Source organism: Nocardia sp. NBC_01009, from assembly GCF_045208035.1.
Lineage (GTDB): Bacteria > Actinomycetota > Actinomycetes > Mycobacteriales > Mycobacteriaceae > Nocardia.
In genome coordinates this window covers 1,199,249-1,256,919 of the sequence record NZ_CP108695.1, presented here as the reverse complement: position 1 = coordinate 1,256,919, position 57,671 = coordinate 1,199,249, and the positions used below count along the sequence as shown (strand labels likewise).

Annotated in this window: 54 protein-coding genes and 1 pseudogene (2 of these 55 running past the window's edge); 31 read left to right on the top strand and 24 right to left on the bottom strand. The window is 66.8% G+C overall.

All coding sequences use genetic code 11. From position 1 onward, the window contains the following. A protein-coding gene (locus OHA42_RS05635) for a Rieske 2Fe-2S domain-containing protein (RefSeq protein ID WP_406235141.1) crosses the window boundary here: on the top strand, positions 1-794 show its 3' portion. 748 nt of this gene lie to the left of the window's left edge; the window shows 794 of its 1,542 coding nt (coding positions 749-1,542); its start codon lies beyond the left edge, outside the window; it ends in the stop codon at positions 792-794. Positions 795-993: 199 nt separating this feature from the next. Here OHA42_RS05635 and OHA42_RS05630 read toward each other — a convergent pair whose 3' ends face one another. The 4 genes from OHA42_RS05630 to OHA42_RS05615 all read right to left on the bottom strand — a co-directional run bounded on the left by OHA42_RS05630 (position 994) and on the right by OHA42_RS05615 (position 5,139). Next, complete coding sequence (locus OHA42_RS05630) at positions 994-1,332, bottom strand: calmodulin (RefSeq protein WP_406235139.1); 339 nt, start codon at positions 1,330-1,332, stop codon at positions 994-996. 220 nt (positions 1,333-1,552) lie between these two features. Continuing rightward, a complete protein-coding gene (locus OHA42_RS05625; RefSeq protein WP_406235137.1) occupies positions 1,553-2,542 on the bottom strand; it encodes a peroxiredoxin family protein in 990 nt (329 codons plus the stop codon). Between the two features lie 177 nt (positions 2,543-2,719). After that, the gene (locus OHA42_RS05620) at positions 2,720-3,676 is read right to left on the bottom strand and encodes a DMT family transporter (protein WP_406235136.1); all 957 of its coding nucleotides are present in this window, start codon (positions 3,674-3,676) and stop codon (positions 2,720-2,722) included. 206 nt (positions 3,677-3,882) lie between these two features. After that, positions 3,883-5,139 (bottom strand): oxygenase MpaB family protein, encoded by a 1,257-nt coding sequence (locus OHA42_RS05615; protein WP_406235134.1) that lies wholly within the window; start codon positions 5,137-5,139, stop codon positions 3,883-3,885. 114 nt (positions 5,140-5,253) lie between these two features. Here OHA42_RS05615 and OHA42_RS05610 point away from each other — a divergent pair, with 114 nt between their 5' ends. Continuing rightward, positions 5,254-5,898, top strand: a complete 645-nt coding sequence (locus OHA42_RS05610) for a TetR/AcrR family transcriptional regulator (protein ID WP_406235132.1) — start codon at positions 5,254-5,256, stop codon at positions 5,896-5,898. 37 nt (positions 5,899-5,935) lie between these two features. Here OHA42_RS05610 and OHA42_RS05605 read toward each other — a convergent pair whose 3' ends face one another. The 3 genes from OHA42_RS05605 to serS form a co-directional block, all read right to left on the bottom strand. Further along, positions 5,936-7,810: an MFS transporter gene (locus OHA42_RS05605; protein WP_406235130.1), complete on the bottom strand. Its 1,875-nt coding sequence runs from the start codon at positions 7,808-7,810 to the stop codon at positions 5,936-5,938. A 276-nt stretch (positions 7,811-8,086) separates the two neighbouring features. After that, positions 8,087-9,949 carry a putative bifunctional diguanylate cyclase/phosphodiesterase gene (locus OHA42_RS05600; RefSeq protein ID WP_406235128.1) on the bottom strand — a complete coding sequence of 621 codons (1,863 nt, stop codon included), beginning with the start codon at positions 9,947-9,949 and terminating at the stop codon, positions 8,087-8,089. A gap of 99 nt (positions 9,950-10,048) precedes the next feature. Continuing rightward, on the bottom strand, positions 10,049-11,311 hold the full coding sequence (serS, locus tag OHA42_RS05595; protein ID WP_406235126.1) for a serine--tRNA ligase: 1,263 nt from the start codon (positions 11,309-11,311) through the stop codon (positions 10,049-10,051). A 160-nt stretch (positions 11,312-11,471) separates the two neighbouring features. Between serS and OHA42_RS05590 the strand changes: the two genes are divergently transcribed. The 6 genes from OHA42_RS05590 (at position 11,472) to OHA42_RS05565 (ending at position 17,275) form a co-directional block, all read left to right on the top strand. Next, entirely contained in the window at positions 11,472-13,178 is a 1,707-nt protein-coding gene (locus OHA42_RS05590) for an aldehyde dehydrogenase family protein (RefSeq protein ID WP_406235124.1), read from the top strand. Between the two features lie 95 nt (positions 13,179-13,273). Then, complete coding sequence (locus OHA42_RS05585; RefSeq protein WP_406235122.1) at positions 13,274-14,410, top strand: septum formation family protein; 1,137 nt, start codon at positions 13,274-13,276, stop codon at positions 14,408-14,410. Between the two features lie 16 nt (positions 14,411-14,426). After that, positions 14,427-14,777: a metallopeptidase family protein gene (locus OHA42_RS05580; RefSeq protein WP_406239107.1), complete on the top strand. Its 351-nt coding sequence runs from the start codon at positions 14,427-14,429 to the stop codon at positions 14,775-14,777. A gap of 155 nt (positions 14,778-14,932) precedes the next feature. After that, positions 14,933-15,253, top strand: coding sequence for a PE family protein (locus tag OHA42_RS05575; protein WP_406235120.1), 321 nt, complete (start codon positions 14,933-14,935; stop codon positions 15,251-15,253). A 43-nt stretch (positions 15,254-15,296) separates the two neighbouring features. Continuing rightward, positions 15,297-16,448 (top strand): PPE domain-containing protein, encoded by a 1,152-nt coding sequence (locus OHA42_RS05570; RefSeq protein WP_406235118.1) that lies wholly within the window; start codon positions 15,297-15,299, stop codon positions 16,446-16,448. After that, positions 16,445-17,275 (top strand): ESX secretion-associated protein EspG, encoded by an 831-nt coding sequence (locus tag OHA42_RS05565; protein ID WP_406235117.1) that lies wholly within the window; start codon positions 16,445-16,447, stop codon positions 17,273-17,275. The genes OHA42_RS05570 and OHA42_RS05565 overlap by 4 nt, the downstream gene beginning before the upstream one ends. A 5-nt stretch (positions 17,276-17,280) precedes the next feature. On the opposite strand, the gene OHA42_RS05560 is transcribed toward OHA42_RS05565, so the two are convergent. The 3 genes from OHA42_RS05560 to OHA42_RS05550 form a co-directional block, all read right to left on the bottom strand. Beyond that, positions 17,281-17,946, bottom strand: a complete 666-nt coding sequence (locus tag OHA42_RS05560) for a histidine phosphatase family protein (protein WP_406235116.1) — start codon at positions 17,944-17,946, stop codon at positions 17,281-17,283. Continuing rightward, positions 17,943-18,857, bottom strand: coding sequence for a prephenate dehydratase (pheA, locus tag OHA42_RS05555; protein ID WP_406235115.1), 915 nt, complete (start codon positions 18,855-18,857; stop codon positions 17,943-17,945). The genes OHA42_RS05560 and pheA overlap by 4 nt, the downstream gene beginning before the upstream one ends. Before the next feature lie 196 nt (positions 18,858-19,053). Then, positions 19,054-19,482: a hypothetical protein gene (locus OHA42_RS05550; RefSeq protein WP_406235113.1), complete on the bottom strand. Its 429-nt coding sequence runs from the start codon at positions 19,480-19,482 to the stop codon at positions 19,054-19,056. A 146-nt stretch (positions 19,483-19,628) separates the two neighbouring features. Between OHA42_RS05550 and OHA42_RS05545 the strand changes: the two genes are divergently transcribed. The 5 genes from OHA42_RS05545 to OHA42_RS05525 all read left to right on the top strand — a co-directional run bounded on the left by OHA42_RS05545 (position 19,629) and on the right by OHA42_RS05525 (position 24,160). Further along, positions 19,629-20,390: a DUF2470 domain-containing protein gene (locus tag OHA42_RS05545; RefSeq protein ID WP_406235111.1), complete on the top strand. Its 762-nt coding sequence runs from the start codon at positions 19,629-19,631 to the stop codon at positions 20,388-20,390. A 46-nt stretch (positions 20,391-20,436) separates the two neighbouring features. After that, a complete protein-coding gene (locus OHA42_RS05540) occupies positions 20,437-21,231 on the top strand; it encodes a CPBP family intramembrane glutamic endopeptidase (RefSeq protein ID WP_406235109.1) in 795 nt (264 codons plus the stop codon). 542 nt (positions 21,232-21,773) lie between these two features. Next, positions 21,774-22,982: an LCP family protein gene (locus tag OHA42_RS05535; protein ID WP_406235107.1), complete on the top strand. Its 1,209-nt coding sequence runs from the start codon at positions 21,774-21,776 to the stop codon at positions 22,980-22,982. Positions 22,983-22,991: 9 nt separating this feature from the next. Continuing rightward, positions 22,992-23,540, top strand: a complete 549-nt coding sequence (locus OHA42_RS05530) for a ferritin (RefSeq protein ID WP_406235105.1) — start codon at positions 22,992-22,994, stop codon at positions 23,538-23,540. 71 nt (positions 23,541-23,611) lie between these two features. Further along, positions 23,612-24,160, top strand: a complete 549-nt coding sequence (locus tag OHA42_RS05525) for a ferritin (RefSeq protein WP_406239105.1) — start codon at positions 23,612-23,614, stop codon at positions 24,158-24,160. Positions 24,161-24,464: 304 nt separating this feature from the next. On the opposite strand, the gene OHA42_RS05520 is transcribed toward OHA42_RS05525, so the two are convergent. From OHA42_RS05520 to OHA42_RS05505, 4 genes are all read right to left on the bottom strand, one after another. Next, the gene (locus OHA42_RS05520) at positions 24,465-25,385 is read right to left on the bottom strand and encodes a DUF5926 family protein (protein WP_406235104.1); all 921 of its coding nucleotides are present in this window, start codon (positions 25,383-25,385) and stop codon (positions 24,465-24,467) included. Between the two features lie 549 nt (positions 25,386-25,934). Beyond that, on the bottom strand, positions 25,935-26,699 hold the full coding sequence (locus OHA42_RS05515; RefSeq protein WP_406235102.1) for a glycerophosphodiester phosphodiesterase: 765 nt from the start codon (positions 26,697-26,699) through the stop codon (positions 25,935-25,937). Next, the gene (locus OHA42_RS05510) at positions 26,696-27,799 is read right to left on the bottom strand and encodes a DUF4328 domain-containing protein (protein WP_406235100.1); all 1,104 of its coding nucleotides are present in this window, start codon (positions 27,797-27,799) and stop codon (positions 26,696-26,698) included. The genes OHA42_RS05515 and OHA42_RS05510 overlap by 4 nt, the downstream gene beginning before the upstream one ends. Before the next feature lie 93 nt (positions 27,800-27,892). Continuing rightward, a complete protein-coding gene (locus tag OHA42_RS05505; RefSeq protein ID WP_406235098.1) occupies positions 27,893-28,267 on the bottom strand; it encodes a rhodanese-like domain-containing protein in 375 nt (124 codons plus the stop codon). A gap of 544 nt (positions 28,268-28,811) precedes the next feature. On the opposite strand from OHA42_RS05505, the gene OHA42_RS05500 reads away from it, so the two are divergent. Then, positions 28,812-29,423, top strand: a complete 612-nt coding sequence (locus tag OHA42_RS05500) for a hypothetical protein (RefSeq protein ID WP_406235096.1) — start codon at positions 28,812-28,814, stop codon at positions 29,421-29,423. A 67-nt stretch (positions 29,424-29,490) separates the two neighbouring features. Here the strand turns inward: OHA42_RS05500 and msrA are convergent, their stop codons facing one another. Beyond that, the gene (msrA, locus tag OHA42_RS05495) at positions 29,491-30,171 is read right to left on the bottom strand and encodes a peptide-methionine (S)-S-oxide reductase MsrA (RefSeq protein WP_406235094.1); all 681 of its coding nucleotides are present in this window, start codon (positions 30,169-30,171) and stop codon (positions 29,491-29,493) included. A gap of 304 nt (positions 30,172-30,475) precedes the next feature. Here msrA and OHA42_RS05490 point away from each other — a divergent pair, with 304 nt between their 5' ends. From OHA42_RS05490 to OHA42_RS05480, 3 genes are all read left to right on the top strand, one after another. Then, positions 30,476-31,099, top strand: a complete 624-nt coding sequence (locus OHA42_RS05490) for a superoxide dismutase (protein WP_406235092.1) — start codon at positions 30,476-30,478, stop codon at positions 31,097-31,099. A gap of 516 nt (positions 31,100-31,615) precedes the next feature. After that, positions 31,616-32,143, top strand: coding sequence for a peptidase (locus tag OHA42_RS05485; RefSeq protein ID WP_328407882.1), 528 nt, complete (start codon positions 31,616-31,618; stop codon positions 32,141-32,143). A 295-nt stretch (positions 32,144-32,438) separates the two neighbouring features. Beyond that, on the top strand, positions 32,439-33,212 hold the full coding sequence (locus OHA42_RS05480) for a TMEM165/GDT1 family protein (protein ID WP_406235090.1): 774 nt from the start codon (positions 32,439-32,441) through the stop codon (positions 33,210-33,212). A 391-nt stretch (positions 33,213-33,603) separates the two neighbouring features. Here OHA42_RS05480 and OHA42_RS05475 read toward each other — a convergent pair. Then, positions 33,604-33,660: pseudogene (locus OHA42_RS05475) on the bottom strand (hypothetical protein); the annotation flags it as partial. A gap of 163 nt (positions 33,661-33,823) precedes the next feature. Further along, complete coding sequence (locus OHA42_RS05470; RefSeq protein WP_406235089.1) at positions 33,824-34,696, bottom strand: SDR family NAD(P)-dependent oxidoreductase; 873 nt, start codon at positions 34,694-34,696, stop codon at positions 33,824-33,826. Between the two features lie 218 nt (positions 34,697-34,914). Between OHA42_RS05470 and OHA42_RS05465 the strand changes: the two genes are divergently transcribed. Further along, positions 34,915-35,682, top strand: coding sequence for an SDR family NAD(P)-dependent oxidoreductase (locus OHA42_RS05465; RefSeq protein ID WP_406235087.1), 768 nt, complete (start codon positions 34,915-34,917; stop codon positions 35,680-35,682). A 78-nt stretch (positions 35,683-35,760) separates the two neighbouring features. Here the strand turns inward: OHA42_RS05465 and OHA42_RS05460 are convergent, their stop codons facing one another. The 3 genes from OHA42_RS05460 to OHA42_RS05450 form a co-directional block, all read right to left on the bottom strand. Beyond that, the gene (locus tag OHA42_RS05460; protein ID WP_406235086.1) at positions 35,761-36,579 is read right to left on the bottom strand and encodes a class I SAM-dependent methyltransferase; all 819 of its coding nucleotides are present in this window, start codon (positions 36,577-36,579) and stop codon (positions 35,761-35,763) included. A gap of 331 nt (positions 36,580-36,910) precedes the next feature. Then, positions 36,911-38,878, bottom strand: coding sequence for a molecular chaperone HtpG (gene htpG / locus OHA42_RS05455; RefSeq protein WP_406235084.1), 1,968 nt, complete (start codon positions 38,876-38,878; stop codon positions 36,911-36,913). Continuing rightward, positions 38,875-40,608, bottom strand: coding sequence for a TM0106 family RecB-like putative nuclease (locus tag OHA42_RS05450; protein WP_406235082.1), 1,734 nt, complete (start codon positions 40,606-40,608; stop codon positions 38,875-38,877). Before OHA42_RS05450 ends, htpG begins: the two co-directional genes overlap by 4 nt. 388 nt (positions 40,609-40,996) lie before the next feature. On the opposite strand from OHA42_RS05450, the gene OHA42_RS05445 reads away from it, so the two are divergent. The 9 genes from OHA42_RS05445 to rraA all read left to right on the top strand — a co-directional run bounded on the left by OHA42_RS05445 (position 40,997) and on the right by rraA (position 46,442). Next, positions 40,997-41,632, top strand: coding sequence for a DUF6474 family protein (locus tag OHA42_RS05445; protein ID WP_406239103.1), 636 nt, complete (start codon positions 40,997-40,999; stop codon positions 41,630-41,632). A gap of 13 nt (positions 41,633-41,645) precedes the next feature. Continuing rightward, complete coding sequence (locus tag OHA42_RS05440; protein WP_406235080.1) at positions 41,646-42,206, top strand: hypothetical protein; 561 nt, start codon at positions 41,646-41,648, stop codon at positions 42,204-42,206. Positions 42,207-42,249: 43 nt separating this feature from the next. After that, positions 42,250-42,909, top strand: coding sequence for a YcnI family protein (locus tag OHA42_RS05435; RefSeq protein ID WP_406235079.1), 660 nt, complete (start codon positions 42,250-42,252; stop codon positions 42,907-42,909). After that, positions 42,906-43,451, top strand: a complete 546-nt coding sequence (locus tag OHA42_RS05430; protein ID WP_406235078.1) for a copper resistance protein CopC — start codon at positions 42,906-42,908, stop codon at positions 43,449-43,451. The genes OHA42_RS05435 and OHA42_RS05430 overlap by 4 nt, the downstream gene beginning before the upstream one ends. Before the next feature lie 5 nt (positions 43,452-43,456). Then, on the top strand, positions 43,457-44,380 hold the full coding sequence (locus OHA42_RS05425; protein WP_406239102.1) for a CopD family protein: 924 nt from the start codon (positions 43,457-43,459) through the stop codon (positions 44,378-44,380). Between the two features lie 37 nt (positions 44,381-44,417). Then, on the top strand, positions 44,418-44,876 hold the full coding sequence (locus OHA42_RS05420; protein WP_328407865.1) for an SRPBCC family protein: 459 nt from the start codon (positions 44,418-44,420) through the stop codon (positions 44,874-44,876). 81 nt (positions 44,877-44,957) lie between these two features. Next, a complete protein-coding gene (locus tag OHA42_RS05415) occupies positions 44,958-45,338 on the top strand; it encodes a DUF5313 family protein (RefSeq protein ID WP_328407864.1) in 381 nt (126 codons plus the stop codon). 61 nt (positions 45,339-45,399) lie between these two features. Then, on the top strand, positions 45,400-45,765 hold the full coding sequence (locus tag OHA42_RS05410) for a DUF5313 family protein (RefSeq protein WP_328407863.1): 366 nt from the start codon (positions 45,400-45,402) through the stop codon (positions 45,763-45,765). A gap of 188 nt (positions 45,766-45,953) precedes the next feature. Beyond that, positions 45,954-46,442 carry a ribonuclease E activity regulator RraA gene (gene rraA / locus OHA42_RS05405; protein ID WP_406235077.1) on the top strand — a complete coding sequence of 163 codons (489 nt, stop codon included), beginning with the start codon at positions 45,954-45,956 and terminating at the stop codon, positions 46,440-46,442. A gap of 16 nt (positions 46,443-46,458) precedes the next feature. Here the strand turns inward: rraA and OHA42_RS05400 are convergent, their stop codons facing one another. Continuing rightward, a complete protein-coding gene (locus OHA42_RS05400; protein ID WP_328407861.1) occupies positions 46,459-46,680 on the bottom strand; it encodes an RNA-binding S4 domain-containing protein in 222 nt (73 codons plus the stop codon). A gap of 143 nt (positions 46,681-46,823) precedes the next feature. On the opposite strand from OHA42_RS05400, the gene lysX reads away from it, so the two are divergent. The 4 genes from lysX to OHA42_RS05380 all read left to right on the top strand — a co-directional run bounded on the left by lysX (position 46,824) and on the right by OHA42_RS05380 (position 51,666). Next, positions 46,824-50,147, top strand: coding sequence for a bifunctional lysylphosphatidylglycerol synthetase/lysine--tRNA ligase LysX (gene lysX / locus OHA42_RS05395; RefSeq protein WP_406235074.1), 3,324 nt, complete (start codon positions 46,824-46,826; stop codon positions 50,145-50,147). A gap of 76 nt (positions 50,148-50,223) precedes the next feature. Further along, the gene (locus OHA42_RS05390; protein ID WP_406235073.1) at positions 50,224-50,457 is read left to right on the top strand and encodes a hypothetical protein; all 234 of its coding nucleotides are present in this window, start codon (positions 50,224-50,226) and stop codon (positions 50,455-50,457) included. Between the two features lie 116 nt (positions 50,458-50,573). Beyond that, positions 50,574-51,191 carry a histidine phosphatase family protein gene (locus tag OHA42_RS05385; protein ID WP_406235071.1) on the top strand — a complete coding sequence of 206 codons (618 nt, stop codon included), beginning with the start codon at positions 50,574-50,576 and terminating at the stop codon, positions 51,189-51,191. A 133-nt stretch (positions 51,192-51,324) separates the two neighbouring features. After that, the gene (locus tag OHA42_RS05380) at positions 51,325-51,666 is read left to right on the top strand and encodes a hypothetical protein (RefSeq protein ID WP_406235069.1); all 342 of its coding nucleotides are present in this window, start codon (positions 51,325-51,327) and stop codon (positions 51,664-51,666) included. Positions 51,667-51,728: 62 nt separating this feature from the next. Here the strand turns inward: OHA42_RS05380 and OHA42_RS05375 are convergent, their stop codons facing one another. The 3 genes from OHA42_RS05375 to gltB form a co-directional block, all read right to left on the bottom strand. Beyond that, positions 51,729-52,628, bottom strand: a complete 900-nt coding sequence (locus tag OHA42_RS05375; protein WP_406235067.1) for a cutinase family protein — start codon at positions 52,626-52,628, stop codon at positions 51,729-51,731. A gap of 608 nt (positions 52,629-53,236) precedes the next feature. Further along, on the bottom strand, positions 53,237-54,706 hold the full coding sequence (locus tag OHA42_RS05370; protein WP_406235065.1) for a glutamate synthase subunit beta: 1,470 nt from the start codon (positions 54,704-54,706) through the stop codon (positions 53,237-53,239). Next, positions 54,699-57,671 carry the 3' portion of a glutamate synthase large subunit gene (gene gltB, locus OHA42_RS05365; RefSeq protein WP_406235063.1) on the bottom strand. 1,680 nt of this gene lie beyond the right edge of the window, so only the last 2,973 of its 4,653 coding nucleotides appear in the window; the start codon falls outside the window, past its right edge; the stop codon is at positions 54,699-54,701. Before gltB ends, OHA42_RS05370 begins: the two co-directional genes overlap by 8 nt.

The following is a 57,671-nucleotide window of genomic DNA, read 5'->3' as shown; positions in this document are numbered from 1 at the left end:
ACCAGATGGTGTTCCTGGAACAGATGCGCATCCACGGCAACGAGGGCGGGCTGTTGATGATCCCCGGCTCGGTCGCCGATGTGCGTGGTTCCGAGCTGGAGTTGACCCATCCGTTCGAACCGGGCCTGATCTACGACAACAAGGCCGAATACATCGAAAAGATGGCGCAGCGTCTCGCGCCGGTGCTGGCCGCGGAGAAGGCGAGCTGGGCGCCGGCGACCGGTGAGCCGCTACTGGAGCCGTTGCAGGCCCTGTTCGAGCCGATCATGGCGCAGAGCGACCTGATTTGCGACGGCATCGGCTACCCCGTGGGGCTCGTCATCGGCGACGAGACCGTGGTGCTCGACTTCCCCAAGCGCGTGGTGCGCGGTCCGGTCGACGGCGAAGGCAAGTATCGCTACGGTTTCCGCATCGCCCCGGAATTGGTGCGCACGGTATTGCGCGACAACGAGCCGGACTGGGTGAATACCATCTTCCTGTCCACCCGATTCCAGGCGTGGCGCATCGGCGGGTACAACGAATTCCTTTATACGTTCTTCAAATGCCTCACCGACGAGCGCATCGCCTATGCCGACGGCTGGTTCGCCGAGGCGCACGACGATTCCGCGTCCACCGAACTCGACGGCTGGGAAGTGCAGCGCCGCTGCCCACACCTCAAGGCCGACCTTTCGAAATTCGGTGTCGTCGAGGGCAATACGCTCCTGTGTAATTTGCACGGGTGGCAGTGGGATCTGGAATCGGGGCGTTGTAAAACCTCGAAGGGCCACGAACTTCGTTCTCGCAAGCTGGCCTGAATCGGTCGCTGCACCGAGTTCGAGCGCCCGAACTTCATCGGGCCGAATGCCGGTGTGTCATTCCGGATGTCGATCGATCGGGCATCGTTCGTCCGATCCGTGTGCGCAGTGACACTGCGCACACGGGACCGTCGGACAGAGTTTCGGACGGGTGCCGTACCGGCACCCAACGAGCGCGATTTTCCTCGAAGAGGCCCGCTCAGGCGGTAATTTCGCGGGTGAGCCGCGAGGACCACGGACACCAGAAGCACCCGGGCAGGAAGGCACCGCAGGCCTCATCCAGGTGGTCCTCCGTGTAGGTGATGCTCGAGTCGCACACCTCGATCGCCATGGTGAAGAAGGTGATCGTGTCCGGGTCGAGATGGAAGCTCCAGCCCGGGTTGTAGTTCACGGTGGTTTTCCTGATTCGGCCCATCACGTGGACCGACATGGTTTCCTCGCCGGACAGAATTCGACGGGCTTCGGATATCCGTTGTTCATTGTTGAGCCGGATGATGAATTCCTTGCCGGAATAATCTGTGAATGCAAAGTCCGCCATGTTGATTTTCCCCTCGATGGAGTAGGGCCAATCGACTTCGATTGGAGGAACCTAGCCCTTCGATCGTATCGACTCGACCATCAGACCTGCTGCAAATTGCTCATAAAATTTGTTGCAGGACAATGGAAGTAGAAAGCCGGTCCGTACTTCCTCGAACAAGCAGCGGATCGGATCGATACACAGGGATCGACTGGACCGCCAGCGCGCTGGCGGCTCCCCATCACTGCCGTACAACCTTCTTCGATGACATGATCAGCTCCCGGACCGCCATCGCACCCCTGGCGACCGGCGCGCCGATATGGCCTTCGGCATCGATCAGTACTGCCGAAGGCGTGCCGCGGACGCGGTAGCGCAAAGCGGCTTCGTTACCCCGTTGCACCAGCGCGGCGATGCCGTCGAGCCCCTGCTCCTGCGCCCATTCGGCCTGCTCGGCGGCGTCGCCGTTGCCGACAACCACGATGGTCAGCGCCTCGGCGGTGCGCGAGTGCCACCGCGGCAGCTCCCGAGCCAGTGCTGCGCACAGCTCACAACTGGGATGCACGAACACCAGTAACACTCGGCGCCCATGGACCAGTAGCGATTCCAGAGTCGTGCGGCCGTCATCGACGTCGAACAGTTCGAACTCGGGCGCAACGGCGCCCACCGGCAGCCCCTCGGCGCCGAGGGTCGAGAGCGCCTGCTCGTCTACCCGCCGTTGCAAGCCGCGGACCTCGCCGAACATCCAGACCAGTAGCGTGGCGAGCACCGCGACAACTCCCAGCCCGACCGCATTGTCGGCGGGCAGCCCGCCCGGCACCTGCGGATACGCGAACGAACCCCAGCCGACCAGCACCGCGAGCGCCATCAGCACCCCATTGCGGGCTACGGTCCGGGCGCCGATCGGTGCGTCGCTCAACGAACCGAAACACGAACAGGCAGGTCGTCTTCCCCGCACCAGCAGTCGAAGGACGGCGCCCGTGAACACCGCGAGCACCAGCGTGGCAAGCACCGCCGCCGCCACCGCCGTCCACGGCGGCAGCACCGCCACCGCGATCACCGCCTCCAACATCGGTAGCCCCCACGCCACCACGGGCGCCCATTGGATCGGTACCCCGAACTCGGCCGCCGACTTCCGCATCGCGGCCCGGTCCATCAGCTTCCCCACCGCCGACAGACCGAACACCGCACTCACCGCCAGCCGCGAAACCCACACCCCGTATTCGATCAGCATGACCGCACCATTCCACATCGGTCATGCCCATAAAACATGAAACACAGAACAGTTTCCGGTGGTCGTGGCCACAGGTTGAAACCGGCGGCCTCGACAGGTGTCCATCGTGTCCGCTCGGCGGGTCGATCAAGTGCACCGCCCGGAGGACCCGCTGACGCTTCAGCTGAGCAGTGGCGTTCAGCTTCGGGAGCGGGCGGCAACAACAACCGCCGCGAGGGTGAGGGCGCAGCCGATGACAGTCATGACCGACAGTCCGGCACCGGTGGGAATCGCGATGTCCAAGAGGACCGAGGCGAGGAGTTGACCTGCCACCGACGTCAGACCGAGGAGCAGGACCCCGATCCAGCGGACGGTGAGAGCCGCAAGGGCAATGAACGCGACACCGATGACGCCGCCCACATAGAGCCAAGGCTCGCTGGGGAATTCGGTGGGCCACCCGGTGCGGGCGAGAATGAGCGCTTCGATGGCGAGCAGGGCAGCGGTGCCGATACCGAAGTTCACGAGAGTGGCGGCGAAGGGACCGCCGACCGCGCCGACTCGACCGTTGACCGCCTGCTGCCAGGCCAGCCCGATGCCTGCCAACGCAGGCAGGACGACCAGCAACGTGACCGGGCCGTCACGCAGCCACTCCGGGACGGCCGAAGAACCGACCGCGGTACCTGAGCGACCGGCCGCGGCCAGGACCACCGCGACCATCGCAAGGGCAGCGCCGCCGAGACGCAATGCGGTGACCGGGGTGCGGCCACTGGGAGCCACACCGAGACGATCCACCACCAGACTGCTCACCAGCTGACCTGCCACCACAGCCACCGTGAACGCGGTGACACCGATCGCGGCGACCGTAAGCCCCTGACACGCGACGAAGAATGCACCGCACAGCCCGCCGAGCAACTGCCACGGGCGCAGCTCACCGGATTCCAGCGCTACCCGCACCCGCGCGAGCCCGCCACGCAGGCGGCGACTGACAACGAACGCAACACCGAGCAGCACCAGCCCGAGGCCGAAACTGATGCACGCGGCCGCGATTCCGTCGTGCAACCGCGCCCCGAGCGCACCATTGACCCGCCCCTGCACCGCCACCCCGACCCCGATACAGAAGCCGAAGACCAGCCCCGCCTGCCTCCGCCCGGTCACCCCCGCACCGTACCGCGCCCCGTCCGCATCCCGACTACGCCGCCGCCTCGCAACCCACCCACAGCCAGTCCACACTCCGAAAGCCGTGCACCCTGCTCGGGTTGACGTGAGTGAAGTGGTGGCCGCCACCGCATTGGCGGCCACCACTTCACTAACGCCATTACCCAAAGTGCCTGGGGCGCAACCCTAACCAGCGCTCGCTCGAGCTACCCCGCGCGTAGTGCCGTGCGGTGGGTGGCGAAGGTGTCGTGGCGGGCATAAGTGCGGTCGCCGCCGTTGCGGGCGATGGAGCCGCGGACCAGGCGGGTACGGATGCGGGCGCCCAGTTCTTCGTGGAATCGGGTGGCGCCGGGGAGGAGTTGGCGGGGGATTTCCAGGACGCCGTTGACGACGGCGGTAGCCATGACCGCGCTCTGGAAAAGTTTGTTGTTCGGTAGGCCGAGGAAGTCGGAGTTGGTCGGGCCGAGGATGATTCGGCTGTAGGCGACCATGTAGCCGGTGACCGCCTTGCGGACCAGGCGCTGCGGAGCGGTGTCGTTGCCGACGAACAGGCCGCCTGCGGCGGTGACGAGGGCCTGGGCCAAGAGACGGGAGTCCCCGTCGGGGATGAATTCGGTGTCGGCGAGGATCCAGAAGGCGCGCCAGGTGTCGGTTTCACAGGTCGGCAGGATCTCGGCGTCGATGCCGAGCAGGAAGCCGGCGTAGCGCCACAGGTGGAAGACCGCGTCCTTTTCCTTGGCGGAGAATCGCAGTCCGAGCGCCTGCGCGCCAACCAGATTCGCCATGGAGAACAGGCCGAGGGTGCCGACGGTGAGCACTTGGTTCACCGGCTGATCCCATGCGGCGTAATCCCAGTCGGGCCGTCGATTCATGCCCGCGCGCACCAGCGCGTGCATCAGGCGCACCCGCAGCACGCTCTGGTATCCGACCCGATTGTGTTGCAGCCCACCGGGAGTGGTGACATCCAGCCACCACTGTGTGGTTTCGGCGAGTCGGCGCGGCGCCATCGCGTTCAAGTCGCCGGTGCCGACGAGCGTTTTGTCCGCACGGGAGGCGAGATAGCCGCCCATCAGGGCGAACATCCCCATGGCTATGCCGCCCCAGACGCTGGTGCGGCCGACGACGCGGGCACCGCGATCGATCTTGCCGCGATCGAGCCAGTACGGGTCCGCCTCGACCTGTTCGAAGAGTGCCCGCAACTCTTGCGGCGCGTCCGGCACCGCGTCGATGCCCTGCTCGACGGCGATCTCGAACATCCGACGGCCCTCGCCGACCGGCAGGCGCTGGATCATCGCCACCACGTCGTCGGCCAGCGGATCGCCTACCTGCGCGAAGCGGCGGAACGAATCGCGCTGGGCGGCGGTGCAGCGCAGATCGCCCGGCGCGAGGACCGGAACAGCCTGCCGGAAGGGAAACTCGGTGAACAGCGGCGGCGTGGGTAGCAGCTGGTTGTCATGCGTCATTGCACTTCACCCATCGGTTCGAGGTTCGCGTCGGTGCACGCATCGGGCACCTTCTGACAAGAACGTCTCACAGAATTGAAAATCTGGCAAGGATCTATGCCAGAATGGTCTCCGATGACTACCACCTCGCGGTCCTACGGCGGCGTGCCGATCGAACAGCGCCGGGCGCGCCGCCGCGCCGCGCTGCTGGATGCGGCACTGGAAATCATCGGGACCTCGGGTTTTGCCAAGCTGACCGTCACCGGCCTGTGCACCAAGGCCAAGCTGTCGGAGCGCTACTACTACGAGAGCTTCACCGACCTCGATTCCGTATTCAGCGAACTGTTCGATCGAATCGTCGACGAGATCGGCCAGGCCGTCGTCACCGCGTTCATGACAACCGGCGCCGATATCCGCGCGAAGACCAGAGCCGCCATCGCCGCCGCTGTCGACCTCATCGCCGATGATCCACGCAAGGCACGCATCGCCACCGTCGAGGCTCAGCTGAACCCGGCCCTGCTGATGCGCAGGGCCGAGGTGATGCGCTCGTTCGCAGGCATCATGCTGGCCGTATGCGCCGAAGAAGTCGGCGCAGACGTCGTCGAAAACGCTGGCGAACACGCCGAATTCGCCGCAACCCACCTCCTCGGCGGTCTCTGGGAAACCACCAACAGCTGGCTGGCAGGCACCCTCCCCATCACCCGCCGAACCCTCATCGACCGTGCCACCGACCAATTCCTGCTCACCGCAAGCCATCTCATCGGCAGCCCGCTCGACTGACCACGCCGAGCGGGTCCACCACTTGCCACTCGCCCGGTCAGTCGGCACTCGCTCGGCGGCGGGGTAGCCAAGAAGGGGTGACCAGCGCGATCGGCAGGATTGTGGCGCCGAGCAGCGCGACCGTCGCGGGCATCGACAGCCAGGCGGTTGCGGCAGCGGCGAAGCCGAATACCGCGAGCGCGACCACCTCCGAGGCAAGGCCGCACACGGAAGTGACCGTCGCGCGGGCGGGTCCTTCGATGGCATCCTGTAGCCGCGCTCCTGCCACGATGCTCGCGTTGTAGAGGATGCCGTAGGAGACGCCGATTGCGGTAAAGCCAATGCCGGCAAGCACATACACGGCGCTGGGCCAACGGATCGCCAGTCCGGCGATCAGTGCGCCACCGGCAAACAGCACACCGCCCACCCCGACCGCAACGGCCATCGTCCGCGCCGCCATCGCCTCGGTGCGCCCGGCCGATATCGAACCGATCAATGAGCCGAGCACCGTCACTCCGACCAGCAACGGCACCACGGCAGTCGAAACGCCGACCGACTCCGCGAGCAGCGCAAAGTACTCGTCGAACGCCGTGATCCCGGACAACAGCGCCCCCAACAGCACGCCGTTTCGCACGGCCCGCACCCGAATCGCCTCACCGACTCCGGTGCGCAGCATGGTCAGATACCCGGCGAACGGCCCCGACACAGCTGAGCCGGGCGCGGCCTGGTCGACCAGCTTCGCATCACACGAAACTGTCGAGCGACCGCGATGGGCGGCCGACTGGCTCGTCGACAGCGCTGCGGGACGATCCGGTGCGCCGCTACATTCAGCGACGTCCACCACCACAGCAGGACCATCGGACAGCGCGGCGCGACCGTCGGACAGTGCGACGCGACCGTCAGACACCACAACAGGACCATCAGACAGCGCGGCACGACTGTCGGACAGCGCGGCGCGACCATCAGACAGCGCGGCACGACTGTCGGACAGCGCGGCGCGACCATCAGACAGCGCGGCACGACCGTCAGACACCACAACAGGACCATCAGACAGCGCGGCACGACTGTCGGACAGCGCGGCGCGACCATCAGACGCGGCGCGATCATTGGATACTCCTGCGGGCTGGACTGATTCGGCAGGCCGAATCCCGACAGTGGTGGTCGTCGATCCGTCCGTTGTGGTCGGAACTTCAGCACTGGTGAACAAGGGGCCGGAGGCCGGCGATTGTGCTGAATCATTCGCAGCGGCATCATGTTCCGGGCCGTCGGCGTCCGTCGTGCACACCGCTACCGGTGTGGTCGAGCTATCGACGCCAGGCGCTGAGCGGCGTTGCTGCGGCGATCGGGGCGGACCGGCTTCGGCGGCATCGTCTTCCAGGTCCTCGACAGCTGCGGCGGACACCGCCTTCGGTGCGCTCGGGAGCGATAGACCGAGGAGGGTGTGGGCTGCGGCGATGACGACGCTGGACCAGCCGAGCAGGGCGTATCCGCCCCAGATGTACAGCGGTGTCGCGGCGAGGATGGCGATCACTATCGCGGCTTCCGAGGCGGCTCGCGCGTAGCCGAGGATGCGCGGGTAGGCCGCGCGCTCGCCTTGTGCGGCGAGCTCGTCATAGAGCAGTGCCTCGAAGGTTCCGGACTGCAATGCGCCGGAAACGCCCCACAGGACGAAACCTGCCGCGAAGCCGAGATAGGTGGGAACCAGGGTCCATGCCGCGAATCCCGCGGTCAGCAGCACGCCGCTGAGCACCAGCAGAGCTCGCCGCGACACTGTGTCCGCCCAGGCGCCGGAGGGCACCTCGAGCAGGAACGCGGTGGTCGACCAGATCGCGAACAGCGAGGAGATCTGCCCGGTGTTCAACCCATGATCAGCGAACAGCAACGCGTACAGCGCATACAGCGGAATGAGGTCACCGATGCCCTTGAAGAGCACCGCCCGAACCGTGAGCGCACGAAGGCCGAGTTTGTCGGCGCGACCCGTCAACCGGGCGCGTAGCGACCTATCGGCTCAACAGCCGTAGAAGAGCAACCGCATGATGCTCAGCTTGGTCGCCCCCGCCGCAGCCCGTCAAGTGATTTCCACGCCGCAGCCCGTCAAGTGATTTCCACGGCGCAGAAGGAGCCCGGCCGCACGAGACTTCGCGCACCGATACGGCCCACTCCCAAGCTCTTCGACGCGGCAGCTAGCGGCAAGGACGTCGAACGCGGCTCACCCGAGCGGCAGCCAACCGTTGGCAGCGTGCATGTCGCCGTCGCCGATCTCACGGTCCGACGCGCCGGGGCCTACTCGGCCGTTGTGCTCGTTGAGGTCGCTGATCAGGTCGGCGACAGGATGTGAATCGCTGTAGTGGTAGCCCTGTGCGAGGGCGAATCCGAGCTCGGTCAGGACCGCGGCCTGGTATTCGGTTTCCACGCCCTCGGCGATCACCTGTAGGTCCAACGCGCTACTCAGGGCGGCGATGACGCCGAGCAGCGGCGGGGCCGGGGAATCCGAGCGGATCGCGGCGACGAAGGACTGGTCGACCTTGAGGATGTCGCTGGGCAGGGTGGCGAGCCGGCTCAGCGAGGAGTAGCCGGTGCCGAAATCGTCGATGGCGATGCGCACGCCCCGCTCCCGCAGGATGTGCAGATTGCCGATGGCCGTCTGGGATTCGGCGGCGAGTTCGCTCTCGGTGACCTCGAGCACCAGCTGGTCGGCGGGCCAGCCGGTGCTCGCGAGAATGTTCGCAACCCGATCGGCGTAGCCGGTCTCGGCGAGTTCCAGGCCACTGACGTTCACATTCAACGTCAGATCGAGCTGGGCGAAGGTCTCTTGTAGCCGCGCGGCGTCCGCGCAGGCCCTGCGCAACACCAGCTCGTCGAGGTCGGAGATGAGGTCGTATTCTTCGGCGACCCGGATCAGACCCTCGGTGGTGACATCGGGCTGCGCGCTCGACGACCAGCGCAGCAGCGCCTCCACACCGACCGCCTTGCCGCCGCCCTCGGTCAGGCTGACGATCGGCTGGTAGTGCACGTCCAACGCGCCGCGATCGATCGCCTCGCGCAGCTCCACGGCCAGCGGCAGCTGCCGCGAGGACTCGAGTACCGTGCGGTTGCGACCGGCCTGCTTGGCCCGGTACAGGCCGACGTCGGCGCGGCTGACCAGCAGCGAACCCGACTCCCCCGGCTGCCATGACGTGACCCCCGCGGAACACCCGGTGGTCACCGCGGCCCGCAACTGCTCGGTCAGCAGGATCGCGGCCTGCTCAGTGGTATTCGGCAACAGCAATGCGAAAGCGTCGCCGCCGTAGCGGGCCAGCCGCTGATCGGGAGCGAGCAGCTTGGACCAGGTATCGGCAACACGCTGTAGTACCGCGTCACCGGCGCGATGGCCGAGGTGATCGTTGATCTTCTGGAAGCGGTCGAGGTCGACGAGCACCAGCGCTACGCCCTGCCCGCTGCGGGTGGCGTGCTCGATCGCGGTGTTCAGCGCGCGGTCGAAGCCACGCCGATTCAGCAAACCGGTGAGCACATCGATATCGGCTTCGGAGGCCATCCTGGTCAGGACGCCGACGACGACACCCACACCGAAGGTCACGCCTGCCGGAATCAACCCGGACCACCAGGGCAAGCCGGGGACAACGGGCCGCGCGGGCAGCACCCAGAGGCACAACACCATGGCGAACGCGATATGCGCAAGCGCCTGCGACCAGGCGAAGAACAACGCCGCATCACAGGCGACGAAGACATAGAACGAGGCGAGGCCGATCGCGCCGACCGTGTTCGGGAACGAATGCACCGCGACGGTCACCAGGACCGTCGCGATGGCGACGTACCCGTGATGAATGGAATGCGGCAGACGCGGCCCCCACGCGAGCAGCGTGAGTCCCAGCGTCAGCGCAACCGCCGCAGCTGTACCGACCAGCGGTCGATTACCCTCTTCCCCCGGTGCGATGGCAGTAATAATCAGGCCAAGCACACCACCCATGACGTAGAACGCCCCGGTGGTCCGAGCCATGACCATAGCTGTCGCCAGCGCCGATGCCGCCCGCACCCGGGTTCGGGTATCGCCGCGCGCCCCGATTCCTCGCACGGGCAATAGCCTAGAGGTAACGATTCGCACTGGTTGCCACATCCCGTGAATCCGGCATGGCGAACCAGCGGCTACAACCTGTAGGCAATGTGAGCCGGGTTATCTGGTCGGTCGCAATACGTCGGTTCCGACGAACGGAACCAGCGCTGCGGGCACCCGCACCGAACCGTCGGCCTGCTGGTTGTTCTCCAGAATCGCCACGATCCAGCGCGTGGTCGCCAGTGTGCCATTCAAAGTGGCTGCGATCTGCGGCTTTCCGTTTTCGTCCCGGTATCGCACCGACAGCCTGCGCGCCTGGAAGGTGGTGCAGTTCGAGGTCGAAGTGAGCTCACGGTAGGCCTGCTGGGTGGGCACCCACGCCTCGCAATCAAATTTGCGCGCCGCCGAGCTGCCGAGATCGCCTGCCGCGACATCGATGATTCGATAAGGGACCTCGACAGCGGCCAGCATGTCCTGCTCCCACGCCAGCAGCCGCCGATGCTCGGCGTCGGCCTGCTCCGGCGTGGTGTAGACGAACATCTCGACCTTGTCGAACTGGTGCACCCGGATGATGCCGCGGGTGTCCTTGCCGTAGCTGCCCGCCTCCCGACGGAAGCACGACGACCAACCCGCATACCGCTTCGGACCGTCGCTCAGATCGAGGATCTCGCCCGAGTGGTAGCCGGCGAGCGGCACCTCCGAGGTGCCGACCAGATACAGATCATCGTCGGCGAGGTGGTAGACCTCTGCCGAGTGCTGGCCGAGGAACCCGGTACCCGCCATGATCTCCGGCCGGACGAGCACGGGCGGAATCATCATGGTGAAACCGTTGGCGACCGCTCGTTGCGCGGCCAGCTGCAGCAGCCCCATTTGCAACAGCGCGCCGTATCCGGTGAGGAAGTAGAAGCGCGCGCCCGAGACCTTCGCGCCGCGCTCCATGTCGATCAGCCCGAGCGACTCGCCGAGTTCCAGATGGTCCTTCGGCTCGAAATCGAATTCCGTTGGCGTGCCGATGGTCTCCAGGACGATGTAGTCGTCCTCGCCGCCCGCGGGCGCCCCCTCCTGCACGACGTTCGACAGGGTGCGCTGCGCGGCGTCCAGGTCGGCGTCGGCGGCGTGCTGCGCCACCTCGGCCTCCTTGACCTTCACCGACATCTCCTGCGCCTGCGCGAGCAGCGCGGACCGTTCCTCCGGGCTCGCCTTGCCGACCAGCTTGCCCATGGCCTTGTGCTCGGCACGCAGGTTGTCGGCGGTGGCCACCGCCGCACGGCGCGCCGCGTCCGCTTCGAGCAGGGCGTCGACGAGGGCGGGGTCTTCGCCGCGGGCGCGCTGCGAGGCGCGGACCGCGTCAGGGTTGTCCCGCAGGAATCGGAGGTCGATCATGGGTGACCAGCCTAATAGGCGCAGCCGGACGTAGTCCGACCGCAGCCCGCGCCGGGCCGAGCGAAGGCGAGGCAGCCGCCTAGTAGGCGCCGTATTGCTGTTTCACGCCGATATCCCAGGATGTGGGCCATCGGGCCCTGTTCGCGCGCATAGTTGGTTTGTGGGCACAACTTTCGACGAAACAGAAATCGATAGCGCACTGTCCGATCTGACCGCGGGCGAGAAGGCGTGGGCCCAGACTTCGCTGCGCCGTCGTCGCGAACTCCTCGACGAAATCCACACCCGAACCGGACGCTTCGCCGCCGACTGGGTGCGTGCCGCTCGCACCTGGAAGGGGCTCGACGAGGACTCACCGCTGGTCGGTGAGGAATGGATGTCGGGTCCGATGACGCTGCTGCAGGCCACAGCCGCGCTGTCGGCCACGCTGACGGCGCTGGAGCAGGGGCGCAGTCCGCTCGACGGGGTTGCGCTGACCGCGGCGCCAGGAGATCGGGTCGCGGTGCCGATCCTGCCGCTGGATGTCTACGACCGTCTGCTGCTCAGCGGCTTCCGGGGCGAGGTGTGGCTGCGGCCCGGGGTCGACGCCGGCACCGCGCGCCGACGCGCCGGGCTCGCTCAGCTCGACCCGACGGCGACCGCGGGCATCGGCGCGATACTCGGCGCAGGCAACATCACCTCGATTCCGCCGCTGGACGCGTTGTACGAGCTCTACGCGCACAACCGGGTGGTCGCGCTGAAACTGAACCCGATCACCGATCCGCTGTTCACGGTCCTCGAGATGATCTTCGCGCCGCTCATCGAGCTCGGCGTGCTGCGGATTTTGACCGGCGGGGCGGACGCGGGCGGGTATCTGGTGCACCATCCCGACGTGGCGCATGTGCACATGACCGGCAGCGCGCACACCCATGACGCGATCGTCTGGGGGCCCGGACCGGAGGGACAGGAACGCAAATCCGACAAGCGCCCGCTGCTGGACAAGCCGATCACCAGTGAACTCGGCGGCGTCTCGCCGACCATCGTCGTGCCAGGCGAATGGAGCGACGCCGATCTGCGTTTCCAGGCCGAGCACGTCGCGACCCAGCGGCTGCACAACGGCGGCTACAACTGCGTCGCCACCCAAGCCGTAGTGCTGAGCGCAAACTGGCCGCAGAAGGAGAAATTCCTCGCCGAGCTGCGCGCCGCGATCGACAAGGCGCCGCAGCGTCCGGCCTACTACCCGGGCAGCGACAACCGGGTAGCAGACGCAGTTGCGGCGTACCCCGACGCGGACCGGCTCGGGCCGGGCCAGAGTCGGGTGCTGGTCGAGAATCTGCCGCAGACCGAGACCCCGCTGCTGCGCACCGAGTACTTCTCACCGGTGCTGGGCGTGGTCGAACTGCCCTACGGCGGCGGCGAATTCCTGCAGCACGCAGTCGATTTCGCGAACACCGAACTCACCGGAACGCTCGGCGCCAATGTGATCGCGCACCCGAGCACCATCAAACGGCTCGGCGTCGCCTTCGACCGCGCGATCGAACGGCTGCGCTACGGCGCGATCGCGGTCAACGCCTGGACCGGGCTGGCCTTCCTCGCGCCACGGGCCGCGTGGGGCGCCTACCCCGGCCACACCATCGACGACGTGCAGAGCGGAATCGGCGTGGTGCACAACGCTTTCCTGCTCGACGATGTGGAACGGACGGTGGTGAGCGGGCCGTTCCGGCCGGCGCCGCGGTCACTGATGCACGGTGAACTCGCGCTGTCTCCGAAGCCGCCCTGGTTCGTCACGAATGCCACCGCCGCGGCGACCGGGCGCAAACTGACGGAGTTCTACGCGAGCGGCAACCCGGCGCGACTGCCGGGAGTGTTCCTGTCCGCGTTTCGCGGCTGAGATCACGCCGCTACGGCGCTGTCGGCAAGCCAACGCCTGCGCCTGATCGACCAGGTCGTAGCACCGGGGATCAGACGCTGCCATGATGGATCGCGATGTCCTCCGATGATGTGCCTCAGCCCCCGCGGGCGACCGAGCATCCCTCGGGCGCCAAGCCGTCGCGTCTCGGCTCGTTTCCACGGTCGCTGGATGACGCCCGCCCGTTGCTCACGGGTAGCAACCTGCACCTGTCCGCGCCGACCCTGCGCTGGGGGCTGCTCGCCGTCGCGGCGGGCGCCGTCATCGCGGCCATGGTCACGCTGTTCGTGACCGGGTTCGACAACGAAACGGGGCTGGAGGCGCACACTCCCGGGTCGCCGGTCGACACCGTGCTGGACAAGGAGTTCGGCACCGCAGCCAGAGGCGACTGCCTCAGCTGGACCAAGCCGGACCGCGGCGACCTGGTGAAGGTGGCGTGCTCGAACAGGCATCTGTTCGAGGTCGCCGCCGACATCGACATGAGCAAGTACCCGGGCAAAGAATTCGGCGCCGGCTCGCGGTTCCCGGACTCGCTGCGACTGACCGAGCTCAAGGAAGAGCATTGCGTCCCCGCAGTGCAGCAGTACATGAGCGGGCACTTCGATCCGCGCGGACGCTATGTCGTCGGGCTGATGTACCCGAGCCCCGACGGGTGGAAACACGGTGATCGGACGCTGCGCTGCGGGTTGCAGTTCTCCGGAAGTACCGGCACCCCACTGCCGTCGACGGGCAGCGCCGCTGAACACGATCAGTCGAAGGTGTTCGAGGCGGGGATCTGCCTCGGCATCAACCAGAACCTGCCGACCGATCCGGTGGACTGCAGGCAGGCACACGCCGTCGAGATCGTGTCCACCATCGACCTCGCAGCTCGGTTCCCCGGTGGGCCGCCCGCCAAGGAGGAGCAGGACCGGTTCGTCGAGGAGGAGTGCGCCCGCTCCGCTACCGACTATCTGGGGTCGCCCGACCAGGTGCGCAACAAGACGCTGACGCTGTTCTTCGACTATGTCGATGCCCGCAGCTGGCTGGCCGGCAGTCGCAAGCTGGATTGCATGATCGGCAAAGGCACCGACCGGGAAGGCTTCGCCCCGATCACCGGCTCGGCGAAGGGCGAGATCTTGATCAACGGCCAGGCGCCGGTGCCACCGCCGAACTCGGGCCGCCGGACGCCTGCGCCGCTGCCGGGTGCGGCGCCGCTGCCGCCGCAGCCGCGTTAGGCAGGCCGCCCGTCCGATGTCGGTCACCATGTCCGAGGACCGGTTCGAAGAACTGGTCGGCGATGCGCTCGATCTCATTCCGCCGGAGCTGGCCAGTGCCATCGATAATGTGGTCGTGCTTATCGAGGCTCGCAATTCGGAAGACTCGCGGCTGCTCGGTCTCTATCACGGGATCGCACTCACCGAACGCGATAGCCAATACGGCGGAGCGCTGCCCGACACTGTCACGATCTACCGCGACGCGATCCTCGAAATCTGCGACGATGAGAGACAAGTCGTCGAAGAAGTGGCGATCACTGTGATCCATGAGATTGCACACTATTTCGGGATTGACGAAGACCGGTTGCATCAGTTGGGATGGGGCTAGTCTTTTACGCAGCTGTGGGACCGGAGCGCAGCTGTCAAGGCACGAAAGAAAATTGGGGATTCGATGGAACCGATTGCCTGGCTGTCGCGTCCTATCACTCGTAGGGGGAATTCTCGTGGTTCCGCCCAGTAGCCGCCACTAGAAGGAGTCGAGTCATGTTTGGTGTAGACATCACACCCGAAGCCGTCCTGGCCGCAGCACTAGAGCTGGATCTGGTTGCCGACCGGCTGGCCGCCGCGCACGTAGTGAGCGCCGCGGCGACCCATGTCCTCCCGTCGGGGGTCGACGAGGTGTCGCTGCTGGCAGCCAATCACTTCAACCGCGGCGCAGTGACCCACGACCAGGCGGTTGCCCAGGCAGTCCTCGAGCTGCATCACGCTGCCGCCACGCTGCGCATGCAGCTCGCCACGCACGTCGGTGAGGACATCCTCCGCGCGAGCGTGATCAAGGCCACCGAGATGACCCTCGGCCAGTAGGCCCGCGGACAGCTCTGATTACGGAAAAAGGGGAGAAACAAGCATGACCGCAGGTATGACCGGGGTGTTCTGGATGCCCCGCCTGGCAGAAGGAAACTCCATCGCGCTCAACGCGGGCGCACACGGCGTCCCGATCTCGGCGGCCGCCGCCGCGTGGGGCGGGCTGACCGGCGCGTGGATCGACGCCACCACGACCGCCGTCCGGGTGATGGCCGAGTTGGGCATCGGCATGCAGGGTGTCAACGGTGTCGCCGCGCTCAGCAGGCTCGCCGGCTTCACCGGATGGGCCGAGCAGCAGAGCGTCATGGCGGCCACCTTGGGCGCAAAGGCCGTCGCGAACGCGACCGCGTACACCGTCGCGTCGATAGCGATGCCGAGCATCCCGGAGATCGCGGCCGTCGACAGCGCCCGGGTCGCGGCCGCCTCCACCGGCGGCGTCCTGAACGGCAGCTCCGAGATCGCGGAGGCAGCCAAGGCCGCCTTGGATCTGCGCGCCGCGCTGACCATGGAGACCTACGAAGCGGCCACCACCGCGACAGTGGCGACCCCCGGCGAGTTCGTGCCGCCGCCGGCGATCGCCAACGGCGCCGGAACCGCGGACCCGAGCTCGGCCGAGGCCGCGTTCCAGGGTGATCCGGTGTCGTCCGCGATCGCCGCGGCAGTCGGGTTCGTGAACAACCCGGCCGTGGCGAGCGCCGCGACACAGGCAGCGAATGTCATCGGCTCGGTGGCGAGCTCGGGTGTCAGCACGGTCGGCACCCTCGGCGCCAATGCGATCTCGGCCGTCACCAGCGCGACGCCGTCGATGGGCGGTATGGCCGCTGCGCCGATGTCGATGATGGGCGTCGGCACCGCGGTCTCCGCGGCTGCTGCGGCAACCCGCTCGGCGGCATCCGCCCCGGGCGCGAACCCCAACGCATCGCTCAAGCTTCCCGAAGGCTGGGGTGCGGGCGCCGCGGTCGGCATGCCTGCCACGGCCGCGGTCGCCGAGTCCGTCAACGTGCGTTTCGATGCCGCGCCGGTTCGTCCGGCGGCGCCCTCGGGCAGCCCGTTGCTCGGCAACCGGGTGCAAGACAGCGAAGACGACGAGACCGAGCACAAGTCGGCCGACTACCTGCGCACCGATCACTTCAACGACGGTCGCTACATGGCCGACGGCGTCATCGGCGCGGACACCGCCGGGACGGCTAAGTGACGGTGCTGGGTGCGGGCCACGGCGGGTCGATGCTCGCGGCGGTTGTGTTGTCGCTCGACGAGATGCAGTTTCTCATGGAGAAGCTGGAGATCGACGAGCTGCCCATCGTGCTCCAGGCGATGGGACGCTACGACAACGTGACCGATCACGATGCGGCGATGGCCGTGGCTGCTCAGTCGCTCACTGATCGGGAACTCCTGATCGGTGACTCGGTTCACCACGAGCTCGAAGACCGGCTGCGGGCGCTGTACCGACCCCACTGGGTGGTCGCGATACGGCTGTTCGTGGAAGGCAATGCGAGTCGCATGTGCCTGGCGAAGGGCGACGACTTCGTTGCCGTCGCCCTTCGCGGGCCGCACTCCTATGTCATCGACCAGGTCGAGGACGACCTGGCCGGACCGGTGATCACCGCGCTCGGGCCTGCCGAGCCGCTCGAGCTGACGGGCATGCGCGCCGAGACCGAACAGCTCGTCCCGATCTTCGACGACACCGGCGACGCCAAGGCGACTGCCGCCCGGCTCGCCAGGGTGGGACATCCCGCCACTGACGCGCAGGCCATCGCCTCGGCGATGGTGGAGATCCATTCGCACACCGAGATCGTGGGCGTGATCTACGGCGACGGCACCAAGGACTACGCCGAGAACCACATCGCCGTGTTCGACACCCGGGGCGGTCGATTCATCGCCACTGCAAGCGTTTCCGACGACGGCACCAAGTGGACGTCGCTGAGCAGCGGAACCACGGGGCGGTTGCGGACCGCACTGCAGGATTTGATCAGTGCGTTGCCCGAACGCGAGGACTTCCCGAGCAACCGGGCATTGACCTGAGGCGGCTAACCCATCGGGTCGTCGGCGGTCGGTGCCACCTCGTAGCCGAACGGCGGTGTGAAACGGCCCCAGCGGAGGCATTCCCAGCCACCGACGGCACGGGGCACCAATTCGATGGTCTCGGTGTTGTCGAGATGGTTGTTGGTGGTGAACGGTGGCGCTACCCCGCTGAGGGTCCGTGAGACCAGTCGCATGGCGGCGCCGTGATTGACCAGCAGCACGTCGCCGTCGGCGGCGTCGGACGCCAGGTAGGTCGTCCGGAGCGTCTCGATTACCGGCAGAAAGCGGGCGAGCACGTCGTACCCGGACTCGCCACCGGGCACTCGCTGCGTGAGATCACCTTCGTGCCAGGCCCGGTACACCCGTTGGAAGGTCTCGTGCGCCTCCTGGGTTGCCAAGCCCTCCAGGTCGCCGACCTGCACCTCGTGCACGCCGTCGAGCACTTCGGCGGGCACGCCGGTCGCCGCCTCGATGTAGCCCGCGGTCTGTCTGGCGCGCAGCGCCGTCGAACAGAACACCGCACGCGGCTCCATCAGCAGACTCGAACCGAACGTCTTCGCTTGCGCCGCACCACGTTCGGTGAGTGGCAGGCCAGGGACTTTGGTGTCGAGGATCTTGGCGACATTGCCTTCGGTCTCACCGTGCCGGACCAGAATCAGCTTTCCGCTCATAGATCCGCCACCCCCTTTCGTAGCTGGGTCAGCCATTCTGCGGCCGCCTCATCCGACGGCGGCGGGGTCCCCGTCGCCGATGTCGCGGCCCACGAACCGAGGAACCTGATCCGCGCGGTGCGGTGCAGCGCCTTGAGCGCCTCCGCCACCGCCGCGTCATCGATGTGCCCGACGCAGTCGAGATAGAAGCGATAGGTGCCGAGGCCCGTCCGGGTGGGGCGTGATTCGATTCTGGTCAGATCGATACCGCGAGTGGCGAATTCGGCAAACGCGCGCATCAGCGAACCCGGCTCGTTGGACAGTTCCAGCACGATCGACGTGCGATCCGTGCCGGTCGCGCGCGGCGCCACGCGAGGCTTGGTGACCAGGACGAACCGGGTGATCGCGTGTTCATGGTCGGCCACGCCCGAAGCCACTGCCATCAGCCCGAGGCGCTCACCCGCCAGTGCGGTGGAGACCGCGGCGTCGGCATGACCGGCAGCCACGTCCTCGGCGGCGGCAGCGTTCGATGCCGAGGTGTACGGCTGCGCGTTCGGCAGGTTGCGCGAGACCCACATGCGCACCTGCGCCGCAGCAACCGGATAGGCGGCCAGTGTCCGCACATCGGCGAGCCGGGTGCCCGATCTGGCGAGAATTGTGAAGGTCACTTCCAGCTCGGTCTCGGCGACGATCTGCAGTCGCGGGCCGATCGCGAGCGAATCCAAGGTCGCCGAGATGGATCCTTCGACGGAGCTCTCGATCGGCACAACCGCACCGTCGACGTCACCGGACCGAATGAGGTCCAGCGCGGCCCCTTGGCTCGGCGCGGCGACCCGCTCGACCGGCCCGTCGAAGGCCTCCGAGGATTCGAGCTTGGCAAGGGCCATCTCGGTGAAGGTTCCGGACGGACCGAAGTACGCGATTCGCGGCACGATTACGACAGTACTTGCGGTTGCCGGTGTGCTGGAAAAATTCGGCGCACTGGGAAGTTCTGTTCACCTGACACTCCCCTGCCGTGCGGCGTCCGTCGCCGATGGTAGGAGCGCTACCGCCACACCGGCGCGAATCTGCCGTCGGGCTCATCGCCGCACTGTTCGCGAATTACCCTCGCGCTCGCGAAATCTATTGTCACCTGGGCGAATCGGCGACGGCGAGCGGCGCGAGGGAATGAGCCACCTCGTCTGGCGTGTCGGTTTCGATGGCGAGCAGCACGCTGCGAACGGCCTCGATCGCCGGTGGTTTCAGTGCGGTCAGGAAGGCGATGTTCGGGGTGCCGAGGGCGGCGCGAATGTCCTCGCCGCACAGGGCAGCGGCGGTTGCCGCAACGATTGCCAGGGCCCGATCGCCGTGGGCGGTATGGGCGATGAACCCGGTATCCGCGTGTGCGACCTCCGCAAGAAAATCGGCGATCTCCGCATCCGCGACATCCACATCGACGATGCGCGCCGTCGTATCTCCCGGTCCGGATCCGGTGGCACGCACCAGACCCGCGACCAGGCTGCGTCGCGCGGGCGCCGTCAACGAAACCAACACCGGTTCTCCCGATCCATCCGCCATCTCCTCACCGTAGCCATGGCCGGTGGCACGGAAATCTCAGGATCCGGCCGCGGCGAACGCTTGCGGAACGACCGCGCGTGACTTAGCTTAGGTTTACCTAAGCTAACGCAAGCGAAGCCGGGCAACACCGAGTACTGGAGGTCTGCATGCCGAACCCGACCGTCGCACCATCCACCGCCGAGCGGGTTCGCAACGCGTGCGCGCATGCGGAGCAGGCGGTACTCGCGATGCCGGGCATCGATCCGACCTCGGTCTCGGTACATCACCTACGGGAGTGCGGTGATGTGGTGATCGCGGTGCCGACCGCGTCCATGGCCACCGTGCTCGCCGCGAATTCCGGCACTGCCGGCGCTGCGGCGGTATTGGAGCTCACCGATCACTCGCCGCTGACATTGCGGGAGCCGGTGCGGGCACTGGTATGGCTGCGCGGCTGGGTGCGCGCCGTGCCCAATCAGGCGCAACGTGCGCTGGCCTCCGAGGTGGCCAAGGACCATCCGCATCCCGGACTGCTGGATGTCGGATACACCGCGACCCTGCTGCGGGTGGTGATCAACTCTGCGGTGCTGGCCGACTCGACCGGCGCCGAATCCGTCTGCGTCGACGAACTCCGCCACGCCGAGCCCGACCCGTTCTGCGCGCTCGAGTCCGCATGGCTGCAGCACATGGACGCCGACCACGCGGATGTCGTCGCCCAACTCGCCCGCCACCTGCCGCCCCGCCTGCAGCGCGGCTCGGTGCACCCGCTCGCCATCGACCGATATGGCCTCACCCTGCGCATCGAAGGCACCGACGGCGACCACGACTTCCGCTTGCCCTTCAACACCCCTGCCGAAGACATCGAATCCCTGAGCCGCGCCGTCCGCACGCTCGCGGGCTGCCCCTTCCTGAACGGGTTGCGGCGCATCTGAAGTCCGCCGGTGCCGCGCACTCTGCGTTGGCAATAGATTCGTGCGCATGTGCGCTGCTGAATCGGTTCCCACCTGGGACAGGCCCGAGCCGGCGGATCGGGAGCGATTCGCCGTGCGGCTCGAGATCGCGGTCGTTCTGGCCGTCACCTTCGGGCTGAGCGGGCTCAACGCCGCGCTGTCGCTGATCGAGAGCGCGCTCTCACCCGGTGGGGTCGGCGGTCGGACTGTCGCGCTGAATCCGTCGCGCGCGACCCAGTCGACGATCGATCTGCTGTTTCAGCTGCTCGGGGTGTTACGGCTGGCCGGGTGGGCGGCACTGGGCCTATACCTGTTGTGGCGCAGCGGGATCGGACCGCGAGTGATCGGACTCGCGCGGCTGCGGTGGCGTTCGGACGTACTGCCCGGGCTCGCACTCGCGGCCATCATCGGGCTGCCCGGACTCGGCCTGTATCTGACCGCGCACGCGCTCGGCGTCAGCGTCACCATCGTGCCGAGCTCGCTCGGCGACCACTGGTGGCGGCTGTCGGCCCTCATCCTTTCCGCCTGCGCGAACGCGGCGGCCGAGGAGATCCTGGTGGTCGCGTATCTGATCACCAGGCTGCGCAAACTCGGCTGGTCGGAGAACTCGTCGCTGCTGGCCTCGGCGCTGCTGCGCGGCAGCTACCACCTGTATCAAGGCTTGGGCGGCGGCATCGGGAATCTGGTGATGGGCGTGATCTTCGGCCGCTTCTGGCAGCGCACCAATCGCCTGTGGCCGCTGATTCTGGCGCACGCCACAATCGACGCGGTGGCCTACATCGGCTACACGATCTTGCGCGGGCACGTCTCCTGGCTGCCGTAACCAACTTCGGTCTATTCGCGAATTCACTAGGAGCGCCGGATTCGTCCGTCGCTCACCATCGACGCTGGGCACCGGCGACCATGAAGCGCTCGAACACACACTCACGCACGAGCACTCGAACGGACCGACTGCGCCGACCCTGTACCCACCCGACGTCCGGCCGCCGCGAAACCACCCCGCGCGACCCCCGATCAGTAGAGTGCCTAGTGATGAATGGCGACGACCCCCAGCACAACGCACGGACGCGCCGGGTCCCGCCTGGTAGACCCGGTGAACCGCCGACTCCACGTTCGCAGCGGGCCGAGCCGTACCCTCCTGGCCCGCACCGGGCCGAGCCACACCCGCCTAGTCCACACCGGGCCGAGCCACACGCCGCCGGACCGCGCCGAGCCGAGCCACACGCCCCCGGACCGCGCCGAGCCGAGCCACACCCGCCCAGTCCACACCGGGCCGAGCCACACGCCCCCGGACCGCACCGGGCCGAGCCATACACCCCGGGATCGCACCGGCCGGGGCAAGCCCCCGTCGAGCCCACGCGAAAGATGCACCGCGACGGACCGCCGAACTACGCACCACCCCGGGCTTACTCTCAGGTCCCGCCCGACCAGGGAGCCCGGCGCACACCGCCACCGCCCATGGAGAAACCTCGACCGGCACCGACGCACCAGCCGACACAACAACCGGTCCCCTATCACGAGCCCGCGCCACAACAGTCCCAGCGGCCCCGCCAATACCGGACACCGCCCCCGCCGCCGCCCGCCGCGCCGCCATCGCGGCGGGATCGCGAACCCCAACCTCCGCGGCGCCGCCGCAAGCTGCATCTGTTCCGATGGTCTCTCGTGCTGCTCGTGGTGCTCGTGCTCGCCGCGATCGGCGCGGTCATCAAGCTGGACAATTCGCTGAACCGGATCGACGCGCTGGCGAACTACACCGATCGGGTAGGCGACACACCTGGCACCAACTGGCTGCTCGTCGGTTCCGACGGTCGCGCGGGCCTGTCGCCCGAACAGGAGCGGGAGCTGGCCACCGGCGGCGAGGTCGGACCGGAACGCACCGACACCATCATGTTGGTGCACGTCCCGAAATCGGGTCCGACCACAGTGGTCAGCCTGCCGCGCGATTCCTATGTCGGCATCCCCGGCTACGGCAAAGACAAGCTCAATGCCGCCTTCGCGTTCGGTGGCCCGCAACTGCTGGTGCAGACCGTCGAGATCGCGACCGGTCTGCGGATCGACCACTACGCGCAGATCGGCTTCGGCGGCTTCGCAGGCGTCGTCGACACCCTCGGCGGCATCGACGTCTGCGTGCCACAGCCCATCGACGACCCGCTCGCAGGCATCGACCTGCCCGCGGGCTGTCAGCGACTCACCGGCCCGGAGGCCCTCGGCTTCGTGCGCAGCCGCGCGACCGCGCTCGCCGATCTCGACCGAATGAACAACCAGCGGCTGTTCATGGCGGCGCTGTTGAAGAAGGCGACCAGCACCGCCACCCTGGCTAACCCGTTCAAGCTGTGGCCACTCGCCAGCGACACCGCCAAGTCCTTGAAGGTCGACAACGGCGATCACATCTGGAACCTGGGGCAGCTGGGCTGGGCACTGCGCGGCGCCACGGTGGCGACCACCGTCCCGGTCGGCGGCTTCAGCGACACAGACAGCGGAAACGTGCTGCTGTGGGACAAGAACAAGGCAGGCAGGTTTTTCGATGCGCTGGCCAAGGACCAACCCGTACCGGACGACCTGCTGACGAGGTAGCGTCGAGACATGCCAGACACCGACGTCGCCGAGCCGTTCCCCGACCTGCTGCGCACACAGATCCGTCATGGCTTCACCGCCGCCCAGCAATACCTTGCCGCCGCGGTGTATCTCGATTCGAATCGCCTGCCGCAGTTGGCCGAATACTGCTACGGCAAGTCCGGTGAGAACCGTGCACATGCGCTGCGCATGGTGCAGTATCTGCTCGATCGGGACCTGGATGTCCGGGTCGAGGGTTTGAACGAGGTGCAGTCCACCTTCGAGTCGCCCCGTGCCGCGATCGCTCATCTGCTGGAGTCGGAGCGAACCACCGCAGCGCAGATCACCGCGCTCGCCGGTGCGGCCCGCACGTCCGGTGACTACCTCGGTGAGCGGTTCATCCAATGGTTCCTCAAGGAACAGGTGGCGGACGTCGCGGGGATGACCACCTTGTTGACAGTCGTCGACCGTGCCGCAGGCGATCTGTTCGACGTCGAGGATTTCATCTCACGCGAACTGCGGACCACACCGCGCGCCGATGTCACAGCGCCGAAAATGGCAGGCGCCGCAAAGAATTAATTAGGCAACACTAGCCTCAATAAGGTTGCACTTGGATGACACGCGCACTGACCAGCGCTAATGTCGCTTCCATGTCCAGCCATCCGGAGTCCCCACGCAGCAAATTCCACGGACTGCTTCACGACCAGATCCGGCATGAATTCAATGCCGAGCATCAATACATCGCTATCGCGGTGTGGTTCGACAATGCAGACCTGCCGCAGCTGGCCAAGCGCTTCTATGCGCAGGCAGTCGAAGAGCGCAATCACGCGATGATGATCGTGCAGTACTTCCTCGATCGGGATATCAGCATCGAACTGTCGGGTATCGACAGCGCGAAATCCCATTTCGAGGGTGTCCGCGAACCCATTGCGTTGGCACTCGCCCAGGAGAAGGCCGTCACCGACCAGATCATCCAATTGGCGAGCACCGCCCGCGAAGAGGGCGACTACCTCGGCGAACAGTTCATGCAGTGGTTCCTCAAGGAACAGGTCGAGGAGGTCGCCAACATGACGACACTGCTCACCATTGCCGATCGCGCCGGGGCGAACCTGTTCGATCTCGAAGATTTCATCGCGCGGGAAATGAGCGGCCCAAGCGATACATCCGGCGCTCCTTCCGCTGCGGGCGGCACCGTCTAGTCGAAAGTATTCTCCATGCAATCAGGCCCAGCTCGTCACGACGAGCTGGGCCTGTCGCTGGTATATCGAGGGCGGCGCCGATAACCCCGCCATCAACATTCTGAGAGATGCTTTACGAAGCACTCAGCGAGCTGAGCAGCGTCTTGAGCAGCAAGAGGATCGCGTCCATGATGTGTTCCCTGTCTTCCTCATCAGATCGGTGAGGTTGTCCTCACCACCACCATCTTTCGGTGATGAAGAGAACCTAACCGAGAGCTGATTAGAAAGGAGGGTATTTCACAAAATTCTCTGAGATTTTTTCGGTTTACCGCAAGGTGATCTGACGCGACCGCAGACCATCCCGCGAGCGACGTTCATCGGCCGAAAGCGGCGCATCCTTCGCCAGCGCCTCCGACAACCGCGCACCGAACTCGATAGCCGGCTTGGTCCATTCGGTGGCGTGCAGCTCGGGATCGAGGTCGAACACCGGCACCAGCAGTCCGTGCGTACGGAACGACCCCGCGAAACGCGAGCCCTCGCCCAGGTGCAGCCCGCCCGCGGCATGCAGCCTGGCCAGCGCGAGCATCAGCGCATCTTCGTCTTCCGGCCGAACCCAGCGCACATGCGCCTTCTCGCCCGCGTCGACCCACCATGCGGCGCCGATCGAATCGGCGCCCAGATCCAACCGCGCCGACGGCATGATCGCCTGCTTGGCCTGCTCGATGGTCGCGGCAACCTGCGGATCGGGCTGCACGCCTTCGGGCACCCACCAGTCGAAGTCCTGGTGCACGGTGAGCTCGAGATCGGCGCCGGGATCGATCACATCGGCCAACCGCGGCCCGCCGGCCACGCTCTGCGCAGCAGAAAGCGATTCGCCCGGCTCCGCCGACTGCGTCCACAGAATGGCGGCCGCAAGATCGGCAGCCGGATCCGCACCCTGGAACTGGACCTGCGTGCCGACGTAGCCGGTCGGCTGATCCCCCGCACGCACCAACGCGGCGACCGCACCGGGCAGCACCGTGGCCAGCACCACCGACCGCTCCGCCGCGATATCGGGCGACAGCTTCAGCGTCGCGGTCGCCGACGGTACGAACTCACGTAGCGCGACTAGATCGCACTCCGCGGCCAGCCCCTCGAACGGGCGCGCGACACCCTGTCCCGACTGCTCCAGCACCGCCCGCCGCTCGGCGAGACGCTGCGCCCGGTTGCCCCCGGGCTTAGGACTATTGCGCTTGCTCTTACCCACGGAGCAAAACCTACTGCAGCGGCTGTGTTTGTTCGGCAACGCCTGCGGCGTTGCGTGTTCGCTGTGTCTTTTGGCAGCGCCTGCGGCGCTGCGTGTTCGCTGTGTCTTTTGGCAGCGCCTGCGGCGCTGCGTGTTCGCTGTGTCTTTTGGCAGCGCCTGCGGCGCTGCGTGTTCGCTGTGTCTTTTGGCAGCGCCTGCGGCGCTGCGTGTTCGCGGCCCCCTTGGTCTCGCTTCCGAGCCGTCGAGACTCGCGCCTGCGGCGCATGCGCTTCGACGGCTCGGAAGCGAGACGGGCCGCGAACTCTAGTGCTCGGTCTCGCTTCGCTCGGAAGACATCATCGTGCCGAGTGGGGGCGTTAGTGGCGATCTCGCGCATTCAGTGCAGGGGTTCGCGGGCCCCGACGCGCAGTGGGGCCCCCTGTGTCAGCAACCGACGCACTCCGAGAACCACTCACCACGATGACGAGCGCAGCGAGACCCCGGCCCTGGGTTCGCGGTGCGTCCCACCTCTACAACAGCCGAAGCGCATGCGCCGCAGGCGCTGCCAAATCAAGCCGATAGCAGGGCTTTGGTGCGGCCTGGGTGGTTGGTGGCGACCCAGCTGACGCCGAGGTCGGCGCAGAGGCGGACGTCGTCGGGGTCGTCGACGGTCCAGCAGTAGGTGGCGCGGCCCGCGGCGGCGGCCTTGTCGACCAGGTCGGGGTGCTCACGCAGGGTTTTCACCGAAGGGCCGACCGCGGTGGCGCCGACGGTGGTCGCGGCGCCGCCGCCCAGGTAACGCGATGATTCGCCGAGCAAGACGGTCGGCAGAAGTGGCGCGGAACGGCGGATCCGCCATACCGCGGTGGCCGCGAAGGACATGACCACCGCGCGGGAGTGGTCGGCCGAAGCCGGTGTTGCGATTCCGAAGCGCTGGAGTTCGGCGAGCAGCTTGTTCTCCACCAGTGCGCCGTAGCGGACGGGGTGCTTGGTTTCGATGAACAGCTTGGTGGGCCTGCTACGCCAGTCGAGCACGAGTTCGATCAGTTCGCTGAGCGTGAGCACGGCCGATGGTGCGCCGTCGGCGCCGAAGTCGAGCTTCTTCAGTTCGTCGAGGGTCATCTCGCTCACCGGCCCGGTGCCTGAGGAGGTTCGATCGACGGTGCGATCGTGCACGCAGACCAGGTGCCCGTCCCTGGTCAGCCGGACATCACATTCCACACCGTCGGCGCCCTCTTGCAGCGCAAGCTCGTAGGCGGCGAGTGTGTGCTCGGGTCGCGCCGCCGAGGCTCCCCGGTGCGCGACGACGAACGGTGCGCGACTGCCCTGGCTCACTTGGCCATAACCTCCTCGTGCTCACGGTGCACAGCGCTGCTGGCGTTGTCCTGATCCTCGCTGCTGACGGTATCCGCAGCACCACGCGGCGCTGAATTCGCGGAGCCGGGCGGTGCTGCCTCGACCGTGCCGCCCGGCTGCACCGGCTCGATGACCGGCACCTGCGGATCGACCGCGATCACCCAGCGGCGCGCGATCCTGGTGTGGCCGAGCAGATCCCGGCCCTCGATCATCCGCATCAGCCACAGCGTCAGCAATGCGACCCCAACGGCAATGGCATCGGTGAACGCGGTGAACATCACTCCGTCCGCCTTGACCTGCAACGAGTCCGCAGTCCGCCACAGCAGCGCGGCGACCGCGACAAAGCCGCCGAACACCCAGGCGCACCACCAGATCCGGACGGCCCGCAAGACCCGAGGATCGGCCGGCCGGTCCGGCGCGGAGACCATCACGGCCTCGGTCAGAAAGACACCGGGCCACAACAGGTTGACCACCGGAATCAGGCAGCCGAGGGCGAGCGTCCGCACCGATCGAGGGTCCCGCCGCCCGGACCGCTCGTAGGCGACCCGGCGCGTCTCGATCAGCCAGCCGAGCAGCGCCAACGCGGTAGCCAGCGCCAGCACCAGTCCGAGCACAGCGGAAAGCAACAGCAGGTAGTCGGAAAGGGTGAGCAGTATCGGATTCACCAGGCGAGTGCGGTTGCGCAGCAGAATCCCATATCGCCCGAGTTCAGCGAGGCACGCGACGGCGAACACCACCGCCGTGGCAAGCAGCAGCGCAACGACGCGGTCCGAGAAGGGAGCGAGCCGACGCTTCGGGGCGGCGGCCGGCGAGGCTTTCGGGTCCGACAGACCCCACCGAGGCATCTCGGCATAGCGCGGTGTTTCGACCGACTGCCCGGCTCTTCCCGAGGTCGAAGCCCGGCGAACGCGCTGGTCGGGCCGGCGCGCGACCCAGCGGTAGTTGCGACGCTCGGCGGGGGCGTCGATCGGAGCAGGTGACAGCAACACGCCTCGGCAGCGCGGGCACCAGTGCATCGGGGTCGTCTGCACGGCCCAGCGCGCGCCACAGCGCGCGCAAGGTTGCACCACCGTACTCACAGTGCCTCCTTTTCGGCATTCGCGGGCCCGCCGTGGTTACCCAGGCTGCCGCCTCCGGGCCTGACGCTCATGCCGAGCACCTCGCTCTTTCCGTCAGTAGATCTTCGCCGGGTGGTCGCCGACAGCAACCAGCGGACGGCCCGACTGCTGCCATGCCACCATGCCACCCTTGACGTGCACCGCATCGAAACCGACGTGGGTGAGGTACTTGACCACCTCGATCGACCGACCGCCCTGCCTGCAGATGACATAGAGGTCGGCGTCGTAATCCAGCTCGTCGATTCGAGCGGGCACGTCGACCATGGGAATGTGGATCGCGCCCGGCGCGTGCCCGAGCTGCCATTCGTCATCCTCGCGCACGTCGAGCAGAATCGCCCGCGCGGCGTCGGCCGCGGTGGCGTCAGCGGGATTGTCGAATTCGCCGGGCACGGCTTCCACCGGCACCGACGGGACCTCAGGGCTCGTCACTCTTCGATCCTGCCATGGTCGCCGCACTGCCGGGGACTTGTGGGCTCGCGCTGCACCGGCGACTCCCCCGCTATGACACGAGGACGGCCTCGACAGCGGTCGGCTACCTCGGGTATGTTCTGTCCTTCCGGTTCCTGTCGGACACCCCGCTACGGGGTTGCTTGTGCATACCTCTATCGGAGTTATCCACATAATCCACAACTTGATCCACAGGTCTCGCTATCTGGCAGCACACCGCTTACAGCTAAGGCCTATCAAGAAATCAGCAGGTCCACTCGATCCCGGAATGCAGCACCATCGAATCCGGACGAATCGCCCCTGAACAGCAGCCCTGCAGCGAACCGAGCGACACGAACGACCGATCCGAGACTCCCCTCCTAGCCATCCCGGAGCGGTCATTCGCCGTAGCTTCGGGGCCAACGGCCGAGCAGACCCCGATATCTACTTGGACGGCCCCACGATCGATTCGGTTCCATAAAAACGAGAACACTAGCGAAAAACTTAAATACCGGGTTCCCGCAGGTGCTGTCGGTAGCCTGAAGGTATGAATGTGAGCAGGGGGCTACTCGACGGATTGGATACGGCTGGGCTCAACACCGCTCTGTCCGAGGCCACATGCCTAGGACTGGAGGTTGACGAGGCAGGTCGTCGACTGAGTCTGGAACTGGAAGTGTTGACCCTCCCGCAGGACGGACCTGTGCCAGAGGGAAACCGGGTGCGGCTGACATTCACCGGCGTCGGCCGTGTCGCCGCCTCGATGCGCATCCAGCGCTGGGACGATATAGCCGCGACGGTGCTGCCCTTGCAGCTCGACGGGCTGGACGCGGGAATCCGCAGCTTCGGCGGTGGACGGCTGCACGGCTGGGAGTTCATCGATGTCGACGACAGCGGCTGGGCGCTGTGGAGCGAACTGCTCAGCTTCGACACCAAGATCGGTGACGGCGTTTCCGCGCACGTGCTGGAGTTCTCGCAGGAGGAAGGCATCGATCCACGCGAGCTGGACGTGCGCGTGTGGTTCGACAACATGACCATCCACGACCAGAACGGCCGGGAAATCCCACTGGCCGAGTTCATCGAGGGCGGGGTGCGCTGGTGGAAGGCTCACGACGCGGGTGATCCGCAGACCATGCGCCCCGGCATCGTGCCGCAGCTCTGAACAACCGCACACCCGAACCGCACATCCGATCCACCGGATGTGCGGTTTTCTTTTCCAGCCCCGCCGCTCAGGCGCCCAGGCCCACCGGGCAGCTCACGCCGGTGGCGTGCACCGGGCAGTAGCCGCCGGGATTCTTGGCCAGGTACTGCTGGTGGTAGCCCTCGGCGTAATAGAAACCGGACAGGTCGGACAGTTCGGTGATCTCCGTGGTGATCCGGCCGTAGCCGGCCGCCGCGAGCCGCTCACCGAACGCCCTCGCGGTGGCATGCGCGATCTCTGCCTGCTCCGGACTCAGCGTGAAAATGGCCGAGCGGTACTGGGTTCCGCGATCGTTGCCCTGCCGCATGCCCTGCGTCGGATCGTGGTTCTCCCAGAAATGCCGCAGGACACCGGCGTAGTCGATCACCTCGGGATCGAAGACGACGAGCACGGACTCGGTATGACCGGTCCGCCCGCTGCACACTTCCTCGTAGGTCGGGTTCGGCGTATAGCCGCCCACGTAACCGACTGCGGTCGAGTAGACGCCCTCGATCTGCCAGAACTCCTTCTCGGCACCCCAGAAACAGCCCATCGCCACCACAGCGACCCGCATATTCTCCGGGAACGGCGGATGGATCGGATGCCCGTTCAGGTAATGCGTCTCGGGGACCACCAGCGGCTCGCCGCGCCCTGGCAGCGCTGCGTCCGGTGACACCATGACCGGCTCCGGAAGGCGCACCCGCCCCACTAATTCGTCATACCAGGACATGGGTTCAATGCTAGGCGCCGCCGCCACTGCGCGTCTGCTGTCGATCGTAGGTGCCGAGGTAGTCGCGTCGCGGGGTCGGCGGTCGAGTACCTGACAGAAGTTCTGCGTGTCCCGGGCGAGTTACCCCATGTGCTCAGGAAATCAGTCGGTACGTTCGCACGGCGAGGAACAACCGAAGCGCCGATGGTATCGATCATGGAATGCGGGGGTACACGGCCCGGTTGGAACCGAGCGGGTGTACGAATGATGGCTGAGTGTGCTCGAAGACGAGGGCACACATAGCCCGACATTAGGAAGGGACATCGTGGCTGAGTACACGTTGCCAGATCTGGATTACGACTACAGCGCCCTGGAGCCCCACATCTCCGGGCAGATCAACGAGATCCACCATTCGAAGCACCACGCCGCTTACGTCGCGGGCGTCAACTCCGCACTGGAGAAGCTCGACGCGGCCCGCGAGGCCGGCGATCACGCCGCCATCTTCCTGAACGAGAAGAACCTGGCCTTCCACCTCGGCGGCCACGTCAACCACTCCATCTGGTGGAAGAACCTGTCCCCCAACGGTGGTGACAAGCCGGTCGGCGAGCTGGCCGCCGCGATCGACGACCAGTTCGGCTCGTTCGACAAGTTCCGCGCGCAGTTCACCGCCGCGGCCAACGGCCTGCAGGGCTCCGGCTGGGCGGTGCTCGGTTACGACACCCTCGGCCAGAAGCTGCTGACCTTCCAGCTGTACGACCAGCAGGCCAACGTGCCGCTCGGCATCATCCCGCTGCTGCAGGTCGACATGTGGGAGCACGCCTTCTACCTGCAGTACAAGAACGTCAAGGCGGACTACGTCACCGCGTTCTGGAACGTCGTGAACTGGGAAGACGTGCAGGAGCGCTTCGCGCGTGCCGTCGGCCAGGCCAAGGGGCTCATTTTTGGTTAGGCAGCGCCTGCGGCGCTGCGTGTTCGCGGCCCCCTTAGGCTCGCGTCCGAGCGGGCGAGACTAGCGCCTTCGGCGCATGCGCTTCGCCCACTCGGACGCGAGCCGGGCCGCGAACTCTAGTGCTCGATCTCGCTGCGCTCGAAAGGCGTCATAGTGCCGAGTGCGGGCGTTGGTAGCTGAGCTTGCGACTTCGGTGGGTGCGCTTCGGCTGTCGTGGAGGTGGGACGGGCCGCGATGTCCTAGCTGGGTCTCGTTGCGCTCGCAAGGCGTCGTCGTGCCGAGGGGCCACTATTCGCAGGGACCTTGCGGCGAAATGCCCTGCTTGAAATGAGCTGTTGCCTCGGTATCGGCCGATAGATCATCAGCCCGTAGTCGGCATCGCCGACTACGGGCTGGTCCTTTTTGCCTGGTTAGCACTCTTTGGTACTTGTGTGCCAGGTGATTCGTGAGCCATTCTCGAGAGTCCACAGTACGAGGACGGGCAACGCCGCCCCCGGTTCTTTGACGGGAGGCACCATGCACACGAACGGACCGATCGGCATCACGCCGTTCCAAGCTCGCGGATCGCTGCGCGGGTTCGTCATCTCCGGCCGCTGGCCGGATACCACCAAGGAATGGGCGCAGGTACTGGTGCTCGCCGTGCGGGTGGCCACCATGCCGGGGCTGCTGACCACCTCGACCGTGTTCGGCGTCCGGGAGGATCTGCCCGACGACCCGCAACCCGGCACGGTGGGAATGGTGCTGGCCGAGGGTCCGGTGCTCGGCGCGGAGGCGCTGGCTCCCGGTCGGTTTGCCGATCATGTGCCGACAGCCCTCCTGATGCTGCATCCGCCCTCGGAAACCCGGCCTTCGCTGCCGGAGTGCGCGGGCGCGGCATCGGGCTGCGTGCTGCTTCCCGGTGTCCCACACCTGGGGCTCGAGCATCGAGCGGCTTGGGCGGAGGCCGAGTCGGACGGCACCATCACCTCGCTGGTCAGCCGGGTGGGCCTGGACCCGATCAGTGATCCCGACACTGCGGTTCTTGCCATGCTGCTCGCCGCGTGAGGGTACCCAAAAACAGCTACGTGGATCGCCAAACTTATTGTGCGCATTGCGATTTCGACAACAGCAAGTTGGCATCCCGATAGCTACCGGGGTACAGTCGGAAGCAACGAAGGGGAGTAGCCCCCAATCATGCAGTCGACATACTGACCTACCGCCACACGATGGCGCGGGTCCGGCGGTGTGAACCGGCATAGCTCCGGTGGGCGAGACCTTCGGCCTAGACATCTATTTCGTTGTCGGCCGGAGACCTACCCCGATCTCCAGGCAGGCAGGCCGGAGACCCGGGAGTGCACACATGATCGCCACGATATTGCTGAGCGTCGGTATCGTCTTCCTTGCCGAACTCGGTGACAAATCCCAGCTGATGGCGCTGACATTCGCGCTGCGCTACCGCTGGTGGGTCGTGCTCGGCGCGATCGCCTCCGCCACCGCGGCAGTGCACCTGATCTCGGTCGGCGTGGGGTTCTTCCTGGGGGCCGCACTGCCGACCCGGGCGATCTCCCTGGTCGCCGCGATCACCTTCCTCGCCGTCGGCCTGTGGACGCTGCGTGAACACCTCGGTGCCGCCACCGACGACACCGAATCCGCGCCGCCACGCTCAACCACCGCGCCGTATTTCGTGGTGCTCTCGGCCTTCCTGCTTGCTGAACTCGGCGACCGGACCATGTTCGCGACGGCTGCGCTTGCCACCGACAACAGTTGGTTCGGCGTCTGGATCGGGTCGACCATCGGCATGGTCGCGGCCGACGCACTCGCTATCGGAGTCGGGATCCTGGTGGGCAAGCATCTCCCGGAACACGTGATCGGGATCTGCTCCGGATTGCTGTTCCTCTACTTCGGTACTGCGACCCTGCTCGCTGCGGCGATGCCCGGCATGGGCGTCATGCTCGGTGCCGCGATCGCCGCCATCGCACCCGCCATCGCCGGTGCCGCGCTGCTCATGCGCGCACGGCGCCGTGACGCACCATCGCCGTCCCGAACAGATCACCACTGCGACGAACCAGATCCAGTAGCGGCTCGCGCAACCCACGAAGTCCATCCGGATCGTCGGCCGCAATTCGAGCGGTAACCATCGCACTGACCGCCGCGGCGAGGGTCTGACAGGCGAAGCGCTGCTCCTCGGTGCGGGCACCGAGGACATCGGCGATCAAGGCAACAAAGGACTCCTGCAGCAGAGCTCGGCGCGCCACCGCCTTGGACCCCACCGCGTAGACCTCGACGAGAAACAACCTGGCATAGGCGGGCTCGTCGGCGAGGCCGTCGAGGTAGGCGCCGAGAATGCGGTCCATCCGCTCGGGATCCGGCGCCGCCGGTCGGTCCCTGTCGGCCTCGGCCGAATCGGCGGGTGGCGCCGCGGCCTCCGCGATACGGGACAGTGATTGGCCGACCGCCCGCTCGTAGGCCGCCTCGAAACAGTCCTCCTTGGAACGGAACTGCTCGTAGAAGGTCTCCCGCGATACTCCCGCACGTTTCAGCACCGCCGCGACCGATGTTCCGACATAACCGTTTTCGGCCATAGCCTCGGCCATCGCGTCCAGGATTCGATCGCGCTGCGAGGCGATCACCTGCTCCCTCGGCAGGCCGTGGCGGCCCCGAGGGAGTTGGCGGACGGTGCTGGCCGGTTCGGTCATTCGGTGGCTCCGGGTGTTCGGTCTGGTTCGGTACTCGGTCGCGCTAGGTCTATCGCTCCATTCTGCGTGGCCGCGACGGCTGGTCGGTGGTGAAGGGCGCCGCTTCGGTGCGCGCGATCTCGAGCGCCCGCGCAACCCCGCGGCGCAGTGCGATATCGACAGCACGCTGGGCGATCGGCCGAAACGGCAGTACCAAGGCCACCCACCACGGTGAAACAACCTTGCGCTTGCGGCGGGCGATGGCCCGTTCGACCGCATCGATCGCCGGGCCGAGCGGCGCAACGCCCGATACCGTGGACCGGCCGAGGATGGCCCGCGCGGCGGCGGTGCCGAAACCGCGGGTAGTCATATCGGTGTCGAGCTCGGCGAAGTAGGCGATGCCCACTTTGGCGCCGGAGTGCCTGATCTCGTTGCGCAGCGTGTTGCCGAGCGCCTCGGCTCCGGCCTTCGATGCGCTGTATGCCCCGGCCAGCGGGAGATTCACCGCGGCCGCAAGCGACGAAACGATCAGTGCGTAACCATCCGGGTGGCAAATGTGTGGGCCGGCGGCGCGCAGCGTGTAGTAAACGCCGAGCACGTTGACGGCGAGGGTCTCCTCCATCACCGCGGGATCGCCGCCCAGCAGCGCCAACTGCCGCGCCACCCCGGCATTGGCCACCACGACATCGAGCCCGCCCAGCTCATTGACCAGCGTTGACACCACCCGATCCACCTGCGCGGAGTCCCCGACGTCGCAGTAACGCCATGGCGCGTCACCGCATTCGTGCGCCACCTCGGCCAGCAGCTCCGCCTCCAGCCCGAGCAGCGCGACCTTGGCCCCGCGCGCGTGCAACTGTCGAGCCAGCGCCGCCCCGATTCCGCGCGCCGCACCGGTAATGAGGATTCGCCGATCCGCGACAGACACGGAGGAGAACACGTTCATAGTGCGACGGTACCACCGATGAACATATATGTTCGCAAATAATCTTGCGCACCACAGACAGTGGAGAGGGCCGTGATCAGGCTCTCACCATGATTGGTTCGGCGACTGCCTCGCCTGCGCTCGGCCCGGCGCGGGCTCCGGACGGACTGCACCGGGCTGCACCTATTAGGGTGCAATTGACGAAAGGCCAACTGGCTGTCACGAACGAGAGGACCATCGTGGAGATTTCGGGTTCCGCCGCCATTGTCACCGGAGGCGCATCCGGCCTCGGCGCCGCCACTGCCAAGCGTTTCGCCGAACTGGGCGCCACCGTCTTCGGCTTTGACGTGCCGCAGTCGATCGAGCGCGCGGGCGACAACGTGCCCGAGGGTGTCACCCTGATTCCGGCCGATGTCACCAGCAACGACGAGGTCAGCGCCGCGGTCGCCAAGGTCGTCGAGTCCGGTGTGCCGCTGCGTATCGCCGTGAACTGCGCCGGCGTCGGCTGGGCAGGCCGCATCCTTTCCAAGAACGGCCCGCACGACCTGGAGCTGTTCCGCACGGTCATCACGGTGAACCTGCTCGGCACCTTCAACGTCATGCGCCTGGCCGCCGACGCTATCGCCAAGACCGACGCGGTCGACGAGTACGGCCAGCGCGGCGTCATCATCAACACCGCCTCGGTCGCCGCTTTCGAGGGCCAGATCGGCCAGATCGCGTACTCCGCCTCCAAGGGTGGCGTGCACGGCATGACCGTGCCCGCCGCGCGCGACCTGGCCCAGTTCGGCATCCGCGTGAACACCATCGCCCCCGGCATCATCGACACTCCGATGCTGGCCGGTGTCACCGAGGAGTACCGCAAGGGCCTCGAGGCGGGCGTCCCGTTCCCGTCCCGCCTCGGCCGCCCCGACGAGTACGCGCAGCTCTCGCAGTACATCGTCGAGCACGACTACCTCAACGGCGAGACCATCCGCATGGATGGCGCGCTGCGCATGGCCCCGCGGTAATAACCTGCCGTACAAACACCTGCACCCCGTCACTCCGGCCCGGCCGGAATGGCGGGGTGTTCGCGTTTCCGGGCGATATCAGGGCTGCGGCTTGTGGCCGATTCCGAGGAAGGCCGTGGTGGACAACGGGTGATTCGGGCGGTAGTTGTCCGCGAGGTAGGCGCGCATGAGCGCGGCGCGCTCGGCCCAGACCTCTTCGCCGACGTTGCGGCGCGTAAGGACCATCGGGGCGCTGCTGCGGACCATCGTTTCCCACATCTCGTCGGCGCTGCCGAAGCTCAGCGAGGTGGTGTGGCGCTGAATGCTCACGCCCGCGAATCCGGCCATGCGCATTTCGGTAGCGAAGACGTCCGGATTCTCCAGGCTCTGGAAGTTGGGCTGCGGCTCCTGGATGCTCGGGTCGGCGGCGGCAGAGGCGCCGAACATCATTCGCATGAGCGGCGACTCCACGACCGGCGCCCAGCTCGACACCACCGCGGTGCCGCCGGGGCTCAGCACCCGGAACAGTTCGGCGAACCCCTTGGCGCGGTCCGGAAAGAACATCAACCCGAACATCGAGAAACCGGCGGCGAATCGGCCCGCATCGAACGGCAGCGCCTGCCCATCCCCCACCCGAGCCTCGATATTGGTCAGACCTGCGGCGTCCGCGGCCGCGACGAGCCTGCGGATCATCGGTTCGGAGAAATCGATGGCCTGCACCTGCGCCACCCGCTCGGCGGCGAGCAGACTCAGCATGCCCGTTCCCGCCGCGATATCGACGACCTGCGAATCCACCGTCAATCCCGCCAGTTCGAGCGCGCGAGCGGAGAAAGGCTCCATGATCGCGGGCGCGAATTCGGCGTATCCGTCGGCGACGAGATCCCAAGGTTCAGCGGCCACGAGCGGGTTTCCTGGCATTCGGACGATCCTTTCGACTCGCCCAAGGCTAGTCGCGCCACCCGCGAGGCCCTACCCACCCGTGCGAATATCACTGTGCGCGAAGGACTTCTACGCTGACCGGGACCTCGACGGGCTCATCCGCCATTCCGTCATTGTCGTCGAAAGTTCGCCGGGTGATGGGCCGGATTCCGGCCCATCACCCGGTGCAACCCACGTGACAACTGATCTCGTGAGCACATGGGTAACTCACGGGGTACCAGCCAACTCACCCACCGTCGCACCGCCGGCCGCCGACGCCACCGCTGTGGCACACAAATCTGGCCTGAAGACGCGGAGAGGCGGGCGAGCCTCAGAGCGTGCGGGTGAGCCGATCGGTGAGGATGTGCGCGAACCGGGCCGGGTCCTTCAGCTCGCCGCCCTCGGCCAGAACCGCTGTGCCATAGAGTAGTTCGGCGGTTTCGGTGAGCTCGGGAACCTTGCCTGCGTCGGCGTCCTCTTTGCGGGTGTCATAGGCGTCGCGCAGACCGGTGACCAACGGATGTGTCGGGTTGAGCTCGAGAATCCGCTTGGTTTCCGGGACCAGCTGGCCGGAGGCGCGATACATCCGCTCCAGCATCGGGGTGAAGTCGAAGACATCGCCGACCAGACAGGCAGGAGAGGTGGTGAGCCTGCTGGTCAGGCGCACCTCCTTGACGCTGTCGTCGAGGGCCTTGCCGAGCCAGGTGAGTACCTCGGCGAAGTCCTTGTCCTGCTGTTCGCGCAGCGCCTCGGAGGCTTTCTTCTCCTCCTCGGACTCCAGATCGACCTCGCCCTTGGCGACGGACATGAACGGCTTGCCGTCGAAGTCGGTCACCGAACCGACCCACATCTCGTCGACCGGGTCGGTGAGGATCAGTACCTCACGGCCCTTGGCCTTGAAAGCCTCCATGTGCGGAGAGCTCTCGACCTGCTGACGGCTCTCGCCGGTCATGTAGTAGATCGCGTCCTGGCCGTCCTGCATCCGCTCGACGTACTGCGCCAGCGTGGTGAGCTCGGCGTCGGAGTTCGTCGAGGCGAACGACGACACCTGCAGCAGGGTCTCGCGGTTGTCGAAGTCCGAGAGCAGGCCCTCCTTGAGGACGCGGCCGAACTCCCTCCAGAAGGTCTGGTACTTCGCCTGGTCTTCGGCTCCCTGCAAGTCCTTGACCGTCGAAAGGATCTTCTTCACCAGGCGCTTGCGGATCATCTGGATCTGCCGGTCCTGCTGCAGGATCTCGCGAGAAACATTGAGCGAAAGGTCCTGGGCGTCCACCACACCCTTGACGAAGCGCAGGTACTCCGGCATCAGCTCTTCGCAGTTGTCCATGATGAACACCCGCTTCACGTAGAGCTGCACGCCGCGCTTGTGCTCGCGGGTGAACAGGTCGAACGGCGCGTGCGACGGAACGAACAGCAGCGCTTGGTATTCGAACGTGCCCTCGGCCTTCATCGGGATGATCTCGAGCGGATCGTCCCAACCGTGGCTGACGTGCTTGTAGAACTCCTTGTACTCCTCGTCGCTGACCTCGCTCTTCGGGCGGGTCCACAGCGCCTTCATGGAGTTGAGGGTCTGGTCCTCGACAATGGTCTTCTCGGTCTTGTCCTCACCCTCGCCCTCGGTGACGGTCCGCTCGACCTGCATGCGGATCGGCCAGGCAATGAAGTCGGAGTACTTCTTGACGATCTCGCGGAGCTTCCACTCCTGGGTGTAGTCGAAGAGGTGGTCGTCCTCGTCGGCGGGCTTGAGGTGCAGCGTGACCGCGGTACCCTGCGGCGCGTCGTCCAGCGTCTCGATCGTGTAGGTGGACTGGCCGGTGGACTCCCAGCGGGTGCCCTCGGTCTCGCCGGCCTTGCGAGTGGTCAGCGTGACCTTGTCAGCGACCATGAAGGTCGAGTAGAAACCGATGCCGAACTGGCCGATGAGCTCTGCCGGGTCGCCGGTGGCGGCCGCCGCGCTCTTGGCCTCGTTCAGCTTCTTGCGCAACTCCGCGGTGCCCGACTTGGCCAACGTGCCGATCAGATCGACAACCTCGGCGCGCGACATGCCGATGCCGTTGTCCCGCACGGTCAGGATCCGCGCGTCTGTGTCGACCTCCAGCTCGATGTGCAGATCGGAGGTGTCGACGTGCAGATCCTTGTCCCGGTAGGACTCCAGCCGCAGCTTGTCCAGGGCATCGGAAGCGTTGGAGATCAGCTCCCGTAGGAACGTGTCCTTGTTCGAATAGACCGAGTGGATCATCAGCTCGAGCAGCTGATGGGTTTCGGCCTGGAACTCGAGTTCTTCAACGTGCTCAGTCACGTCGCGATACTACGACGCCCGAAATCGGCGAGTGCAGGAACCTCGAGGTCTGCGCTGTGCGGACCGGGTTCGCGCGGGTGCATCCACTCGCGCAGCACCATGGTGGCCCGCACATCGTCCTCGTTGTATTCCAGCAGCCGGGTGCGCTGACCGAGGTCGGGTTCGCTGTCGTAGCCGACGGCGCGCCGATACCAGCTCATCGACGCCTCGCCACCCGCCTCGGGATCGCGCCATGCGAAACCCGCGACCGGTGCGATCTTCTTCAGACCCTTGCCGTTCGGGCAGATGAACTGGTCGGCGACAGCCTGGAACATGTCCACCCACTGTGGCCCGTCGACGAACGAGCGCACCTGGTCGACCGTCGGCACCCCGGGTCGCCCTGCGAAACGGCGTGCCGACTCGTAAAGCCACTTGTCTTCGGCGGTGCGCGAATAGCAGTAGGCGGCAAAGGTTTTCCCCGCCGCGGCGGCCTCGGCGCGCACCGTCATCAGCCAGGTCCAGAACTCGCCGAAGGAACGGCCCTCGTCCTCGGTCGGCAGCGGATCCCAGGTGACGAACGGCCGATACTGCCCGTCGAGCAGCGTGCCCCACAGGTAGGCGCCAAATTCCTGGAAGCTCTCCAGGTCTACATCCACCTCGACGTCGGCTCGGCGCACCCACACCTTGTCGACCTTGCGGACCAACGGCGCACCGGCGAGCCACGCTCGTGCGGTCACCACGGCTTCGTCGAACGGTCCGTGCTGCCAGTCCTCCGGATCGTCGCCGACCCAGGCGGCCAGATCGTCGATGGTCTGCACGCCGTGCCCCCGCAGCACCTCCGCGCGCGAACCCGGCGCCACCAGGCTCACGTCCCGATGCTCGGTCAACCAGCCCTCACAGCTGACGCCCTCGGCGCTGCCCTCGCCGGCGGCACCCCGGCTCCACCACGGGCACTGCCTGCACTCGGGCACCTTCGAGGGCACCGTCGGCGATTCGCCGCGGACCACCGCGATCCGGTCGGCGTAGCGCCGGTCGTAATCGGCGAGCAGCAGGCCGAGATCGTGCACGAGGATGCGGTCGAAGTGGTACCCGATCACACCGCCGACCAGGGCCGGGCTGGCCATTCCGTGGCGCTGGAGCATCCGATAGAGGTGCGCGAGACGCTGCTGATCGCGCGGCTGCTGACGCAGTTTGCGATGCGGATCCGGTTGCGGATCCCAGTGATACAGATCCGAGGTGGTCGGATGGAAGTCGGCGGGCTCGGGCTGACGCGGGTCGGTCACCTTGTGGTTGACCACGATCACCGGGATGTAGCCGCCGCGGTCCAGGTCGCGCAGCAGAATCTCCGAGCCGCCGCGTCGGCCGGTGTCGGGCTCCTGCGGCAACAATCCGCCCCAAATGTGGTGCGTCCCTGCGGCACACGCACGCAGCGTCGCCTCGGATCGCTCGCCCGCGCGCAGCGTCGGGTCGATCACCAGCCAACTGTCCGGAGCTGCTGCGATCAGCGCTTCTCGCACCTGCGTCCGGTGCGCCGAGGCGGCCTCACGCCGCTGCCGGACCCCGGCATCCTCGCTCACACCGGTCAGCATCTCCGGATGAGCCGCGTTGAGATGCAACCGGTGCCGACACCCGATCAGCGCCCTGGCATCGACGAAAGCCGCCGTGGCATCGCGCGGCCGATCGTCGGCTGTGCCGTCACGATGGCCGCCCTCGTGATTGCGACCGTTGCGATCGCCGATGCCCGAATACACGTATGCAGTATGGTCCCTACCCCCGACAACTCCGCGAACCGCATGACCGACCTGCACAGAGTCCCCACCGGCCCCGTGACGAATGAGCTCGGCCCACATCTCGACCACGACGGTGCGAATCTTGTGAGCGCCCGTTCGCGATCCTCTTGCTGCCGAGTGGACAAGGCCGGGGGCGCCCCGGGGCGGACGAATGTCCGACACTCGTGCAGGCCGCCGCAGGCACCCGTCTCGGCCGCTCGGAACCGAGACCGAGGGGGCCGGGAACACGCCGTGCCGCAGGCGTGGCACATCGGACACAAGCTAGGGTAGCGACAAACGTGACATGGGGCGGACGGGCGTTCCCCGACGTCGTACTGCCATGGCAAACCAGCATGACGGAGGGCCTTCGATGGGGTTGTTCACGAAGCGCAAGCGGCGCCCGAGCCGCAAGGCCGAGGCGAAAGCCCTCAAGCACAAGGCCGGCTTGGAGGCCAGACTCGGCGCGAAGAACGATCGCAAAGCCCTTCGCGCCGAGGCCCGCACCCAGCGCAAGGTCGCCAAAGCACAGATCTCCGCGCTGCAGGCCGAAGAGAAGGCCGCACTGAAGCTGGCCGCGAAGGCCGAGCGGGATCCGTTCAGCGCCAGCCAGGTTCGCAAATACCTCGGGGTTGCCCGCGTGCTGATCCCCGTCCTCGCGCCGCTGGCCTATCGCGCCGCGACATTGATTCGCGGCCAGATCGATAACCGTCGCGCCCACCAGCTCGGCGTCGGCATCGAACAGCTGGGCGATTTCAGCGGTCACGGCGCCAAGCTGCAGGCCCGCATCGCCAATACCGAAGGCGCACTTGGCACGATCGGCGACAGCAAGAACGGCGACGGCAAGACCTTCGTCAAGGCCACGCAGGATCGGCTCGACAATCTGACCGCCGCCGTGCGGACCGCGGAGCAAATGCCCGCGCCGCGCCGCCGGGCCGTGCACGCGTCGATCTCCACCGAGTTGTCCGGGATCGAGGCGGACGTCTTGGCGCGCCTCGGCGTGGGCTGACCTCCCGCTCGCAATGCGCACCGGTCCGATCACCGGCAGCCTGCGCGGCTGCCTGGTCGGCCTCGCGGTCGGTGCGCTCGCGATAGCCGCACACGGTACGGCCGGTGGCGGTTATCCGGATTCGGCGGAGACGGCGCTGATGCTGCTCATCGCCGGCTCGGTCGGATGCGCCACAGCTTGGTCGCCGATCGCGCGCCGCCCCATCGGGTTGCTCGGTGTGCTCGCTGGCGGGCAACTGGTAGGCCACTGGGTGCTGTCCGGATTGCTCGGTCACGGTCACGATTCCAGCGTCGGCACATCCATCCAGCTGCCCACGGCCGCGCTGCCCACGGCCGCGCTGCCCACCGGCTGGATGCTCGCCGCGCATGTTGTCGCGACGTTCGGCTGTGCGGTGCTGATCGTGTCGGCCGAGCGGCTCTATGTGATGGCGTCCTGCGCGCTCCGGACGGCGCTTACCGCGCCGCGCCGCGCCCGGAGCACCGACCAGGCCCGCTGGCCCGATCCCGGCCTGCGGCACTACCGCTTTCATCCGAACGGCGCGATCGGTCCGCGCGCGCCACCGGTGCCCGCCTGACCCGCTCGCACCATTTTCCTTCGGAGAGAAAGCCTTTCATCCCATGCGTAGTTCCCTTTTGCGTGCGTCCTGCACGACCGCGGTCGCCGCGGGCCTGGTCATGGTCACCGGCGGCACCGCGGCAGCGCACGTCACCGCCGACGCACCCGGCGCCCAACAGGGCGGATACTCGGTGGTCACCTTCAAGGTGCCGACCGAATCGGAGACCGCGAGCACCACCGCGCTCACCGTGACCCTGCCCGCCCCCAAGAGCGCGCGCACCGAGCCCATCCCCGGCTGGAGCTCCAAGATCGAGCGCAACGAGAAGTCGGAGATCACCGCCGTCACCTGGATCGCCGACCCGGGCGCACCCGGCGTCGGGCCCGGCCAGTTCCAGCGATTCGCCCTCTCGATCGGCCCACTGCCCGCACAGGAGAAGCTGAGCTTCCCGGCCAAGCAGACCTACAGCGACGGCAAGGTCGTCAACTGGGATCAGCCGATGGGCAGCGACGGCGCGGAGCCGGAGCATCCGGCCCCCAGCATCACCCTCGCGGCCAAGAAGGCCGGCGAAGACGAGCACGGGTCGACCGCCGAAGCCGCGGACCAGGAGTCCGACGACGCCGATGACAGCACTGCCAGGTGGCTCGGTGGCATCGGCCTCGCGCTCGGTCTGCTCGGTGTCGCACTCGGCCTCGGCAACGTGATCCGCGGACGACGCTCATGACCACGGCGCGCCGCCTGCTCACCGCACTCGTCGCGGGTCTGCTGCTGCTCGGCGTCGGGCTGGCCGCCGCAGGCACCGCCGCCGCGCACTCGGCGGCCACCGGCAGTTCGCCGGAGGACGGTTCGACTATCGATGCGAGCCCGGCACGGGTCAGCGTCACCTTCAACGAGGATCTGCAGACCAGCTTCCCGTCGCTGACCGTCGTCGGCCCGGACGGCAACCTGTGGTCGAAGGGGACACCGACCGTCGCGGGCAAGTCGGTCAGCGTCGAGGTGGGTGAGCTCGGCCCGGTCGGCGAGTACACCATCGCCTACCGGGTGACTTCCGCCGACGGCCATCCGGTGAGCGGAACCAGGAAGTTCACCCTCAGTAAGGCAGGCAACGGCGTCCCCGGGCCGAAGCCGGGCGCCAAAAGCAGCGCGGCCGACGACGGCGGCTCGAACGGTATTCCGTTGTGGGTGTTCATCGTCGGCGCGGTCCTGCTGTTCGGCGGCGGCCTGGCGTTCGCGCTGTTCGGCGGCAGGAGCCGGAAACAACCGTGAGCGGTATGACGGCCGGCGGCCGGGACACGCGGATGTTGCTGCTCGTCGTCCCGGCCGGCCTGCTCGGGGTGTTGCTCGCCTGGGCGCTGGACATCCCGGCGCCGATACCGACCGAGGGCGGCGTCCGGGTGATCGCGGACGGCACGGGTGCGACCGTGCTGGGGCTTGCCGCGCTCCCCCGAGTGCATCCGCGAGCGCAGCCGCCGTGGCGGCTGCTCGCCGTGCTGGCAGGCATCTGGTGCGCGGCCGAGCTGGCGGTGCTCGCCTTCGAGGCCGCCGACATCGTCGGGGTTCCGGTGACACGCCTGGGCGGCGGACAGTTCGGTACCTTCCTTGTCGAGATCAGCGGCGGACAGGTCGGCATCGCGATCCTGGTCGGCACCCTCGCGATCGCCTGCTACTGCGCGCTGGCCTTCCGCCGACCCGACGCCGCATCGACCGATCTGGTGCTCGTATTCGCGGCCGTGACGCTGGCGCTGCGGCCGATCACCGGGCACATGTCGCAGCAGCCGTTCGGTTCGGTGCTCGGCGCGGTGCACGCGCTGGCCGCGGCGGCCTGGTTCGGGATGCTGGTCGCGCTCGCGCTGGTGGTGCGCACCCGTGGCGAATGGGCGGTCACGCTACCGAGGTATTCGGCAGTGGCGCTGCCGTTGATCGCGACGGTGGCGGCCACCGGGGTCGTCAACGGGCTGGTGCGGATCGGCGGGCCGGCACCGTTCGTGACAACCGGCTACGGCCGCATCCTGCTCGCGAAAACCCTTGTGCTGGTTGGCTTGCTCGTGCTCGGCTGGTGGTGGCGGCGCAGCTGGGTGCGGCGCGCGGCGGACCATCGGATGACCGCCGAGGCGTCATTGCGCAGGGCCGTGCTCGAGGTCGGCGTGATGGCGCTGGCGTTCGGGCTGGCCGCGACACTGGCCGTGACAGCGTGACCGGGTAGGTCGAGCACGCCGCAGTTACAGTGACGTCATGACCGAAGTGAAAATCGTCGAGGACTGCACGGCGTCGGCCGAAACCGCTTTCGCCTATGTCAACGACTACCGCAATCTGCCGCGGTTCATCTCCGAGATCCACGAATTCACCCCGGTCACCGACCAGGTCGAGGGCGTCGGCGCGACCTTCGACGGCGTCATCAAGCTCGGACCCGCCACGCTGCATTCGCGCATCCAGGTCGTGCGTTGGGAAGAGCACGCCGCGATCGCGGTGAAGTCGATCAAGGGTTTCGAGATCGAATCCACCTTTCTGTTCCACGACAAGGGCGAGGCGACATGCACCGTCGATGCGATCGTGGAGTACCGCGTCCCCGGCGGTCTCGCCGGACGCGTCCTCGGTAAGACCATCGAGCCGTTCGTGAAGCTCGCCGTCAAGCACTCCACGCACAACCTGACCACTCAGATCGCCGAATTCCACGCGAGCAGGCAGAGCTGAGTTCCGATGTGCCCAGCACCCGGCCCATCGGGTCGGGTGCCCAACTTGTCCGGCCTGCTCACCACCGAGGATGCTGAGTCCATGGCTGAACGCACCACCCCGACCTTCCCGCAGCGGATCGGTTACGCCTGCGGTCGAACGCTGCCCGCGTCGATGTCGGAGTGGGTGCGCGACGATCTGACCGGGCAGGGGGCCGCGCGTCGCTATCTGATGCGGTTTCTGCTCCCGGTGATTCCGGTGCTCATGCTGTTTCTATTGGTACCCGGCCCGAAGTGGATGGGCTTGGCCATGATGGCGCTGTTGTATCTGCCGCTGATCTACTTCACGATCGCGCTGATGTATGTCTACCGGCGCAGCCGCCTGATCAAACACGGCCTCGATCCGAGTCTCGCCGACTCCGATGCCCGCCGCCGTGGCGAGGCCGAACGACAAGCCTACGAACGCAGGCACGGGCGCGCCTGAAGTTTGCCGAGTTGCCACGGAAAACTGGCGGTGACTTATACCACAGGCATAGCCTGGAGCTATGAAGACTCCCACGATACGGCAGCGGATCGCCTACGATCTGGGCCGCGAGCTCCCCGAGGAGCTGCACGAGTGGGTTATCCGCGACCTCGTCGGCCACGGGGCCATGGAACGCTATCTCGTCCGGTTTCTGGGACCGATCATCCCGTTCTTCGCCCTGGTGTTGCTGTTCCCCGGCCCGATGCCACTGAAGATCGGCCTCATCGTGATGATGATCGTTCCGCTGGTCATATTCACGGTCGCACTCGGCTATGTGTGGCGGCGCTTCCGGCTGGTCCAGCACGGTTTGGATCCGGAACTTGTAGATCACGGGAAGATCTCCGAGCATGATCGGGATCTCTACGAGCTGCGGCACGGACACCGGTAACGATCGAGCTACCCAGCCACCACGCGCGAGTCTCCACCACGCACGAGTCTTACGAGCGCCAGTTCGCGGCCCGGCTTGCGTCCGAGTGGGCGAAGCGCATGCGCCGCAGGCGCGAGTCTCGGCCGCTCGGATGCAAGCCTGAGGGGGCCGCGAACACGCAGCGCCGCAGGCGCTGCAAAAATAACGCAGTGACCGAATCGCAGAACGTTGTTGCCACCGCCGATCTCGCCGATGAAATCGGCCCCGAGATTCGCAGCTGCGACACGCAGTTCATTCAGTTCGGTGGCCACGCGACATTCTCCGGGCGAATCACCACGATCCGCTGTTTCCAGGACAATCTGCTGGTCAAGCAAACGCTGAGCGAACCGAGCAATGGCGGCGTATTGGTCGTCGACGGCGGCGCGAGTGTGCACACCGCGCTGGTCGGCGACATCATCGCCGGCCGCGGCGTTGCCAGCGGCTGGGCCGGTGTCATCGTCAACGGCGCAGTGCGCGATTCGGCGATTCTGCGCACGTTGGAGATCGGCATCAAGGCCATCGGCACCAACCCGCGCAAGAGCACCCAGACCGGCAGTGGCGATCGGGACGTCCCGGTCGAGTTCGGCGGCATCACCTTCACCCCGGGCGACACGCTCTACAGCGACCACGACGGCGTCGTGGTCCGCGCGGAGGACTGATCGGCCGGGGAACCGGTCATTCGCCTGCCACGCGAGCTCTGTGACCGGCGATGGTGACCACGTCACCGGGGTGCAGTTGGCGGCCACGACGCAGCTCGACCTCGTCGTTCACCCGGACCAGACCGGAGGCGATGACCGTCTTGGCCTCCGAGCCGGACTCGATCAGGTTGGCCAGCTTCAGGAACTGGCCGAGTCGAATGACGTCGTCATCGATCGGCACATCGACTGGATCGGACATGGGTACATCCTTACCCTTCGCCCCGAAACAACGAAACGCCAACCCCCATCGTGACGACGGACACGCACGTCTGACGCGCCCATAACCGACATGCCCGGGCGATCTTGGAGCATCGATGCCGTGACACCGTACACACTGGTTCGGTGACCTCCACGCACGCCGAGCACCAGATCGACACCGAACCACCCGCGGGCAGACCGACCCCACCCGTACCGCATCGCGGACACGGTCGGCTCCGGGAGATCCCGCACATCGCGGCAATGATTCTCGGCGTCTTTGCCGTGCTGTGTTTCCTGTGGAGCCTGTCGCCCGCGCTGCGCTATCTGACGCATATACCGCGCCGCTACATCGACGCCTACTACTTCGACGCTCCCGACACGAACCTCATGTGGGCGCTCGTCGTCGGCCTGCTCGCGGGCGCGCTCGCCAGTCGCAAGCGCATCGCCTGGTGGTTGCTCGTCGGCTATCTCGTGTTGTACACGCTGTCCAACGTGGTCGATTTCGTCAATGACGGCGAGATCGACGCGCTGGTGGCGATGGTGCTGCACGTGCTCGCGATCGGTGTGCTCATCGCCGCCTGGCGCGAGTTCTACACCAAGGTGCGCCGCGGAGCGGGGCTGAAGGCGCTCGGGGTGCTGCTCGGTGGTCTTGCGATCGGCTGCCTGCTCGGCTGGGGTCTGGTGGAGTTGTTCCCCGGTTCGCTGCCCCAGGGCGGGCAGCGGCCCGCGTGGGCGGTTTATCGCGTCACCGCCGCGGTGCTTGTCGACAACGAACATTTCGACGGCCACCCGCGCGCGTTCGTCAACTTCCTGCTCGGTCTGTTCGGCGCGATCGCGCTGCTGGCCGCGGTGATCATCCTGCTGCGCTCGCAGCGCGCGGCGAACGCGATGACCGGCACCGATGAATCCGCGATCCGCGGACTACTGGAGCACTCCGGCGTCGAGGATTCCCTCGGCTACTTCGCGACCCGCCGCGACAAGGCGGTGGTCTTCGCGCCCAGCGGCAAGGCCGCGGTCACCTATCGGGTGGAGCTCGGTGTCTGTCTTGCCAGCGGCGACCCGATCGGTGTCAAGGAGGCATGGCCGCAGGCGATCGATGCCTGGCTGCAACTTGCCGATCAATTCGGTTGGGCCCCAGCGGTCATGGGTGCCAGCGAATTCGGCGCGACGGCGTACCGGAGGGCCGGGCTTTCTGCGCTGCGTCTCGGTGATGAAGCCATCCTCGACACCAGAACGTTCTCGCTGGCAGGGCCTGAGATGAAACAGGTCCGTCAGGCCGCGAATCGCCTGCGCAAGCACGGAATACATGTGCGGATTCGCCGGCAGCGCGAGATTGCACCCGAGGAGATGAAGCAGGTGATCGCCCGCGCGGACGCCTGGCGCGACACCGAGACCGAACGCGGTTTCTCCATGGCGCTCGGCAGGCTCGGCGACCGGCTCGACGGCGACTGTCTGCTGGTCGAGGCGGTCAACGGTCAGGATCGCGTACTCGGCATGCTGTCGCTGGTCCCGTGGGGGCGCTCCGGTGCCTCCCTGGAGCTGATGCGCCGCGACCCCCAAGGCCCCAACGGCGTGATGGAGCTGATGATCTCGCAGCTGGCGCTGACCTCCGAACAGCACGCCATTACCAAGGTCTCGCTCAACTTCGCGGTCTTCCGTTCGGTCTTCGAGGAAGGCGGGCGCATCGGCGCCGGGCCGATCCTGCGGCTGTGGCGCGGTGTGCTGCTGTTCTTTTCGCGATGGTGGCAGCTGGAGGCGCTGTACCGGTCGAATGTGAAGTACCAGCCGAACTGGGTGCCCCGGTTCTTCCTGTTCGAGGAGCGCAGGCAGCTGCCGCGCGTGGCGGTGGCCAGCGCACTGGCCGAGGGCTTCCTACCGCGGTTCGGCAAGGAACCCGAGACCGTGACGCACACCGGCGTCTATAGCGCGGTGCCACCGACATTGACCGGACTGCATCCCGACGGCAGCCCGCCGGCCCTGGCCGACATCGAGACCACGGAACCAGGCCATCGCCGTCCGGAGCAGGTGCGGGTGCGGATGGACAAGCTGGCCCGGCTCACCGACGCCGGGGTGGACGCCTATCCGGTCGCCTATCCGCCCACCCACACCGTCGCCGCCGCCCGCCGGTCGCCGCGCGGCACCACCGTCCGAGTGTGCGGCAGGCTGTTGCGCATCCGCGATTACGGCGGCGTGATCTTCGCGGTGGTGCGCGACTGGACCGACGACATCCAGCTGGTCATCGATCGCGATCGCGTCGGCGCCGAACACAGCGCCGAATTCACCGAGTTCTTCGACCTCGGCGATCTGATCGAGATCAGCGGGCAGATCGGGCGCAGCCGTCGCGGTGAGCTCTCGCTGCTCGCCGCGGACTGGCGGATGATCGGCAAATGCCTGCATCCGTTGCCGGACAAGTGGAAAGGGCTCGCCGATCCCGAGGCGAAGGTGCGTCAGCGCTACGTCGACATGGCGATCAACCCGGAGGCCCGCGAGGTGCTCGCCAAGCGCAGCGCGGTGGTCCGATCACTGCGGGATTCGTTGCACGGCTGGGGCTATCTCGAGGTGGAGACCCCGATCCTGCAGCAGGTGCACGGCGGTGCGAACGCCACGCCGTTCATCACCCATATCAACGCCTACGACCTGGATCTCTACCTGCGGATCGCGCCCGAGCTCTATCTCAAGCGACTGTGCGTCGGCGGTATGGAGAAGGTGTTCGAGCTGGGCCGCACCTTCCGCAATGAGGGCGTCGACTTCAGCCACAATCCCGAGTTCACCATTCTCGAGGCCTATGAGGCACACAGCGACTACGAACGGATGATGCACGTCTGCCGTCAGCTCATCCAGAACGCCGCCGTGGCGGCCAATGGCGCGGCGGTGGCGCTGCGGCCCAACCCGGACGGCTCATTCGAGCAGGTGGACATCTCCGGTGACTGGGCGGTGAAGACCGTGCACGGCGCGGTGTCCGACGCGCTGGGCACCGAGATCACCCCGGAGACGGACTTGGCGGAGCTGCGGGAGCTGTGCGATAAGGCGCATGTGCCCTACCAGCACGGCTGGGACACCGGGCAGGTGGTGCTGGAGATGTACGAGCACCTGGTGGAATCCCATACCGAGGAGCCGACCTTCTACATCAACTTCCCCACCACGGTGTCGCCGTTGACCAGGGCGCACCGCAGCATTCCCGGGGTGGCAGAGCGCTGGGACCTGGTCGCGTGGGGCGTCGAACTCGGTACTGCCTACAGCGAACTCACCGATCCGGTCGAGCAGCGCCGCAGGCTCACCGAGCAATCGATGCTCGCGGCCAACGGCGATCCGGAGGCGATGGAACTCGACGAGGAATTCCTGCAGGCGCTCGAGCACGCGATGCCGCCGACCGGCGGACTCGGGATGGGTGTGGACCGGATCGTCATGCTGATCACCGGTCGCAGCATCCGCGAAACCTTGCCCTTCCCGCTCGTGAAGCCGCGCTGAGCTTCACACCCGCCCGATGTGCCCGCTAATCTTGGACATTCGGCCCCGGGAGGAGGCCGATACCGGAGAGATGGGGATGCATATGTACCTTGACCTGCTGACCAATGCGAGTCTGCTGGACCATACGGTGTGGGCGAGCCCGGACACCTGGGCCGCGGGCGACACGTGGACCCAGGCGCTGGATTACGCGGCCAAGAAAAAGAAGAAGAGCTACGGCGGACTGATCTTCGGTGGCATCTGCTGCCTGCTCGTCGTCGCGCTGATCATCGGCGGCATCTACCTTCTCAAGAACCGCAAGAATCAGAACTGACCGCACCGACCGGTAGTCGGTACCCAGACGACAGGGCCCGGGTCGCTCGGCGCGACCCGGGCCCTTCGGGGCTCTACCTCTCCGCCGAGCGCAGCCGATACGGCAGAGTGGTCTGTGTGCAGTTGATTCTCGTCCGTCACGCCCAACCGCTTCGGGTCATGAATGCCGACGGCCCGGCCGATCCCGAACTGGCCACCGTCGGACTAGAGCAGGCCGAGCGGGTGCCCGCGGCGCTGAGCCACCATCGGATCAGCCGCGTCGTGAGCAGCCCGCAGCGGCGCGCCCGCGACACGGCCGCGCCGACCGCCGCAAAGCTGGGTCTCGATGTCGAAATCGTGGACGACCTCGCGGAATACGATCGCGACCTGCCCGCCTACATTCCGATCGAGGACGCCAAGATCGAGTTCCGGGCCGCCTACGAACGCATCAAGGCCGGCCAACTGCCCGAGCAGGTCGACGCCGACGCCTTCCGCACCCGGGTACGCGACGCCGTCCTCGAGATCGCCTCGGCCACCGATGCCGCCGACACGGTCGCGGTCTTCGCGCACGGCGGCGTGATCAATGTGATCCTGCAGGAAGTGCTCGACCTGGCGCGGCCGCTGACCTTTCCGATCGACTACTGCTCGATCACCCGAATCCTGTATTCGCGCACCGGCCGCCGCACCGCGGCGACCGTCAACGAGAACGGTCATGTCTGGGATCTGTTGCCGCGCAACATCGCTGCGCGGGACTGAGCATTCGGCCTTCGTCTCACAGGCACTCACAGGCGATTGCCAGTGCGATCGCACCAGCATCCCAGCGTCGGAACCTTCTATGGAACCGGTGAGCCGCCGCACCGCGACTCACGGTCCGAGAGAAAGGAATTCCGTGTTGCTCTCCAAGACACCGATCTCGTTCAGGCGTCGCCTCGCCCGAGTGGCGGTGGCCGGCGCGCTGGTCACCGTTCCACTCGCGACGCTGGCGGTCACTGCGTCCGCCGAGACTCCAGACCCCGCCGGCACCGCGCAGGTCCAGGCGGTATCGGGCGAAGCCGTCCAGGAAGGAACGGAAATCAACGGCCCGCGCGGCGGTCACGACTTCCCTGATCGGCCGGGTCCGGACAGGCCGCGGGCGGAGTTCCGTGAACGCGGCGACCATCCCGGCCCTGGCAACGGGCCGCATCAGTTCAATCGAGTGCTGCCGCCGACCGGTTCGGCAGGTAGCAGCTAGCAATCGACACACTGAAGGCCACCTCCGCGCGGGAGGTGGCCTTCAGTGTTTCTTGCTCGAGATCAGGCCATGCCCGCGATCCAGTTGTGCATCCAGGAGACGGCGGTCTGGCCGCCGCCCACCGAGTAGCTGCCGTAGAGCGTGTGGGCCTGCGACTTGTAGAACTCCTCGAGCTCCTTGGCCCGCTGCTGGTTGGCGGAATCGGTGAGCTGCGACTGCAACAGCGGCACACCGCCACGCGCCATCAGGTCGTTCATGATCGCGCCCGCTTCGAGCTGGTAGCGCCAGATGTTGGCCGGATTCGCGTCGGAGGTCTGGGCCAGCCAACCCGCGAATCGGGTCACGAAGTCGTCGGACGCGGTGGCGCAGTAGAGATCATCGGTCGCGCAGATGGTCCTGGTGCGGTCGCTGACCCAGCCGAAGCCGCCGACGCGCGGGCCGCCCGCGCCCGCGCCCGCGGCGGGCGGGCCGACCTGAACATCGGTGGGCGAGCGACGCGGGTCGGAGATCAGGCCGACGCCCGCGATCCGGTCCGGCGACACAACGCTGAGGCCGGTGCCGATTTCGGCCGCGAGATCACCGGCCGCGTCCGCACCCTGGCTGTATCCGACGAGGGCGATCTTGGTGCCTGCGCAACGCTGTCCCATCGCACCGACGAGTCCGCGAGCCTTGTCGGTCGCTTCCTTCTTCGAGGCGCCGTAGACATCGCCTTCCCACGGGAACGCGGTCGCGGCGTAGGTCACGTAGTCGACGTCGGTGGAACGGGGCAGCCCATTGGTGACACCGGACAGCATGCCGGGCTGTGGTTCCTTGTCGTGACCGGTCTCCCAGGTGCCGGGGATGGCAACGACGTACAGACTTGGGCACCCCGGATCAGCCGTTACAGAACCGCTACCGAAGACCAAACCAGACGCCATCGCCGCGCACACACCGAGACCCGCGGCAACTTTCTTCAACTGCATACTGCTCCAGTTCAACCTTTGCTCCCGCGGGAGCAAAATCCCGACAAGTTGTCACTACCTATGCTGACCTCGGCGGATGTCGTTCCAGTGCACGTCGGGTGAACGAAAATCACCCGCCAGCATGACGTACGCTACGCAATCCACATCCCAAGATTCGAGGCACACCGAAGATCACAATAGGGCCACGGCCTCGTCAACGCCATTCGAACCAGCATGCTTGTCCGATTCCCGCCCCATCAAATTGGCACTGCCGGACGCAGTCCGTCGACAGCCGCGCCGGGCCGAGCGAAGGCGAGACAGCCGCCGCGCGAGCGAAGGCGAAGCAGCCGCCGCGCCGGGCCGAGCGAAGGCGAGGCAGCCGCCGCGCCGGGCCGAGCGAAGGCGAGGCAGCCGCCGCGCCGGGCCGAGCGAAGGCGAGGCAGCCGCCGCGCCGGGCCGAGCGAAGGCGAGGCAGCCGCATATCGCCGCCGCCCGGTTCGCCTGCGCCGCATGGACAGTCACCGCGACGGCAGTAGCAATGTCGAGCACACGGCACCGACGACAAAGGCGCCTGTGGATTTCGCAATCCACAGGCGCCTTCCGCTCCGGTAAGAGACGGGTCTATCTACTCAGCGCTGCGCGACCATCGTGGGGGTGATGGGCGCGGGCAGCGCGGTTTCGCCTTCCAGGAACTTGTCGACGGCGGCCGCGGCGGCGCGGCCTTCGGCGATCGCCCAGACGATCAGGGACTGGCCGCGGCCCATATCACCCGCGACGAAGACGCCGGGGATGTTGGTCGCCCAGTTCTTGTCACGCTGGACATTGCCACGCTGGTCGTAGCCGACGCCGAGACCTTCGAGCAGGCCCGGCTTTTCGGGACCGGTGAAGCCCATGGCCAGCAGGACCAGGTCGGCCTCGAGGGTGAAGTCGGTGCCGTCGACCTTCTCGAAGCGGCCGTTGACCATCTTGACCTCATGGGCCTCCAGGCCGGTGACCTTGCCGTCGGCGCCGACGAAACGCTCGGTGTTCACCGAGAACACCCGCTCGCCGCCCTCTTCGTGCGCCGAGGAAACCCGGTACATCAGCGGGTAGGTCGGCCACGGAGTGGACGAGGCACGCTCCTCCGGCGGACGCGGCATGATCTCGAACTGGTGGATGCTCTCGGCGCCCTGCCGGTGCGAAGTGCCGAGGCAGTCGGCGCCGGTGTCACCGCCACCGATGATGATGACCTTCTTGCCCTTGGCGTGGATCGGGGGCAGGCCGTCGGCGTCGGTGACGTCGTCACCGAGCTGCACCCGGTTGGCCCACGGCAGGAATTCCATCGCCTGATGGATGCCGTTCAGGTCGCGACCCGGAATCGGCAGGTCACGCGCGAGCGTCGCGCCACCGGCGAGCACCACCGAGTCGAACCGCTCACGCAGCTGCTCGGCGGTGACGTCGACACCGACGTTCACACCGGTCTTGAAGATGGTGCCCTCGGCCTCCATCTGCGCAACCCGGCGGTCGATGAAGCGCTTCTCCATCTTGAATTCCGGGATGCCGTAGCGCAGCAGACCGCCGATGCGGTCGGCGCGCTCGAACACGGTCACGGTGTGGCCCGCGCGGGTCAGCTGCTGCGCGGCGGCCAGACCGGCCGGACCGGAACCGACGACGGCGACCTTCTTGCCGGTGATGCGGGTCGGGTAGACCGGAGTCACCCAGCCCTCGTCGAAGGCGTTCTCGATGAGATCGATCTCGACCTGCTTGATCGTCACCGGGTCCTGGTTGATGCCGAGGACACAGGACGCCTCGCACGGCGCAGGGCACAACCGCCCGGTGAACTCCGGGAAGTTATTGGTCGCGTGCAGCCGGTCGATGCCCTCACGCCACTGGCCCCTGTAGACCAGGTCGTTCCACTCCGGGATCAGGTTGCCCAGCGGACAGCCGTTGTGACAGAACGGAATACCGCAATCCATGCACCGGCTGGCCTGACGCTGAAGGGTCTCCTTCGGGTACCCCTGCTCGTAGACCTCTTTCCAGTCCATCAGACGCAGCGGAACCGGACGACGCGTCGGCAGCTCCCGCTTGGTGTGCTTCAGAAATCCTTGCGGGTCAGCCACGTGCCGCCTCCATAATCGCTTCGTCGACGTCGGTGCCGTTCTTTTCGGCCTCGGAAATCGCGAGCAGAACCTTCTTGTACTCCCGCGGCATGACCTTCACGAAGTGGTTCACCTGCTGCGACCAATCGCTCAGAATGCGGTCGGCGACAGCGGAACCCGTCTGATCACGGTGCTGCGTGATGATGTCGCGCAGCCAGGTGAAATCGTCACCTGACAGTTGCTCGACGGCGTCGGCCTGCTCGGGGTTGAGCCTGGCCTCGAAGGTGCCGTTCGGGTTGTAGACGAACGCGACACCGCCGGACATACCTGCGCCGAAGTTGCGGCCGGTCTCACCGAGGATGACGACCCGACCACCGGTCATGTACTCGCAGCCATGATCGCCCACACCCTCGACCACCGTGGTGGCGCCGGAGTTGCGCACGGCGAACCGCTCGCCGACGACGCCGCGGATGAACGCCCGACCGCTGGTCGCGCCGAACAGAATCACGTTGCCCGCAATGATGTTCTCTTCCGCGACGAACTCGGCCGGTGCGTTCGGGGATGGGCGGACCACCAGGTGGCCGCCGGAAAGTCCCTTGCCGACATAGTCGTTCGCGTCACCGAGCACCCGCAGCGTGATGCCGGCGGGGACGAAGGCGCCGAAGCTGTTGCCTGCGGAGCCGGTGAAGGTGATGTCGATGGTGTCGTCGGGCAGGCCCGCGCCACCGTAGAGCTTGGTCACCTCGTGGCCGAGCATGGTGCCGACGGTGCGGTTCACGTTCGAGATCTTGGTTTCGAACTTCACCGCCTGACCACGCTCGAGCGCATCGCGGCTCTGCGTGATGAGCTGCTGGTCCAGCGCCTTGTCCAGACCGTGGTCCTGCGTCTTGGTGCAGCGACGGTCCTGGCGCATGAACGCCGTCTCGACGTCGTCGAGGATCGGCGACAGGTCCAGCTTGCTGGCCTTGAAGTGCTGCTTGGCCTTGGTGGTGTCGAGCATGTCGACCCGGCCGATGGCCTCGTCGAGCGTGCGGAAGCCCAACTGCGCCAGCAGTTCCCGAACCTCTTCGGCGATGAACAGCATGAAGTTCTCGACGAACTCCGGCTTGCCGGTGAAGCGCTCGCGCAGCACCGGGTTCTGCGTCGCGACACCCACAGGGCAGGTGTCGAGGTGGCAGACCCGCATCATGATGCAGCCCGAGACCACCAAAGGCGCAGTGGCGAAACCGAATTCCTCGGCACCGAGCAGCGCGGCGATCATCACGTCGCGACCGGTCTTCATCTGGCCGTCGACCTGCACGACGATGCGGTCGCGAAGTCCGTTGAGCAGCAACGTCTGCTGGGTCTCGGCCAGGCCGAGCTCCCACGGACCACCCGCGTGCTTGAGCGAGGTCAGCGGCGAGGCGCCGGTGCCGCCGTCGTGGCCGGAGATCAGCACCACGTCCGCGTGTGCCTTCGACACACCGGCCGCAACCGTGCCGACGCCGGGCTCCGCAACAAGTTTCACGTGAATCCGCGCCTGCGGGTTCGCGTTCTTCAGGTCGTGGATCAGCTGCGCCAAGTCCTCGATCGAGTAGATGTCGTGGTGCGGCGGCGGCGAGATCAGGCCGACGCCGGGCGTCGAGTGCCGTACCTCGGCGACCCACGGGTACACCTTGTGCGCCGGAAGCTGGCCGCCCTCACCGGGCTTCGCGCCCTGCGCCATCTTGATCTGGATATCGGTGCAGTTGGTCAGATAGTGCGCGGTCACGCCGAAGCGGCCCGACGCCACCTGCTTGATCGCACTGCGCCGCCAGTCGCCGTTCTCCTCCGGCTCGAAGCGGGACGGGCTTTCGCCGCCCTCACCCGAGTTCGAGCGTCCGCCGAGACGGTTCATCGCGATCGCCAGGGTCTCGTGCGCCTCCGAGGAGATGGAGCCGTAGCTCATCGCGCCGGTGGAGAACCGCTTGACGATCTCGCTGGCAGGCTCGACCTCGTCGATCGAGATCGCGGCCCGGTTGGTGGTGTTGAACTTGAACAGGCCGCGCAGCGAGGCGAGCTGCTCGGACTGGTCGTCGACCAGCTTGGTGTACTCCTTGAAGATCGAGTACTGACCGGTGCGGGTCGCGTGCTGCAGCTTGAAAACGGTGTCCGGGTTGAACAGGTGGTATTCGCCCTCGCGCCGCCACTGGTATTCACCGCCCACTTCGAGCTCGCGGTGCGCGCGCTCGTTGCGGTTCTCCAGGAACGCGACGGTGTGGCGGGCGGCCACATCGGTGGCGATCTCGTCGAGCCCGATGCCGTCGAGATGCGAACGCAGACCGGTGAAGTACTCGTCCACCAGGTCCTGCGACAGGCCGATGACCTGGAACAGCTGCGCGCCGGTGTAGGACGCCAGGGTGGAGATGCCCATCTTGGACATCACCTTCAGCACACCCTTGCTTGCGGCCTTGTTGTAGTTCGCAACCGCCTTGCGGTAGTCGGCGGCCAGATCACCGGTGCTGCCGGGGACCTGGAGTCCGCCGCGCTCGAGCATGTCCTCGATGGTCTCGAAGGCCATGTACGGGTTGATCGCGCCCGCACCGAAGCCGACGAGCATGGCCATGTGGTGCACCTCGCGGGCGTCACCGGCCTCGACTACGAGACCGACCATGGTGCGGGTGCGCTCGCGGACCAGGTGGTGGTGCACCGACGAGGTCAGCAGCAGCGACGGAATCGGCGCCAGCTTCTCGTTGGACTCACGGTCGGACAGCACGATGATCCGCGCGCCGCCGTCGATGGCGGCCGACACCTGGGTGTTGATCGCCTCGAGCGCCTTGCGCAGGCCTTTGCCGCCCTGCTTGACCTGGTACAGACCGCGCACGACCACCGAACGTAGCTCGGGCTGCGAACCGTCGTCATTGATGTGCACGAGCTTGGCCAGCTCGTCGTTGTCCAGGATCGGCGACGCCACGGTGATCTGGTGGCAGGACTCCGGTCCCGGATTCAGCAGGTCGGCTTCCGGACC

Excerpts from the sequence above, each read along its gene's own strand:
- OHA42_RS05630 (WP_406235139.1), bottom strand. The coding sequence starts at position 1,332 with ATGGCGGACTTTGCATTCACAGATTATTCCGGCAAGGAATTCATCATC.
- OHA42_RS05625 (WP_406235137.1), bottom strand. The coding sequence starts at position 2,542 with ATGCTGATCGAATACGGGGTGTGGGTTTCGCGGCTGGCGGTGAGTGCG.
- OHA42_RS05615 (WP_406235134.1), bottom strand. The coding sequence starts at position 5,139 with ATGACGCATGACAACCAGCTGCTACCCACGCCGCCGCTGTTCACCGAG.
- OHA42_RS05610 (WP_406235132.1), top strand. The coding sequence starts at position 5,254 with ATGACTACCACCTCGCGGTCCTACGGCGGCGTGCCGATCGAACAGCGC.
- serS (WP_406235126.1), bottom strand. The coding sequence starts at position 11,311 with ATGATCGACCTCCGATTCCTGCGGGACAACCCTGACGCGGTCCGCGCC.
- OHA42_RS05585 (WP_406235122.1), top strand. The coding sequence starts at position 13,274 with ATGTCCTCCGATGATGTGCCTCAGCCCCCGCGGGCGACCGAGCATCCC.
- OHA42_RS05580 (WP_406239107.1), top strand. The coding sequence starts at position 14,427 with ATGTCGGTCACCATGTCCGAGGACCGGTTCGAAGAACTGGTCGGCGAT.
- OHA42_RS05575 (WP_406235120.1), top strand. The coding sequence starts at position 14,933 with ATGTTTGGTGTAGACATCACACCCGAAGCCGTCCTGGCCGCAGCACTA.
- OHA42_RS05570 (WP_406235118.1), top strand. The coding sequence starts at position 15,297 with ATGACCGCAGGTATGACCGGGGTGTTCTGGATGCCCCGCCTGGCAGAA.
- OHA42_RS05560 (WP_406235116.1), bottom strand. The coding sequence starts at position 17,946 with ATGAGCGGAAAGCTGATTCTGGTCCGGCACGGTGAGACCGAAGGCAAT.
- OHA42_RS05550 (WP_406235113.1), bottom strand. The coding sequence starts at position 19,482 with ATGGCGGATGGATCGGGAGAACCGGTGTTGGTTTCGTTGACGGCGCCC.
- OHA42_RS05545 (WP_406235111.1), top strand. The coding sequence starts at position 19,629 with ATGCCGAACCCGACCGTCGCACCATCCACCGCCGAGCGGGTTCGCAAC.
- OHA42_RS05540 (WP_406235109.1), top strand. The coding sequence starts at position 20,437 with ATGTGCGCTGCTGAATCGGTTCCCACCTGGGACAGGCCCGAGCCGGCG.
- OHA42_RS05535 (WP_406235107.1), top strand. The coding sequence starts at position 21,774 with ATGCACCGCGACGGACCGCCGAACTACGCACCACCCCGGGCTTACTCT.
- OHA42_RS05530 (WP_406235105.1), top strand. The coding sequence starts at position 22,992 with ATGCCAGACACCGACGTCGCCGAGCCGTTCCCCGACCTGCTGCGCACA.
- OHA42_RS05525 (WP_406239105.1), top strand. The coding sequence starts at position 23,612 with ATGTCCAGCCATCCGGAGTCCCCACGCAGCAAATTCCACGGACTGCTT.
- OHA42_RS05500 (WP_406235096.1), top strand. The coding sequence starts at position 28,812 with ATGAATGTGAGCAGGGGGCTACTCGACGGATTGGATACGGCTGGGCTC.
- msrA (WP_406235094.1), bottom strand. The coding sequence starts at position 30,171 with ATGTCCTGGTATGACGAATTAGTGGGGCGGGTGCGCCTTCCGGAGCCG.
- OHA42_RS05485 (WP_328407882.1), top strand. The coding sequence starts at position 31,616 with ATGCACACGAACGGACCGATCGGCATCACGCCGTTCCAAGCTCGCGGA.
- OHA42_RS05480 (WP_406235090.1), top strand. The coding sequence starts at position 32,439 with ATGATCGCCACGATATTGCTGAGCGTCGGTATCGTCTTCCTTGCCGAA.
- OHA42_RS05470 (WP_406235089.1), bottom strand. The coding sequence starts at position 34,696 with ATGAACGTGTTCTCCTCCGTGTCTGTCGCGGATCGGCGAATCCTCATT.
- OHA42_RS05460 (WP_406235086.1), bottom strand. The coding sequence starts at position 36,579 with ATGCCAGGAAACCCGCTCGTGGCCGCTGAACCTTGGGATCTCGTCGCC.
- OHA42_RS05445 (WP_406239103.1), top strand. The coding sequence starts at position 40,997 with ATGGGGTTGTTCACGAAGCGCAAGCGGCGCCCGAGCCGCAAGGCCGAG.
- OHA42_RS05440 (WP_406235080.1), top strand. The coding sequence starts at position 41,646 with ATGCGCACCGGTCCGATCACCGGCAGCCTGCGCGGCTGCCTGGTCGGC.
- OHA42_RS05435 (WP_406235079.1), top strand. The coding sequence starts at position 42,250 with ATGCGTAGTTCCCTTTTGCGTGCGTCCTGCACGACCGCGGTCGCCGCG.
- OHA42_RS05430 (WP_406235078.1), top strand. The coding sequence starts at position 42,906 with ATGACCACGGCGCGCCGCCTGCTCACCGCACTCGTCGCGGGTCTGCTG.
- OHA42_RS05425 (WP_406239102.1), top strand. The coding sequence starts at position 43,457 with ATGACGGCCGGCGGCCGGGACACGCGGATGTTGCTGCTCGTCGTCCCG.
- OHA42_RS05420 (WP_328407865.1), top strand. The coding sequence starts at position 44,418 with ATGACCGAAGTGAAAATCGTCGAGGACTGCACGGCGTCGGCCGAAACC.
- OHA42_RS05415 (WP_328407864.1), top strand. The coding sequence starts at position 44,958 with ATGGCTGAACGCACCACCCCGACCTTCCCGCAGCGGATCGGTTACGCC.
- OHA42_RS05410 (WP_328407863.1), top strand. The coding sequence starts at position 45,400 with ATGAAGACTCCCACGATACGGCAGCGGATCGCCTACGATCTGGGCCGC.
- OHA42_RS05400 (WP_328407861.1), bottom strand. The coding sequence starts at position 46,680 with ATGTCCGATCCAGTCGATGTGCCGATCGATGACGACGTCATTCGACTC.
- OHA42_RS05390 (WP_406235073.1), top strand. The coding sequence starts at position 50,224 with ATGCATATGTACCTTGACCTGCTGACCAATGCGAGTCTGCTGGACCAT.
- OHA42_RS05375 (WP_406235067.1), bottom strand. The coding sequence starts at position 52,628 with ATGCAGTTGAAGAAAGTTGCCGCGGGTCTCGGTGTGTGCGCGGCGATG.